Origin of the sequence: Nostoc sp. NOS(2021) (assembly GCF_017115025.1) — a bacterium.
Lineage (GTDB): Bacteria > Cyanobacteriota > Cyanobacteriia > Cyanobacteriales > Nostocaceae > Nostoc.
In genome coordinates this window covers 1-57671 of sequence record NZ_JABXKM010000239.1, presented here as the reverse complement: position 1 = coordinate 57671, position 57671 = coordinate 1, and the positions used below count along the sequence as shown (strand labels likewise).

At 40.1% G+C, this 57671-nt stretch carries 51 protein-coding genes and 4 pseudogenes (1 of these 55 running past the window's edge); 38 read left to right on the top strand and 17 right to left on the bottom strand.

Going from position 1 to position 57671, the window contains the following annotated elements; all coding sequences use genetic code 11:
- The 9 genes from HWQ41_RS25325 to HWQ41_RS25285 all read left to right on the top strand — a co-directional run.
- Positions 1–689: the 3' portion of a 2OG-Fe(II) oxygenase gene (locus HWQ41_RS25325; protein WP_292769183.1), read on the top strand. The gene continues 25 nt to the left of window position 1, outside the view; 689 of the gene's 714 nt are visible here — the last part of the coding sequence; its start codon lies beyond the left edge, outside the window; it ends in the stop codon at positions 687–689.
- A gap of 122 nt (positions 690–811) precedes the next feature.
- Complete coding sequence (locus tag HWQ41_RS25320; RefSeq protein WP_292769181.1) at positions 812–1633, top strand: NADPH-dependent oxidoreductase; 822 nt, start codon at positions 812–814, stop codon at positions 1631–1633.
- Between the two features lie 563 nt (positions 1634–2196).
- On the top strand, positions 2197–2430 hold the full coding sequence (locus HWQ41_RS25315) for a hypothetical protein (RefSeq protein ID WP_292769178.1): 234 nt from the start codon (positions 2197–2199) through the stop codon (positions 2428–2430).
- A gap of 160 nt (positions 2431–2590) precedes the next feature.
- Entirely contained in the window at positions 2591–3091 is a 501-nt protein-coding gene (locus HWQ41_RS25310; RefSeq protein WP_292769190.1) for a phosphate-starvation-inducible PsiE family protein, read from the top strand.
- A gap of 606 nt (positions 3092–3697) precedes the next feature.
- Positions 3698–4198 carry a DUF2231 domain-containing protein gene (locus HWQ41_RS25305; RefSeq protein WP_292769187.1) on the top strand — a complete coding sequence of 167 codons (501 nt, stop codon included), beginning with the start codon at positions 3698–3700 and terminating at the stop codon, positions 4196–4198.
- Positions 4195–4812, top strand: coding sequence for a DUF2231 domain-containing protein (locus HWQ41_RS25300; RefSeq protein WP_292769174.1), 618 nt, complete (start codon positions 4195–4197; stop codon positions 4810–4812). The genes HWQ41_RS25305 and HWQ41_RS25300 overlap by 4 nt, the downstream gene beginning before the upstream one ends.
- A gap of 45 nt (positions 4813–4857) precedes the next feature.
- Positions 4858–5772 carry a cytochrome c oxidase subunit II gene (locus HWQ41_RS25295; protein WP_292769171.1) on the top strand — a complete coding sequence of 305 codons (915 nt, stop codon included), beginning with the start codon at positions 4858–4860 and terminating at the stop codon, positions 5770–5772.
- Between the two features lie 14 nt (positions 5773–5786).
- Complete coding sequence (gene ctaD / locus HWQ41_RS25290; RefSeq protein ID WP_292769169.1) at positions 5787–7472, top strand: cytochrome c oxidase subunit I; 1686 nt, start codon at positions 5787–5789, stop codon at positions 7470–7472.
- A gap of 120 nt (positions 7473–7592) precedes the next feature.
- The gene (locus HWQ41_RS25285) at positions 7593–8195 is read left to right on the top strand and encodes a heme-copper oxidase subunit III (RefSeq protein WP_292769167.1); all 603 of its coding nucleotides are present in this window, start codon (positions 7593–7595) and stop codon (positions 8193–8195) included.
- A 114-nt stretch (positions 8196–8309) separates the two neighbouring features.
- Here the strand turns inward: HWQ41_RS25285 and HWQ41_RS34380 are convergent.
- A pseudogene (locus HWQ41_RS34380) lies at positions 8310–8387 on the bottom strand (retroviral-like aspartic protease); the annotation flags it as partial.
- 416 nt (positions 8388–8803) lie between these two features.
- Between HWQ41_RS34380 and HWQ41_RS25280 the strand changes: the two are divergent.
- Together HWQ41_RS25280 and HWQ41_RS25275 are read left to right on the top strand one after the other, a co-directional pair.
- On the top strand, positions 8804–9034 hold the full coding sequence (locus HWQ41_RS25280; RefSeq protein ID WP_292769165.1) for a hypothetical protein: 231 nt from the start codon (positions 8804–8806) through the stop codon (positions 9032–9034).
- An 88-nt stretch (positions 9035–9122) separates the two neighbouring features.
- The gene (locus tag HWQ41_RS25275; RefSeq protein WP_292769162.1) at positions 9123–9308 is read left to right on the top strand and encodes a hypothetical protein; all 186 of its coding nucleotides are present in this window, start codon (positions 9123–9125) and stop codon (positions 9306–9308) included.
- Between the two features lie 18 nt (positions 9309–9326).
- Here the strand turns inward: HWQ41_RS25275 and HWQ41_RS25270 are convergent, their stop codons facing one another.
- Positions 9327–9527, bottom strand: coding sequence for a hypothetical protein (locus tag HWQ41_RS25270; protein ID WP_292769159.1), 201 nt, complete (start codon positions 9525–9527; stop codon positions 9327–9329).
- Positions 9528–9761: 234 nt separating this feature from the next.
- Between HWQ41_RS25270 and HWQ41_RS25265 the strand changes: the two genes are divergently transcribed.
- From HWQ41_RS25265 to HWQ41_RS25250, 4 genes are all read left to right on the top strand, one after another.
- On the top strand, positions 9762–12479 hold the full coding sequence (locus HWQ41_RS25265) for a TonB-dependent siderophore receptor (protein ID WP_292769156.1): 2718 nt from the start codon (positions 9762–9764) through the stop codon (positions 12477–12479).
- Between the two features lie 68 nt (positions 12480–12547).
- Entirely contained in the window at positions 12548–13300 is a 753-nt protein-coding gene (locus HWQ41_RS25260; RefSeq protein WP_292769153.1) for an alpha/beta hydrolase, read from the top strand.
- Between the two features lie 450 nt (positions 13301–13750).
- The gene (locus HWQ41_RS25255; RefSeq protein WP_292769150.1) at positions 13751–14623 is read left to right on the top strand and encodes an iron-siderophore ABC transporter substrate-binding protein; all 873 of its coding nucleotides are present in this window, start codon (positions 13751–13753) and stop codon (positions 14621–14623) included.
- A gap of 253 nt (positions 14624–14876) precedes the next feature.
- Positions 14877–16097 (top strand): acyl-CoA dehydrogenase family protein, encoded by a 1221-nt coding sequence (locus HWQ41_RS25250; protein WP_292769148.1) that lies wholly within the window; start codon positions 14877–14879, stop codon positions 16095–16097.
- A 91-nt stretch (positions 16098–16188) separates the two neighbouring features.
- Here HWQ41_RS25250 and nifE read toward each other — a convergent pair whose 3' ends face one another.
- From nifE to HWQ41_RS25225, 5 genes and pseudogenes are all read right to left on the bottom strand, one after another.
- Positions 16189–17580, bottom strand: coding sequence for a nitrogenase iron-molybdenum cofactor biosynthesis protein NifE (gene nifE / locus HWQ41_RS25245; protein ID WP_292769145.1), 1392 nt, complete (start codon positions 17578–17580; stop codon positions 16189–16191).
- Between the two features lie 676 nt (positions 17581–18256).
- Positions 18257–18495: pseudogene (locus HWQ41_RS25240) on the bottom strand (ISAzo13 family transposase); the annotation flags it as partial.
- Between the two features lie 291 nt (positions 18496–18786).
- Positions 18787–19164, bottom strand: coding sequence for a hypothetical protein (locus HWQ41_RS25235; protein ID WP_292769143.1), 378 nt, complete (start codon positions 19162–19164; stop codon positions 18787–18789).
- 21 nt (positions 19165–19185) lie between these two features.
- Positions 19186–19593 (bottom strand): hypothetical protein, encoded by a 408-nt coding sequence (locus HWQ41_RS25230; RefSeq protein WP_292769140.1) that lies wholly within the window; start codon positions 19591–19593, stop codon positions 19186–19188.
- Between the two features lie 442 nt (positions 19594–20035).
- Positions 20036–21103 (bottom strand): NAD/NADP octopine/nopaline dehydrogenase family protein, encoded by a 1068-nt coding sequence (locus tag HWQ41_RS25225; RefSeq protein ID WP_292769138.1) that lies wholly within the window; start codon positions 21101–21103, stop codon positions 20036–20038.
- Positions 21104–22172: 1069 nt separating this feature from the next.
- Here HWQ41_RS25225 and HWQ41_RS25220 point away from each other — a divergent pair.
- Entirely contained in the window at positions 22173–23486 is a 1314-nt protein-coding gene (locus HWQ41_RS25220) for a substrate-binding domain-containing protein (protein WP_292769136.1), read from the top strand.
- A gap of 170 nt (positions 23487–23656) precedes the next feature.
- Positions 23657–24502, top strand: coding sequence for a GNAT family N-acetyltransferase (locus HWQ41_RS25215; RefSeq protein WP_292769133.1), 846 nt, complete (start codon positions 23657–23659; stop codon positions 24500–24502).
- On the opposite strand, the pseudogene HWQ41_RS25210 reads toward HWQ41_RS25215, so the two are convergent.
- Both HWQ41_RS25210 and HWQ41_RS25205 read right to left on the bottom strand, forming a co-directional pair.
- Positions 24494–24706 (bottom strand): annotated as a pseudogene (locus HWQ41_RS25210) (hypothetical protein); the annotation flags it as partial. The gene HWQ41_RS25215 and the pseudogene HWQ41_RS25210 overlap by 9 nt on opposite strands.
- Positions 24688–24921, bottom strand: a complete 234-nt coding sequence (locus HWQ41_RS25205; RefSeq protein ID WP_292769131.1) for a pentapeptide repeat-containing protein — start codon at positions 24919–24921, stop codon at positions 24688–24690. The pseudogene HWQ41_RS25210 and the gene HWQ41_RS25205, both read right to left, overlap by 19 nt.
- A gap of 296 nt (positions 24922–25217) precedes the next feature.
- Between HWQ41_RS25205 and HWQ41_RS25200 the strand changes: the two genes are divergently transcribed.
- Positions 25218–25553: a hypothetical protein gene (locus HWQ41_RS25200; protein WP_292769129.1), complete on the top strand. Its 336-nt coding sequence runs from the start codon at positions 25218–25220 to the stop codon at positions 25551–25553.
- Positions 25554–25623: 70 nt separating this feature from the next.
- Positions 25624–26328: an ATP-dependent Zn protease gene (locus tag HWQ41_RS25195; RefSeq protein WP_292769127.1), complete on the top strand. Its 705-nt coding sequence runs from the start codon at positions 25624–25626 to the stop codon at positions 26326–26328.
- Between the two features lie 175 nt (positions 26329–26503).
- Here HWQ41_RS25195 and HWQ41_RS25190 read toward each other — a convergent pair whose 3' ends face one another.
- Positions 26504–27529: a GGDEF domain-containing protein gene (locus tag HWQ41_RS25190; protein ID WP_292769123.1), complete on the bottom strand. Its 1026-nt coding sequence runs from the start codon at positions 27527–27529 to the stop codon at positions 26504–26506.
- Between the two features lie 881 nt (positions 27530–28410).
- Positions 28411–28593 (bottom strand): heavy-metal-associated domain-containing protein, encoded by a 183-nt coding sequence (locus HWQ41_RS25185; protein WP_292769121.1) that lies wholly within the window; start codon positions 28591–28593, stop codon positions 28411–28413.
- Between the two features lie 279 nt (positions 28594–28872).
- On the opposite strand from HWQ41_RS25185, the gene alaS reads away from it, so the two are divergent.
- On the top strand, positions 28873–31515 hold the full coding sequence (gene alaS / locus HWQ41_RS25180) for an alanine--tRNA ligase (RefSeq protein ID WP_292769119.1): 2643 nt from the start codon (positions 28873–28875) through the stop codon (positions 31513–31515).
- A gap of 114 nt (positions 31516–31629) precedes the next feature.
- Positions 31630–32634: a nucleoside hydrolase gene (locus tag HWQ41_RS25175; RefSeq protein WP_292769116.1), complete on the top strand. Its 1005-nt coding sequence runs from the start codon at positions 31630–31632 to the stop codon at positions 32632–32634.
- Positions 32635–32662: 28 nt separating this feature from the next.
- On the opposite strand, the gene HWQ41_RS25170 is transcribed toward HWQ41_RS25175, so the two are convergent.
- The 3 genes from HWQ41_RS25170 to HWQ41_RS34375 all read right to left on the bottom strand — a co-directional run bounded on the left by HWQ41_RS25170 (position 32663) and on the right by HWQ41_RS34375 (position 35104).
- The gene (locus HWQ41_RS25170; RefSeq protein WP_292769113.1) at positions 32663–33157 is read right to left on the bottom strand and encodes an ureidoglycolate lyase; all 495 of its coding nucleotides are present in this window, start codon (positions 33155–33157) and stop codon (positions 32663–32665) included.
- Between the two features lie 115 nt (positions 33158–33272).
- The gene (locus HWQ41_RS25165) at positions 33273–34292 is read right to left on the bottom strand and encodes an RpoD/SigA family RNA polymerase sigma factor (protein WP_292769111.1); all 1020 of its coding nucleotides are present in this window, start codon (positions 34290–34292) and stop codon (positions 33273–33275) included.
- 638 nt (positions 34293–34930) lie between these two features.
- A complete protein-coding gene (locus HWQ41_RS34375) occupies positions 34931–35104 on the bottom strand; it encodes a DUF3172 domain-containing protein (RefSeq protein WP_366931709.1) in 174 nt (57 codons plus the stop codon).
- On the opposite strand from HWQ41_RS34375, the gene HWQ41_RS25160 reads away from it, so the two are divergent.
- Positions 35021–35194 carry a hypothetical protein gene (locus HWQ41_RS25160; protein ID WP_292769108.1) on the top strand — a complete coding sequence of 58 codons (174 nt, stop codon included), beginning with the start codon at positions 35021–35023 and terminating at the stop codon, positions 35192–35194. The two genes, HWQ41_RS34375 and HWQ41_RS25160, sit on opposite strands and share 84 nt — an antisense overlap.
- 253 nt (positions 35195–35447) lie before the next feature.
- Here HWQ41_RS25160 and HWQ41_RS25155 read toward each other — a convergent pair whose 3' ends face one another.
- Both HWQ41_RS25155 and HWQ41_RS25150 read right to left on the bottom strand, forming a co-directional pair.
- On the bottom strand, positions 35448–35876 hold the full coding sequence (locus HWQ41_RS25155) for a deaminase (protein WP_292769106.1): 429 nt from the start codon (positions 35874–35876) through the stop codon (positions 35448–35450).
- Between the two features lie 72 nt (positions 35877–35948).
- A complete protein-coding gene (locus HWQ41_RS25150) occupies positions 35949–36356 on the bottom strand; it encodes a hypothetical protein (RefSeq protein WP_292769103.1) in 408 nt (135 codons plus the stop codon).
- 1163 nt (positions 36357–37519) lie between these two features.
- Between HWQ41_RS25150 and HWQ41_RS25145 the strand changes: the two genes are divergently transcribed.
- The 16 genes and pseudogenes from HWQ41_RS25145 to HWQ41_RS25070 all read left to right on the top strand — a co-directional run bounded on the left by HWQ41_RS25145 (position 37520) and on the right by HWQ41_RS25070 (position 55397).
- Positions 37520–39724 carry a polysaccharide biosynthesis tyrosine autokinase gene (locus HWQ41_RS25145; protein ID WP_292769100.1) on the top strand — a complete coding sequence of 735 codons (2205 nt, stop codon included), beginning with the start codon at positions 37520–37522 and terminating at the stop codon, positions 39722–39724.
- 76 nt (positions 39725–39800) lie between these two features.
- The gene (locus tag HWQ41_RS25140; RefSeq protein ID WP_292769097.1) at positions 39801–41018 is read left to right on the top strand and encodes a glycosyltransferase family 61 protein; all 1218 of its coding nucleotides are present in this window, start codon (positions 39801–39803) and stop codon (positions 41016–41018) included.
- Between the two features lie 19 nt (positions 41019–41037).
- Positions 41038–42054, top strand: a complete 1017-nt coding sequence (locus HWQ41_RS25135; protein ID WP_292769094.1) for a glycosyltransferase family 2 protein — start codon at positions 41038–41040, stop codon at positions 42052–42054.
- Positions 42055–42108: 54 nt separating this feature from the next.
- Complete coding sequence (locus HWQ41_RS25130; protein ID WP_292769091.1) at positions 42109–43431, top strand: flippase; 1323 nt, start codon at positions 42109–42111, stop codon at positions 43429–43431.
- Positions 43432–43483: 52 nt separating this feature from the next.
- On the top strand, positions 43484–44410 hold the full coding sequence (locus HWQ41_RS25125; RefSeq protein WP_292769089.1) for a glycosyltransferase family 2 protein: 927 nt from the start codon (positions 43484–43486) through the stop codon (positions 44408–44410).
- 38 nt (positions 44411–44448) lie between these two features.
- Positions 44449–45678 carry an O-antigen ligase family protein gene (locus HWQ41_RS25120; protein WP_292769087.1) on the top strand — a complete coding sequence of 410 codons (1230 nt, stop codon included), beginning with the start codon at positions 44449–44451 and terminating at the stop codon, positions 45676–45678.
- 42 nt (positions 45679–45720) lie between these two features.
- The gene (locus HWQ41_RS25115) at positions 45721–46545 is read left to right on the top strand and encodes a methyltransferase domain-containing protein (protein ID WP_292769084.1); all 825 of its coding nucleotides are present in this window, start codon (positions 45721–45723) and stop codon (positions 46543–46545) included.
- A 67-nt stretch (positions 46546–46612) separates the two neighbouring features.
- Positions 46613–47884 carry a glycosyltransferase family 4 protein gene (locus HWQ41_RS25110; RefSeq protein WP_292769081.1) on the top strand — a complete coding sequence of 424 codons (1272 nt, stop codon included), beginning with the start codon at positions 46613–46615 and terminating at the stop codon, positions 47882–47884.
- A 24-nt stretch (positions 47885–47908) separates the two neighbouring features.
- The gene (locus HWQ41_RS25105; RefSeq protein ID WP_292769078.1) at positions 47909–48925 is read left to right on the top strand and encodes a hypothetical protein; all 1017 of its coding nucleotides are present in this window, start codon (positions 47909–47911) and stop codon (positions 48923–48925) included.
- A 117-nt stretch (positions 48926–49042) separates the two neighbouring features.
- On the top strand, positions 49043–49918 hold the full coding sequence (locus tag HWQ41_RS25100; RefSeq protein ID WP_292769075.1) for a glycosyltransferase family 2 protein: 876 nt from the start codon (positions 49043–49045) through the stop codon (positions 49916–49918).
- A gap of 142 nt (positions 49919–50060) precedes the next feature.
- The gene (locus HWQ41_RS25095) at positions 50061–51209 is read left to right on the top strand and encodes a glycosyltransferase family 4 protein (RefSeq protein WP_292769072.1); all 1149 of its coding nucleotides are present in this window, start codon (positions 50061–50063) and stop codon (positions 51207–51209) included.
- Positions 51210–51370: 161 nt separating this feature from the next.
- Positions 51371–52207 (top strand): WecB/TagA/CpsF family glycosyltransferase, encoded by an 837-nt coding sequence (locus HWQ41_RS25090; protein ID WP_292769185.1) that lies wholly within the window; start codon positions 51371–51373, stop codon positions 52205–52207.
- An 859-nt stretch (positions 52208–53066) separates the two neighbouring features.
- A complete protein-coding gene (locus HWQ41_RS25085; RefSeq protein WP_292769069.1) occupies positions 53067–53477 on the top strand; it encodes a transposase in 411 nt (136 codons plus the stop codon).
- 166 nt (positions 53478–53643) lie between these two features.
- Positions 53644–53961, top strand: a complete 318-nt coding sequence (locus tag HWQ41_RS25080) for a hypothetical protein (protein ID WP_292769067.1) — start codon at positions 53644–53646, stop codon at positions 53959–53961.
- 19 nt (positions 53962–53980) lie between these two features.
- A pseudogene (locus HWQ41_RS25075) lies at positions 53981–54292 on the top strand (IS4 family transposase); the annotation flags it as partial.
- 205 nt (positions 54293–54497) lie between these two features.
- Positions 54498–55397, top strand: a complete 900-nt coding sequence (locus HWQ41_RS25070) for a transposase family protein (protein ID WP_292769065.1) — start codon at positions 54498–54500, stop codon at positions 55395–55397.
- A gap of 781 nt (positions 55398–56178) precedes the next feature.
- On the opposite strand, the gene HWQ41_RS25065 is transcribed toward HWQ41_RS25070, so the two are convergent.
- Positions 56179–57219: an endo-1,4-beta-xylanase gene (locus tag HWQ41_RS25065; protein WP_292769063.1), complete on the bottom strand. Its 1041-nt coding sequence runs from the start codon at positions 57217–57219 to the stop codon at positions 56179–56181.
- Positions 57220–57671 lie beyond the last annotated feature (452 nt).

Genomic DNA, 57671 nt, shown 5'->3' with positions numbered 1-57671 from the left:
CCACAGCAATGCAAAAAGTCCCATATAATTGGGCTTTGATCAAAAACCTGCTTTCACCAGAAGCAAGCTTAGAACTAACTGCAAGTTTTCCCCACGAAGAGTTTCGCCTGTCGGAGGGAGAGGGATACGGATACTCCTGGGGAAAGATGCTTGCAACTAGCGAGGATATTTCCTTGATGCTCAAATCTAGTGATAATCGCTGGCGAGAGCGGATGGCACAAGGCAGACTTACTTATGACTTGAGACACCTCAGTAAAGTCTGGCGACAGTTGATAGAAGGACTGTGGACAGATTCTTACCGCGCAGCAATAGCCGAAATGTCTGGTTTGGAACTAAAGGACTGTCTAATGGATATTGGATTTCGCCGATACAACTTAGGACAGCTGCATCACCCTCATACAGACGAGCCGAACAAAGTTTTAACTCATCTGCTATTTTTCAATCAACAATGGTCTGTAGACTGGGGAGGCTGTTTGCGAATTCTCAAAGACTCCCAGCCGGAATCTGCCTTCCAAGATATTCTACCCCTTAGTGATTCATCAGTTGCGATCGCGCGTTCTGACAATTCTTGGCATATGGTAACTCCGCTTACTTGCCCTGTATCTGAGTCTCGGCTAGCTTTACGAGTTGCTTTTTTTCGGAATGGTCGCCTAACTTCAGATTTCGGAGAAACCCAGTTAGCTGCCTAGTAGTCAAGTATTTTCTCTCTACTTCTATCAGAAAATCAGCCTCCTGATTTTCTGGTTCTTCCTTCTCGTCGTTGGTAATCCCTCTGAAATCGTAAAAAAGTGTTCAGGTTGAAAAGTTGACTATGACCAATCCTACAGAACTACTGCGATCGCGCTACGGTGAGATTCCCTTCAATTACGAAATTGACTGGAATGACTCTCTACAAACACTACTATCTCACCGTTCAGTTCGGTCTTATCTATCTGACCCGTTACCACCAGGAACCCTGGAATGGCTAGTTGCAGCTGCTCAATCTGCTGCTAGTTCAGCTAATTTGCAAACTTGGAGTGTAGTAGCGGTTGAAGATCAAGAGCGCAAAGCAGAATTATGCAAGCTGTCTAATAACCAAGTATGGGTTAACCAGGCTCCTGTATTTTTAATTTGGTTAGCAGATTTAGGTCGGATGGCTCATATTGCTGACAGTCGCGGACTACCTCATGTGGCTCTGGATTACATAGAACTGTTGTTTAAAGCAATAGTCGATGCCTCGGTGGCAGCGCAAAATGCCACTCTAGCCGCTGAATCTATTGGTTTGGGAACGGTATATATTGGCGCAATCCGCAATAACACGCAAGAGGTAGCAACACTACTAAATTTGCCACCTTTTGTGTTCCCCGTATTTGGATTGTGTGTGGGTTATCCCAATCCTGAGGTACAACCTGCTATTAAGCCACGTTTACCGCAGTCAGCTGTATTGCACCGGGAAATCTATAAATTGGTAGAACAAGATGAGGCGATCGCTCACTACAACGATATCATGAAGGAATTCTACACTGAACAAAAGATGAATGCTGCTGTTGATTGGTCGCAAAACTCAGCCGAGCGGATCGCAACTTTAGACTATTTAAAAGGATGCAAAAACTTACGTGAAACTCTCAACAACTTCGGCTTAAAGTTGCTATAAAAGGAGTTGGCAGCCAGAAGACACAGAGAACTCTAAGCATCCACCGTACCCCTAGTAGAGAGCAAGCTACGCGCAGTAGGGACTAAAGAATAACTTCTGATGTCTGCACCAAAGCTTCTGACGCTTAAAGACTTGTTACCGCTTCACTAAAGACTCAAAGGGTGCATCCCAGTCTTAAAAGATAATTTCAGTGCGTAAGTCCTAAGGAATAAATAGACCCGCTAACTCTCCAGATCCAGCAATTCTCCTGCTTTAAACCCTTGTACTAAATTGGGGAATCTGAAGGCATTTAAGCAGTAGACCTCTTGCAAAAGTCAAAAAATCAGGAATGTCATTCTGAGCAAAACGCAGTGGAGAGAAGAATCTCACTACTCTGTTTCGCTCCGCTCAACATGACAATTTAAATTTATGCAAGAGGTCTAGTCAATAAGCGAACGATTTAATGGGTATTCCAGCAAGCTTTCTCTTTCAAAAAAGGGCTGACCTGTAAGAATCGCTCTTTGACTGAGAATTGCTGATCAAAAATGTAGAATTAACCCGCGAAACAAAAGGAGCTTCAAACAATGAATAATCTATCTACCAAAGACCTCAACAAACTACGCTCTCAAAGCAAAATAATTGTTAATCGAGTGGAGATTTTCATAGAAACTTACTTATCAGAAACCTCCCTTGATGAGAATCTGATTAACGAAACATTAGGAGAGATCATCAAGGCTGCGAATAACTTAACAACCGCAGCATCCAAGATGAAAACTGCCGAAACCGCACATAACCTCAACGTCAACGGTTCAAAATAATTTAAAAGGGCTGAGTTGAACCCCATAGCTAAATAATGGGGATTGAATACAGTTCCGTTAGCGGATAGCTAGGGTTTAGCCCGTGCTGAGTAATCGATCCTAGATACTCAGCACTATTTAAGTTATGGAAATAAATGAATCTAGACTGTTAGGAAAGACGATGCTAAAAGGGCTAACTTTAAACTTAAATAACTGGTTACAAAGAAATACAATTGTACGTAACCTGGAGTTTTTTCAAGACTTTATTATCATTTCTCTCTGCCTTGGTTTATTCTGTGTGATGCTCATCCGACTGGGAGATATGTTCTTCTCCTTTTTGAGTCCATTAGATTTACGGCAAGTAACATCTGATATCCTGTTCATTTTGATTTTGGTAGAGTTATTCCGCCTGTTAATTGATCATATACAACAACAACGGACATCCGTGGCAGCAGCAGTAGAGATTACTATGGTTTCTGCTTTAAGAGAAGTGATTTTACGCGGTGTTCTTGAAATTCCCCGTGACCAAATTTTTGGAATCGCAGTATTTTTAGTAGTATTAGCGGGAATTCTTGTGGCTTTACCTTGGGTATCTAACTTTTTTGAGCAGGTCAGAATTCCTCACACTGAAACAAAAGAAAAAACGCAATTATTGGCTGATAATCCTCTAGTTCATGATTAATTGTAATCAAAAATACTGTTTGAAAAATAGTTAGCGATCGCAAGTAATTTTGCCAGATGTATGATATTCTTTATATATGGAGATAGAAAATCAAAAACACAAAAATCTTCAAAAAATAAGGCATACTTAAAGCTCACCAATTTTATTTATGACCTTGCTCTATGCAAAATTTATCTTAAAGGTATGGTTTTTGTATCTCGCTAGCTCATAACCTTAGAAGTGAGGTTGATTCAGTCAAACATCTCTGGTAAGCGTTCAGGCAAGAATAAACGCTTTCAGATGAGCTATGCAGCCTGAAATGCATTTTCAGTATTTTTCCACTCAAGCCCCTATTTCTTGCCTATCAACCTTCAATGGCACTGCATGGGCGTAATAATGTCCAAACCCTATTTGGTGGGGTGCATCAGATTCCAAGGCTTCTAACTATCAAAATGAAGCTGCTCTGTATAAATAATTCTCATAATGAGAATAAGTGCTGTTATTTGGATAGATTTTAAGTCCAAACAAAGTCGTTATAGAAGTCAAAAGGTTGTGACTTTTAAGGGTTAGAAGTTACTTTGTTGCTACTAAATATTAACTTCTAGCTAATAGATGGATCAGAACGCAATGCTTAATTACTTTACATCTTTGAACGACCACAATTTACCCTACCCAGATACAATTCATCCCATCGTTGTCCACTTCGTAATTGCGATGGTGTTGTTTGCCTTTGCCTGCGATGTAGTTGGTTATTTCACTGGTAACGCTCGTCTTTTTGAGGTCAGTTGGTGGAATATGTGTGTCGCTGCGATCGCCATCTTTGTTGCCGTTATCTTTGGTCAGTTTGAAGCTGGCTTGGCAAAACCTTACGATGCTGTTAAAGCAGTGCTGAATTTGCATACGTTGATTGGTTGGTCGCTTTCGGGAATGATCACAGCGATTACAGCTTGGCGTTATGTACTTCGTACACGCAACCCTGACAAATTACCGATTCATTACATGATAGTGGGGCTATTTGTAATCCTAATAGTTGGCTTCCAAGTATATCTCGGAGATGAACTTGTTTGGGTATATGGACTACATACAGTGCCAGTTGTTGAAGCAGTAAAAAATGCTATTTTGCCATGAACTCGGAACTAATTGACCAATTAAGTACACAACTAGGTAGTAACGGACTACCTTACACCATTCCTATTCATCCCAACTTAGTCCATCTCACTCTGGGCTTGTTCATCATTGGGATAACCTTCGATATCGTTGGCGTGCTGTTTCCCTTGGAAATATGGGTCTTCAAATATTTTGCGATTACTGTCAAACGTGCCAACTTCTTTGATGTTGGCTGGTATAACATGGTCGCTTCCAGCATCATCACTTTTTTCACTGTGGCAGCAGGCTTTTACGAAATGCTTTTAGCAGCACCACCTACTGATGTCAAGAGTGCCTGGGGATTACAGGCAATGCAAACCATGATTTGGCATGGTATAGGTGGAGTCTTTTTATTAGCGCTGATTGTTGGGATGACCATTTGGAGAGGATGCCAGCGCTATATCTGGGACAAACAGGCATATAAACAGACAGATAGAGAAGTGCAGTGGATCTATCTGTTCGCAGGCATAGCAATCATGTTCATTATGTTCGTCCACGGCACACTAGGAGCGCAACTAGCCACCGAATTTGGCGTACACAATACAGCAGATAATTTGCTGCGATTGGGCCAAGACCTGAACACAACACTCAAATAAGTGTTAGTCATTTGCCCAATGCCCAATGCCCAATAACCAATAACCATGAAAATCCAGAAGATTTTAAATATTTTGACGCCGCTTACAGGCGCGATCGCAGTGACTGCTATCAGTCTTTGGATCGGTAAACAGGCTTACTCCTGGCTTCCCCCTCAAGCAGCGGCCGAATCCCAACTAATTGATGATTTGATTAGCTTCTTAGTAACCCTCGGTGCCTTCATCTTCTTGGGAGTAACAAGTACTCTGATGTATTCTGTGATCTTCCATCGGGCTGTCAAAGATGACTTCACTGACGGCCCCCCAATTGATGGTAATGTCACCTTGGAAGTCGTCTGGACAGCAATCCCAATTCTCTTGGTGTTTTGGATTGCAGGTTATAGCTACCAAGTCTACGAGCAAATGGGGATTCAAGGGCCGATGGAACTTGTTCATTTGCATAACCCGATGGGGATGGAATCGGCATTCGCAGCACCACAAGAGGACTTAGCGGAACCTGTTGAAAAGATTGATGTTCTAGCTAAACAATGGGCTTGGGTGTTCCATTACCCTGAGAAAAATATTACCAGTAGTGAGTTGCATTTGCCTAGCGATCGCCGCGTGCGTTTGGCACTGCAATCACAAGACGTTCTCCACGGCTTCTACATTCCGGCATTCCGCCTCAAGCAAGATATTATTCCCAACCATGCGATCGACTTTGAATTTACCCCCATCCGTGCGGGTAAATATCGGCTTACCGATTCCCAATATAGTGGCACATACTTTGCCACCATGCAGGCGAATGTAGTCGTCGAATCACCAGAGGATTATCACCAGTGGTTAGCCAAAGCCGCAACCCAAAAACCATCTCCCGCCAATAATCAAGCAAATTCTGAGTATGCCCAAGCAGCCAGTAAATCAGTCAAAACTGGTTGGGTAACTGTTGCACCTGCGGCACCTCCTTTGGTCAATTATCCCGGTTGAAAGGAAATTCAGCGATGACAAATATCCCAATCCAAGGCATTCTCCCTAGTGAGAAGCCGCACCACGAAACGACCAAGGGCTGGAAAGAATACTTCAGTTTTAGTACAGACCACAAAGTTATTGGTATCCAGTACCTCGTTACTTCTTTCTTCTTCCTTCTCATCGGCGGTATTTTCGCAATGGTGATTCGGGGAGAACTGTTAACACCCGAATCAGATTTAGTCGATCGCACCGTCTATAACGGGATGTTCACTATGCACGGCACTATAATGCTGTTTTTGTGGACATTTCCCTCCCTAGTTGGTTTTGCTAACTATCTCGTGCCTTTAATGATTGGGGCGCGAGATATGGCATTTCCCCGCCTCAACGCCGTTGCCTTTTGGATGGTGCCTGTGGTGGGAATTCTTTTGATGGGTAGCTTTTTGGTTCCTGGAGGCCCAGCCCAAGCAGGTTGGTGGTCTTATCCACCAGTTAGTCTCCAAAATCCCACAGGTAACTTGATTAATGGGCAAGTTGTCTGGCTGTTGGCGGTGGCAATATCCGGTGTGTCCTCGATTATGGGGGCAGTCAACTTTGTCACCACCATTGTCAAGATGCGGGCCCCAGGCATGGGCTTCTTCCGAATGCCGTTGTTTGTCTGGGCAGTATTTAGCGCCCAAATCATCCAACTTTTCGGACTACCTGCACTAACAGCAGGTGCGGTGATGTTGCTACTTGACCTCACAGTTGGCACGAGCTTTTTTGACCCCAGCAAGGGTGGGAATCCAGTAATGTTTCAACACTACTTTTGGTTCTACTCCCACCCTGCCGTTTACGTGATCATTCTGCCGATTTTCGGGATTTTCTCAGAAATTTTTCCTGTCTATTCCCGCAAACCCCTATTTGGCTATAAAGTAGTTGCCGTTTCATCCATTTTGATTGCGATCGTCAGCGGTATTGTTTGGGTACACCACATGTATGTCAGCGGTACACCTGGTTGGATGCGGTTGATTTTCATGCTGACAACGATGTGTGTATCTGTACCCACGGGTATTAAAGTATTTGCTTGGGTAGCGACTATTTGGGGAGGTAAGCTGCGGCTGAATACAGCGATGCTATTCGCCTTGGGTGGATTGGTAATGTTTGTCTTCGCCGGCATCACAGGTATCATGCTTTCTTCTGTGCCTGTTGATGTTCACGTCAACAATACCTATTTTGTAGTCGGTCACTTCCACTATGTCCTTTACGGCACAGTGACGATGGGCTTATTTGCTGCCATCTACCACTGGTTCCCCAAGATGACTGGGCGGATGTACTCCGAAAGCTGGGGTAAATTGCACTTCTGGCTGGCATTCATCGGCACCAACATCAACTTTTTGCCTATGCACCCCTTGGGATTACAAGGGATGTTACGCCGAGTTGCTTCCTACGCCCCGGAGTATCAATTCTGGAATATTATTGCTAGCCTCGGCGGATTTTTGTTGGGAATGTCAACTTTGCCCTTCATTTTCAACATGGTGATTTCTTGGATGCAAGGCGAGAAAGCACCTGACAATCCTTGGCGGGCAATTGGATTAGAGTGGATGGTTTCTTCTCCACCCCCAGTAGAGAACTTTGAAGAAATTCCCATCATCATCTCTCAACCCTACGGCTACGGTAAGTCTGAACCATTGACGGCTAACCTTTCCTGTGAAACGGCAAACATAGCCACTCAACATTGACAAGCGCAGACGGGAGCAAAGAATCGGGAAGACGCAGAAATCCTCCGCGTACCTCTGCACTTCCCTGCGCTATCTGGTGCGTTTCAAATTCAACCCTCAAGGTAAAAAATAATTCCACCAATGGACAGTTATATCAATTCAAATGAATTGCACCAAACAGGCGCAGAACATAGCCACGACGAAGAAGGCAACAAGATGTTTGGCTTCATCATCTTCCTGATGTCTGAAAGCGTCATCTTTTTAAGTTTTTTCGCCGGATATATCATCTACAAAACAACGACTCCTAACTGGCTACCAGTTGGTGTTTCAGGGTTAGAAGTCAAAGATCCGGCAATCAACACAGTCATTCTAGTTGCCAGTAGCTTTGTCATTTACTTAGCAGAAAAAGCCCTTCAACGTCATGACTTGAAAGGGTTTCGCCTGTATCTCTTGGCAACGATCGCAATGGGAAGTTACTTTTTAGTCGGACAAGCGATTGAATGGAGCCACCTGGAGTTTGGTTTCACCTCCGGGACATTCGGTGGCACATTCTACTTGTTAACGGGCTTTCACGGCTTGCACGTTCTCACTGGCATTTTGTTGCAGATGATTGTTTTGGGTCGCTCTTTTATACCTGGTAACTACGACACAGGTCATTTTGGTGTAAATGCCACCTCTATTTTCTGGCACTTTGTTGATGTAATCTGGATTGTTTTGTTTGTCCTTATTTATATCTGGCAATGACACTTTTTTGTCTGAGGTTTTTATGCGGAAGGTAGCGATTAGGACTTACACAACACTACTAATTTTCCTGTTGCGATCGCAAGTAGAAGTCTATAGAGATTCACTAATCTACTCTTGCCAGATTGTTCCTAACTGTAAGCCAATTTCGTAAGGTAGAACATTAACACTTGCACCTGTATCTAAGAGTGCGATCTGCTATTCTTAGATCCATCGTGGACACACGAAGCCATTGCGATCACAGTTGATCAAAGACTGCGATCGCTCCAGTATTAAATAATAAAACAGGAGCCGTTGCCAAACCCTGAAAAATTCCCCATAGCAGAGCATATCAACGAATCATGTCAGCATTCGTCCATGCACAATTGATGAAGTTATGAGCGGCAAGTACCTGAGAAATTGGTTGCCTTGATTAGTTCCAAGTTGCCTAATTGATGACTTAGTTAAAATATCAAAGGCGCATTAGATGCCCTTGGAATATTGAAATCCTTATAATAAGCCCGAACCCTCCCATGACATCCCAGGAGGGTTATATTTTGCAACTAAACTAACAGACTTGGAGCAACTATACGACTTATGCTTGACAATGTATTCTTGTACCTTAAAAGCCAATGCCGATCGTATTTAATGTAGTAGACGCTGAGGACAAAGAGCATTACCTGAACTATGAAGAGATAGAGGAAACAAAGGTAGCTGATGAAGGATTACGCAACGATGATTACCTCGATGCTAAATGCTTTTTCGTCCTCCTCAAAAATGGAGATATACTCCTTCTGGAAATGGCTAGACAAAACCAAGTAAGTAAAAACTTCCTTTACCGCTTACTGATGCCAGGAGAATAGCCTCCTTTAATATCTAGGGCTGCCTAGATGGCTTTGGGCGGTCGTAGAAGTAGGGAGCATGTTGGGTGGGGTTTTTCATTTCAGATGCATGAGCCAGCCCGACCCTACCGACCTTGCCAGCGGTAGCAAAGTCCCCGCCCAACCATCGCCGCCTCTGGTAGTTCGTGCGATCGCGTCCTTTTTAGCCACTTGTTTATCAGGCTTGACGCATAGGGGACAAAATTTATGCCTTAATAGCAGTGCAACTTGCCTACAATTGCAGCATAACGGCTGAGTTAGCCCGCCTGTTCTTCTACACCGTCCAATCCTCCCTCACTAAACCTGGAACCTTGCTGAAGTCACTAACGTTTCGGGTCAACAATACTAAATTACGAGATATGGCGATGCCTCCGGGGGGCTGCGCCAACGCTACTATTCTTAAATCCATCGTGGACAGACGAACCCGCTGCGATCGCAGTCTTTGATGAACTGCGATCGCGTCCCTTTTAGCCACTTGTATATCAGGCTTGACGCATAGTAGAGATATATAAAAAGTTCCTCTAAAGTAACGCCACGCTAGGTAAAAACTCAGATGTCAACATCTTGTTAAGAATCTTTCTCATTAGAATAATTGTCTGGAAAACAACATAAATGGTTGATTTCCTACTCAATCTTGCTTATACTTCGCAATGTAAGTTTTACTTGCGATGGTAAAGAATATTGGCACGTAGATTGGTAGGAAAGTGGAATGAGCAATCATCGGGGTGTGTGCAATGGGTGTTTGCCAAGTTTGGTAGCGAGTGTTTGCATCGGTTTGGGTAGTAACCTAGTCAAGCAGGAGCTAACTCTTGCACAGTCCCCAGTCAATAAAGAAGCGATGCCTGCGGCGGGCTACGCCTACGCATCAGTAGTCAGAAAAACCTCTGTTCAATCTGCTTTAGTCACCAAGTGGAAAGCGAAGCGATCGCAAACACCCATATCAGAAGTTCGTCAAGCCAATTTTATAGAACGTCCCCTCAGTGGCAGATCATATGTATTGGGAGTCAGCAGAGATCAGAACCTTATCGCTGAACTAACTGAAGCGACAACAGATGTAGTGTCGGTTACAGATGTGAAGGTGAATACCACTGTTAAGGGAATAGAGTTAATTTTAGTTACGCCCAATTCTGAGAAATTGTCCGTTTCTGGGAAAACTGAAGGTAATTCCTACATTGCAAATATACCCAATGCTCAGTTGCAATTGGCGAGTGGGCAGAGTTTTCAACAATTAAAGCCAGTAGCAGGAATTACACTAATTACAGTAGCCAATGCGGACGGGAACACGCTACGGGTGACAGTAGTTGGGGAAAAGGGTGCGCCTGTGGTGGAGTTATTTGATAGTCAGAGTGAAGGTTTAGTGTTTGGGGTGACAAGTACTGCATCCACGGCACAGCAGCCAACACCAACACCGGAAAAGCAACCACCCATTGAGTTAAATGTAATTGGGGCCCCTGAAGGAAGCTATAACGTTCCTGACGCGACTACAGCCACAAAAACACCAACGCCACTACGCGATGTTCCTCAGTCGATTCAAGTGGTTCCCCGGCAGAGTTGGGAGGATCAAGGAGCCATTAACGCTATTGATGCCTTAAGAAGCGTCGGTGTTATCCAGGGTTTTAATTCGCCGAGCAATGGTGATGTCTTCACCATTAGGGGTTTTCAGACGACTAATATCCTTCGCAACGGTCTTAAGGACTATGTAGGAGGAGCTACAACGGGACAAACTCAACTCAACGACATTGAACAGATAGAGCTTCTCAGAGGACCTGCCTCTGTCCTTTACGGCCAAGGCAATCCAGGTGGTACGATTAATTTTATCACTAAGCAGCCCCTGAGTGAGCCTTACTTTGCTGCCAGTATGACTGGCGGTAGTTATAGTTTGTATCAACCAACTTTAGATATTTCTGGGCCTCTTAATTCTGACAAAACACTCCTTTATCGGTTAAATCTTTCCTACCTGACTACAGGAAGCTTTGTTGACTTTTTTAACTCCCAGCGTTATCTAATTGCACCCGTTGTTAGTTGGCAAATAGATCCCAATACAAAAGTCACTTTTGAAACAGAGTTCCGATACCAGCAGCAGTTTCCGAGAACAGGACTACCTGCTGTAGGAACTGTTTTGTCGAACCCAAACGGAAAGATTCCGCTCAGTCTTAACACATTGGATGTGAACGCCAAAAACGATACTACCTCTGTTCTGTTGGGCTATAACTTGGAACATCGCTTTAATGATAACTGGTCTTGGGTGAATGCTTTTAAGGTTAGGTTTGTTGGCTTTCTAAGAGATAGTGCCAATTCTGTCGCTCTACTACCCGATGATCGGACTCTGAGACGCTCAGAGCAAACCGATATAGGAGGACCAGGTGTGGATAACGAGTATGCTCTAGATCATCATCTGACAGGTAAATTTAAAATCGGTGGTCTTCAGAATGAATTAGTCGCAGGGTTTGACTTGTACAGAGAGATCAATATTTACAATCGGACTATGAGTGCTGTTGGTTCTATTGATCTATTTAACCCCGTCTACGGTAAGCCCATTGGTGCTGTTACTTCTACACTTAATCAAAAAACGATCAATGATGATATCGGTCTTTATGTTCAAGATTTAGTAACCCTTGCTCCCAACCTGAAGCTAGTCCTCGGCGGACGAGGAGATTTTGTCCAGAGTAGTGTTACGAACTTTTTAAATGCAAGTGCCAATCGAAGTCAACCTGACCAGGCATTTAGTCCTCGTGTAGGTCTTGTCTATCAACCTATCCAACCCGTCTCACTCTATGCTAGCTACAGTCAATCCTTCTCCCAAAATATTGGAACCACGTTTGATGGTAGTTTATTTCAACCCAGTCGTGGCACTCAATATGAAGTGGGAGTTAAAACTGATTTCTTCAGTGGCAAGCTGTCTTCTACCCTGGCTTTGTATCAACTGACTCTATCCAATGTATTGACGACTGACCCTAATCATCTCACCTACTCTATTGCAACAGGGGAACAACGCAGCCGAGGTATTGAACTCAATGTTACCGGGGAAATCTTACCAGGCTGGAATGTGATTGCCTCCTATGCCTATACGGATGGACAAGTAACAAAAGACAATCAATCTATTATTGGCAATCAACTAGTGAACGTTCCTAAGAATAGCGCGAGTTTGTGGACGACTTACACCTTTGCCAAGGGGAATTTGCAAGGGTTAGGGTTTGGACTGGGTTTGTTCTATGTCGGCGAACGGCAGGGGGATCTGATCAACTCGTTTAGTGTACCCAGTTATTTACGCCTTGATGCTGCTGTCTACTATCGAATAAATCACCTTCGCTTCGCGCTTAACCTGAAGAATCTGTCCGATGTTCAGTACTTCACCCCTCGAACTATCCAACTTGTTTATCCTGAAGACCCATTTATTGTGGAGGGAACAGTAAGTTGGGAGTTGTGACAGAGCAATAGTGGAATGACACGCTTGAAAAATTGATTATTTCCAAATTTTGATGTTTGAGAGTATTTATGTCTGATGATACCGATGTTGTTTGGATCAGTTCTAGTCATGTATTGCAGCGTTTTGATCGACCATTACTACAATATATATCACAGTCTATGAATGTGGATCAGTGGGAATATCTCCACGATAAAGATGAAGGTAGTTCCATAGATGAAGCTGTAGATTTGATATATGAATTCTTAGCACAGTATTCTCATCCTATACATTTAGCAGGTCATGGTGCGGGTGGTGCGTGGTTTACCGCCGCAGGCATCGCCTTAACTTTTGCTCGTCGCTATCCCCAAAAAGTGCGCTCGCTGGTCTTATTGGCTGTAGCTTCTCAACCTGCTAATACTTGGCATGTCCACTATTATCTGCAAAGAAAATTATTTACTATGAGTCGTGAGCAAGTTTTAGCAAGCTGTGTTCGTCATCTCTTTGGTGAGCAACCCCATAATACTAGTAAAATATTAATGGCTGTGTTATGTAGAGATTTAGAACAATCCCCTCTTTTACACTCTCTTTTCAAATTAACCGAGTTACCTCAAGGCGGGGTTTCTATGCCCATGATGGTATGTGGGAGCAAGAACGATATCATTGTTAATTCACCTGCATTAAAAGGCTGGTTAAAAGGGCTTAAGCCTGAAGATTATCTGTGGGAATATGCCAAAGGTTCTCATTTTTTTCATTACTTTTATCCTCAAAAAGTCTGCGAAAAAATGTTGAGCTTTTGGCAACCATATCAATTACAATCAATGCGCTACATCTTGCTAATCTGATGCGGGCAACTCATCATTGGGCTACTCAAATTGAGTATTGAAGCCGTTTTTAATTAAAATAAGCTGGGAAAATACTATTAAGTTTACCGATGTTGCTGATTGATGAGATGAATTTTGTTTCGTGCAGAGGCGCAAAGAATCTATCTTTAGCCTTGGTCAAAAATCTCAATTAATCCCGCAAATATGCAATGCCAGAAAGCTTTATGGTAAAGGAATTTGTTCAAAGCCTAGAGAGTTCAGTCTGCCTCTTTCACAGCCTTTTCTGCGATCGCTCTAACATAATCTGTATCTTCTTGACTGTATATGCCTAAGTTCTGCTTTGTTGTGCTGCTCACGCTCTTGGTGATTTCTGCTTGCAGTTCCTTTAGTCGTCAATTACCGACCAGCGACATAGCTGTTGTTCCCTCAAGTCAAACATCACCTGTGCCCGTCCACCTAGTCCAACACGCAATGGGTCAGACTCTAGTCCCCGTCCATCCTCAACGAGTTGTCGTCATAGATCCGTGGCTAGTGGAAATACCTCTAGCTTTGGGAGCCAACCTGGTAGGTGCTCCAGGTCTGGCTTCAACTCTCCAGGGGCTAGGGTTAGAGGACAAGCACCCCGGCATTGAAGACATTGGCGCACTTCTTACGCCGCCGAACATGGAGAAGGTTATAACTCTCAAGCCGGACTTGATCTTGGGCACGATTCGGAACCGGGATACTTACAGTTTATGGTCTCACATTGCACCCACCGTTCTGCTTAAGGTGCAAAGCAATGGAGACTGGAAACAACCGTTTATGCCAGCAGCAAAAGCTCTGGGGAAAACCGAGACAGCAAAACGTTTGATGGATGAGTATAACATACGTTTAGCCGAATTCAAACAAAAAATGGGTTCCCGACTCAAAAAAACTTTAGTTTCCGTCGTGCGCCTTATCCCAGAGACGATTAACCCGTTAACCAAGGGTGCATTCTCTGGAGTGATCATAGAGGATGCTGGTCTAATCCGTCCTCCTTCGCAAAATCTGGATGCTAAAGCAACTCAAAAGAAAGCGGGCAACCCCGTTGGCTACAATATCTCTCCAGAAGTCCTCACCCAGATAGATGGTGATATCCTATTTATAGTGCGCTACGGCTTCAAAGACCCTGCACAGTCAAAGATAGCTGTCAATAAACTCATGGCAGAACCTCTGTGGTCAAAGCTTAATGTTGTCAGGCAGCGTAAAGTTTATGTAGTTGATGATTTTTATTGGCTCACTGGTAGCTATCTCTCAGCTAATCGAGTTATTGATGATTTATTTACTTATATCTTGCACCCACTGAAAGAAACTAACAGTAAATGAGTAAAGCGTGCAAAAGTGTAACCTCATTTTTATTGGTGGTTAATTTTCGATTTGTCAGTCTCAAGTCCATATAAGAAAAGGCAAACAGTATGTAATTATGTTCTTATATTTGCTTATTCCCCTACTACTTTTATTTGCCAACATAATTATTATTCATACCGCATTAAAATAACCTACTTACAAAAATTGCCATAAATCAACTACTGCAAGATATAAGATTAGCAACTAAAAACAAGTCGATTACTTCTATTAAATGATATTCAATCTAACTCTCAACAAGCAAACTCTGATTGAGCGCATTAGCCAACTTGCACGCGATAAATTCGCCTCTCGCGCCGCTGGTTATGACCACAATGCTAGCTTCCCAAGAGAAGATTTTGAAGACCTTTTTCAAGCAGGTCTGAATGCGCCTGTTGTGCCAACTGAATACGGTGGTCTAGGGTTAGGACATGATAGCGATATCTTTACCTTGTGGATGATGACTAAGGAACTGGCAAAAGTGGATTTATCCCTAGCCCGTTGCTGGGAAGGACACGCAAATGCCCAAGTTTTACTAGCGGCTATGGCTAATGAGTCTCAAAAAAAGTGCTGGTTTGAGGGTATTGTCCAGCGTGGTGAGAAATGGGCGGCTTGGAGTGGAGAACCCCAGTCTCAGATTCCAGGTCAAGAAGCCAGCCTTGGCACAAGTGTTCAAGTGGTAGATGAGGGATATATCATTGATGGCACAAAGGTATTCGCCACCAGTGCCCCAGAAGCACAGTGGGCAATTCTCTTGGTCAACACAGCAGGGCCTGGGGGAGCGCGTCATAGCAATGGCTCACCGACATCAGTATTGTTACTAGCCTGCAACCTATCCGACCCCAGTATTAGCTTTGATGATAGTTGGTGGCAGCCAATTGGGATGAGAGGTACAGTAAGTTATTTAGTTCGCTTTGAAGGTACTTTCATCCCTAAAGAAAACTTGATTGGCTATCCAGGACAGTACATCCAACAGGAGTGGCAGACGCGGTTTACGCCTCTGTATGGCGCTGCTTTTTTAGGAGCTGCTGAAGGAGCCTATGATTATGCTTTAGCATACATCAACAAACAGGAAAAAGGACACGACCCCTACGTACAACACCGAATTGCTAAGGCAGCAATTAATATAGATACTATGCATTTATGGCTGCGGCAGGTAGCCACTCTTTGGGAAACAGGCCAGGTCTTAGGGGCAAAACAAGCAGGCAATCGTGCCCGTTACATAACTGAGCAACTGGCTTTGGAAACGGTGAACGACTGCGTACACGCTTGTGGAGCTCGCTCCTTGATTAAACCAAGTCCTGTGGAGCGGATATTGCGAGATTTATCCTTTTACGTATTACATGATAATTGCGATCGCGTTTTGTCCTCAATTGGTCAGGAGATTCTAGGGCAATCCTTTGATCGTGGCTATTTCAACACCTACCCAACTCGTCAAGAAAACCTTACAGAGTAATAAATTTGTAATAAAAAATATATTAGAGAGATTGAGGCAACTTGTGGTAAAGAGATCGGTTGTGCGATTCTGTCGCTTGACAAATAATTTGTCAAGCGACATCATGGTTAACTTTTTCATCCCAAGGAGCAGGTTTGCTGACTTGCTCCCACACAGGACTAGACAAGGCTTTATATAATTCTCGTGCCAGTTCCACCAGCCCCATATAACCAGCGTAGGCATGATGGCGTTCATGGTTAACATCCAAAAAAGGAATTTGTGCTTTGAGTGCTGTATATTTATTGCCAGTCCCAGTAATCAAAATATCAGCTTTTGTATCCTTTAGTACTTGTAGTAATCCTTGCGGGGTTGCTTCGGGCAAAAGAATGCCATCTTGACCAAGATATTGTTTAATTTTGGCTTTCTCCTCTTCTGTAGTCTTTGCGTTAGTGGTAGCAATTACTTCCATTCCCAAATCTTTGGCGGCTAAAATAATCGACCAAATTTTTACACCACCAGTACAAAGAATAATCCGCTTGCCTTTCAACTGGGGACGGTAAGGAGCTAGAGCAATATCTAGGGCTGCGTTTTCTTCTCTTATCAACCATTCTGTACGTTCTTGAAGATATTTATCCCCTAATGTTGCTGCAATATTTCGTAAGCAATGGTTTAAGTTTTCCACACCGAAGAAAGATTCTTCAACATAAGGAATTCCATAAAGTTCTTTCATTGTTTGCGCCATTGGCAGCACTACATTGGAGCAAATGACTACATTCAACTTGGCACGATGAGCATAGCAAATTTCTTTATAGCGAGCATCACCCGTAATTTTGGAGAGAACGCGTATACCCAATCTCTTGAACAGTGGTAAAACATTCCACAAATCACCAGCAACGTTGTAATCACCAACAATATTGATATCGAAAGGGGTGGTAAATTCTGGTTCTGCCGTTCCGATTACATATTTCAATAAAGTCTCATTGCCGATGCGATTACCTAAATTTTTACTACCAAGAAATCCAGGCGAATTTACATAGACAACCGGAATATCAATTTTCTGTGCAGCTAGTTTACAGATACTATCGATATCATCACCAATCAAAGCGGTAACACAAGTAGCGTAGACAAAAATAGCCGTAGGATTATAGCCTTGGGCAACATCGAGAATAGCTTTGTACAATTTTTTTTCACCACCAAAAATGACATTATTCTCACCAAAATTAGTAGTAAAAGCAGTTTGGTATAATTGAGAGCCTGATGAGAGGCTACCATGAGTTGCCCAAGGATTATGAGTACAAGCAACAGCACCATGTACTAAATGAACAACATCAGTAATAGCTCCGACAGAAACCATCGCTCCATCTAAAGGACAATTTCCTTGGTTTGCACCAGGTTGTGGTGGTTTTGTGCAAGTTAGTTTTTTCTTGTCACCCAATTTTTTTTGATTATGTTTGCAAGCTGTTTCGTCAAGTGGTTCGTTGATTGTTACTTGAGTATTTTTCATGGCTTTCCTCGTACTGAAGATTAATACAAAAGAGTCAAGATTTAGGAGTTAGAAGGCGCAGTATCGCTTGCCAAATTATTTTTTAGCTCTATTTATTAGCCTAAAATCTGCTCTAGGTAAGCAATAGCCAAAATCTTTAATCCGAGTATGGCGTATCTCAATAAGTACAGTTTTGGCTACTAATAGTACGAACGCAAAGATGAATAAAAATCGTTCTTTGGTTCTATACCAACACTAATTTTGTAAATGGTCATTTAATTTGTCAAACGACACAAGAAAGATTCTTCGATGCTTTGTATTATTAGAATAAAAAATATTTGAGTTCCTTGACTTAAAAAGTCTAACAAAAACTGTAATTAATAATAGTAAGAATCATAACAATAGTGTGAACATATATTGTAATATCCAGCATAAAGGCAGTTATATGTAGACAGGTTTGTATAGATGAAAATCATAATTATTTTAATATAGATAAGATGCCAATTAATGGAAACAGACAGACTATTCTAACTGTATGTGAGGATATTAATGATTTAAATTATATATTAATTAGGGATGTTTTATTTATAAAAATCGGCGATATTGCTAAACTGAAAACAAGAGAAAAAGTGGAATTATTGGCTTATTAGACTCACTAGCTAATGACTAATTGTAACCACAAATTCTATTTGTAAAGTTCTTCTGCCTTATAATTATCCCTCGCCGAATAATTATCTACACAAGTAATGCCACTAGTTAATTCTTTAATTCCTTTATAAATAGTTTTCTATCCCACCCCAATTATTTTTGAGCCAGCAGTTGTCCTGCGTAACCTCATCCCATTACAGTTTGCACTTAAAAACGCCGTCTTGCTGTACCAATAAATTGAGTTGCTGTTTCTTTAAGCAAACTTTTCAGTGAGTCAGTTAATTCAATTGACACTCTTAGATACCCAAAAACTCGAACTATAGAGAATTGAACTTACTACAAAAAGGGGAGTCAGGGCTGCGATCGCAGCCCTGACTCCTTACCCTCTACAATGATTATTATTCCTCTTTACTGAGGATTTTATTTTTTGGAAATCCCTTATCACCCAGTCCCTTAAAAAGTGTTGGTAATGACAAGGCCTTTAGTTCCAGCATTTACATCGGTACAGTGTAAACCCTAGACTTTTGTACAGCAAGCCTTATGAGCTTTTTTAGTCCAAATGTAAGGAGGGGCTTCATCTTAGTCCGGCCGATAGTAAAACTCCCGACACAGAAAATTGGGTTGGCTGCCATCCTTGAACTTGTGAAACGCAGCAATGACCCACAAATCTTTGTTCATGTTCGCTGCCAACAAAGATTCCACTGAATCGTGATCGTATCTAGCACAGAAAGCCTTCTCATTGATATTATCTACAAACGGTGTCACCTCAGTTTCACCCCAATCTTTGAGGGACTCGGCACCATAAGCGTGCATAATAATTTGCTCATTATGCTTGGTTAGGGTAAATTTCTCGATCCATGTAGTCTTGGTATTGGAGTTTATCCAGGTTCCTAAATAAGGCGTAAAATCAATCACGGTGTCCTTGGGCTGGTTACCGTAAATTTCGTTTCGTTCCATCTTGAAATCTTCCTTTTCTTACTAGCGATGAAAAAACTCGCGGGCAAAATGATCAGTTCGACCACTACCATCTACGTAGCGGGTATAGGACTGAATTACCAAGATTCCCAATTTTTGGTTTGCCACCAGATGTGTCTCAATCCCGTCTAGCTTGTAAAAAGCGTGGAATCCTCCTGCTATAAGTGAGTTTCCTACAGCGTAAGCCACTGCCTCAACCTTACCCCAGTCAATTGGATCGGGTTCGTTGGCTCCATACCCCTGAAACACAAGGCGACCGTCTTGTTCAGTCAGAACCACCCGCACCAAATAATTAGTATCCGATTTAGTATTGACCCAATTACCGACTAAAGGTGATAGTTCTATTGGCTCCTTGATACTAGGGCGTTGGTCAGCCTGCATATAGTGTGCGTATTGAGTTGTTTGTGTCATTAGCTAACTCTCTAACGAATAAATTGCAGCATTGTAATAACAAATATAAACTACTTATTAACGTACATTTAATTAAGATAATATTTTATTAATAAATTAAGTTTTTAGTGACTAAAAATAGCAATTTTCACAGAGAAAATTTGTCTTTTGATTATAGCATATCATAAATTATTAGCTATATTTCCTCAATATTATCCCTGCCTTAATCACTGACTAAGAGCTATTTTATAATTGTCCCCAACCAGATGATTTAAGTAGGAAGATAAAATTAATTATATAATTCTTTCCAAATTATCAAAGAATTTTTTCAACAGAGTCGATAAAATTTTCCCAACTAAAGTAAGCATCTATATCAATCCATTCATACTTAATAAACCGCCACAAAATATCAATCAAATTCAACTCCGGTGAATAGAAGAGCAGTTCAAAGATGGTAATACCACTAAAGTTCTTGACTCAGCTGATGCCGATCAAATTCCAGAAACTCAGCATTCCACTCTAGAGGTATATCAAGGAACTTATTTCCGATTGTGATGCAACTGTCCAGAAATGGTGTTTTTACTCCAGTTAGGCGAGCTAAAACTTGTAGGGGAAAACAGCCATAAGGTAGATCCTCAACCAAATAGCGGTGATGAGGGTTACACAGCGTCGTATTGGAGTAGGCTCCAACCTGCTGCATATGTTCATAAAGGGATGATCCGGTGGTTCCGTATGCGATTTGATAGTGGCTTTTGATATCAATTAAGTTGAGGACTCCCAGTGCTTCACCCACTGCTATGCGATCGCTATCTAGGTGGTCAATGAGTCCAACAGTACGGGAACCAAGGTTATGATAGAGGTTGTAATCCTCACCAGATTCCCATCTAGCTAATGAAACCAGAAGCAGAGGAAGGTGAATAATGTCATTAACTTTATTCAGATTAATTTCTAAAACCGAAGCAGCAGCACATAAATTACTAAATACAGCTTGGTAAGCGCTCACAATGCGACTTGTCATGATTCGGTTCTGAGCCGCCACAAAGAATTTGTTGGTAAGTGTGCTAATCCTGATTTGATCCTCCGTATTACCGCGACTGACGAACGGAATATTGTTGACATCAGCCACAGCAGGCAATTGTTCCTTAGCTATTCCCAGTCTCTGGAGTACCTTACAAAAAACCCGACCTGCAAAGCGGCTAGCACAGAAAACCAGAACGTTCATTTGAGGATTGACATATTCAGCTAAAATTCTGGCGTAGGGTTCGATGTCTTGACCACGACAACAGATCAGCACGTTGAGTGGTAGTTTCCCACCATTGAGTGCCGCCAACTCATAAATGTTATTGGAACAAGCTGCAACTAGATAACTTCCGGGAGAAACTGATCCAATTGAGTGAATGGTTCTTGTCTGGGCAACAATGGAAGAACGGCGAGAGAAAAGGTAAACAGTATGTTCTTGATTACTCAAATAGGCAGCTGTTGCTAAACCAATGTGTCCTTTACCTACAACCAGGTACTTAGTCTGTAGCATGTGCCAATTAGTTTATCCGAAAACCATAAACAAGGATATCTTAAATTTGCTGAATCCAAGTGTGAATTATGCACTCGCCTAAAAGTTGCAAGCGTTGTGCGCCTGCATCGGCACATAACCACATTTAAGATAATAACTACAAATTATTATTCCGATGGAACACATCAGCAATCAATTTTTCAAATGCGATACCTGCGGCGGGCGGAGCCATCGCTAATAAAAATCTGATGGTTAACATATGGACACAGGTACGTTGCACGTAATTTAAGCTTAAAATCGTTCATCTTGATTATAAAATCAGGAAAAATTCTGTAGCTATAAATACACTTTTCATAAAAAAATCCCAGAGGAAACTTTTTATTAGTTTAGCAATTATTTTGGACATGTGTATGATATGCTTGCTACAAAGGGATAAAAAACAGTAATAAACTAACAAAAAGTCTAGAAATTACTTGACTTCCCGCAAAAACAAAAATCTGGCAAGTATTTTGACAAGATGTATGCAAAATTACAAACGCATTAACAGAACTTCCAGCACAAAAGGCACACGCTATAGCAATCCGATTTGATTCGGTGAATCACTCATAGAGATAGGGAACGGGGAAGAAAGAATAAAGGTGTACTGAGTTTTTTCAAAAATCAAATATAACAAATACAAATAGCTGACTTTTCCCGTTATCTTTTGAGGGGATGCGATCGCTCCTGGAAGCGCTATCCCAAAGTCCTATTCTCTCGTCGTTTATTGTCATTAACTCTCATGTATTGATGATACATGAGAGCTTAAAACCCTTACTATTTCAACCTTTTACGACTTAACGGGAAAGGTCAGATACAAATAGGAGTCCTATAGAAGACCTTGCTATTACTTAGGCACTCAATCATGAAAAATTTTACAGTCAGTCATGAAAATCGACTTTCCCCTACATACGCCAGTTGCTACAAGTCGGGAAACCGCATCGCCCTTGGCGTCTCCCCTTGGGAGAAGGGCGCACTGGCCTTTTTCAAGTCAGATTAAATGTGTCAGCTACGGCTTTTTGTAACGGAGAGATACAGCCTCATAAAGCAGGATATGAATATTTACAATAACCTGAAGGCAATTAGAAATCGTCTGGGCATGAGTCAGCAAGAATTAGCTAATATAGCTGGCGTAACCCGTCAGAGTATTGGTGCTGTGGAAACGGGACAATGTACGCCTTCGGTTACTATTTCCTTGCGTTTAGCTAAGGCACTTGGTTGCCAAGTTGAGGACTTATTCTGGTTAGGAGAGGAGGATTTACCCAAAATTGAGGCGATTCTTGCCGATTCGATCCCTAACCTACAGCAATTACAAGTTATTCTAGCGCGGATTGGGGATCGATGGATAGCTTATCCCCTATTAGGCAGAGATGCTTTTCGCATCGAAATGATTCCATCTGATGGTGAGGTAGTTGCAGTGAGCCACCCCATTGTAGGGAGTGACGTTAGCGCAAGCGGTAGCGATGTAGGAGCGTCACCTGTAAGAGTGGACGGTTTCCCCAGTATAAACAAACTGCCATTAGCGTTAGCGTACCCCTCCGGGGAAGCAAGCTACGCGCAGCGTCTCATAGAGAGGAACGAGCCTCACCCGGAGGGTGACGCACAGAGCCAGATAGGTACAAATAAAGTTGTGGTTCGGCTTCTGGATGATATGGACAAACTGTACAATACAGTTGTGATTGCTGGTTGTACACCTGTGCTTTCCCTGTTGGCAAAAGCAACTGAACGCTGGCATCCAAAAATGCGAGTTCATTATCGTTTCGCCCATAGCAAGGCTGCATTGCGTAGTCTATGCCGAGGTGAAGTTCACATTGCAGGGATGCACTTATATGATCCCCAAACTGGGGAACATAACATTCCCTTTGTGCGAGAAGCCTTAATAGGTAAGAGTGCGATTTTGATTACCCTTGGAGTTTGGGAAGAAGGATTGTTAGTTCCACCAGGAAACCCAATGGGAGTTAAAACAGTTTCCGACTTAGTAGAATTTGGAGCAACTATTGTCACCCATGAAGTGGGTTCTGGCAATCGGATGCTTTTAGAACGGAAACTCCAAGAAGAAGGAGTGCCATTTGAAACTATGAAAAGATTTGACCATATCGTTCACAACCATCAAGATGTTGCCTTATCTGTAGTCTCAGGAATCGCTGATGCAGGTATCAGTACGGCATCTATAGCTGCTACCTTTGGCTTGGGATTTATTCCCCTTCATAGTGCGCGATACGACTTGGTGATTCTCAAGGAATACTTGGAAGAAGCACCAGTACAGCAGTTTCTGAATATATTGGGACATCAGCTAGTGCGATCGCAATTACAAATTCTCGGCGGTTATGACATCAGCAAGACTGGGGAAGTTGTAGCAAATATTTAGAGTCGAATGGCACTAAGAAAAGATACAGCCCTTGCCCAGAATGGGTTAAGAGGCTATAGGCTCTTAACCCATTCTGGGAGGGCTGCCGCCTCCAGTAGCTTATTAAGAATTATCACTGGGTTTGCGAAAGTAAAGTTAAATAGTTAACAGCCTAGCAGTCAGGAGATATTATGACCATTGACAACTTCATCGTCCGCCCAATGAACAGATCGGAAATTGATTTGGCGATTACTTGGGCAGCAACGGAAGGTTGGAATCCAGGAAGATATGATGCTGAATCTTTTTATCAAGCTGACAAGAACGGTTTTTTATTGGGCGAGTTGAATGGTGAGCCAGTGGGGTGCATTTCTGCTATTGCTTACGATCAACACTTGGGCTTTCTAGGTTTTTACATTGTGAAACCCCAGTTTCGTGGGCAGGGGTTAGGTATGAAAATTTGGAAGACAGCAATGGACTATCTGGGTGCTGACCGTAACATCGGCTTGGATGGTGTAGTAGCTCAACAAGATAACTACAAAAAGTCTGGTTTCCAAATCGCTTATAACCATATTCGTTATCAAGGGGTGGGTGGTGGTGTTGTGCCTCCTGGGATCGTGGAACTGAAAACAGTGCCTTTTGAAGAGTTGGTGGCTTACGATTACCAACTTTTTCCTTCTCAGCGTTCGGTGTTTCTACGACATTGGATTGAACAGCCAGAAAGTACTGCTTTCGGGTTTCTCAAAAATGGATATCTTGTTGGTTACGGAGTTATCCGCTCTGCCCATACAGGTTTTCGTATTGGGCCACTGTTTGCTAATGACGAACAGATTGCTGAAGCATTATTTCAAGCCTTGCTTGCAGAAAATCCTCATGCTCCAGTGTTTTTTGATGTGCCGGATGCAAATCTACAAGCGATTAACCTAGTTCAACTTTACCAATTGCAGCCAGTCTCTCAAACTGCTCGGATGTACACTAAAGAAATTCCTAGTTTACCTATTAATCGCGTCTTTGTTGTGACAAGTTTGGAACTAGGTTAGAAACGAACAAACAATGTGTTTAGACCTAGTGTTATGGGTAATGAGGGTTAAGTTATTTGTCAGTGCGCTCGCGGCAATGTGTAAATCATAAGCTCCAATTGGAGTGCCTAATGCTTCTAGCTGAAAGCGAATCATTCCAAATGTCATTGCTGCGAGATCGTCAAAAGATAGTGATATAAATTAAGCTAAAAATTCTTGCTGTAAGCATTGATGCCATTCATCTCGCCAGCATAACGGAGGTCGGCGTTGCTCAAATTAATCCCACTCAAATTAGCTCCGTTCAAAAGACTACCAGCCCCCATAGCCCAAGCGGGGTCTTGTCCTACATAAGAGACATGCAACTCAATCCAAGAGAAATCTCGTTCCCCAGCAGCATATCGGCGCAGCAACTCTTCAACCTCTATGACTTTTCTTTCCATACCTCAACCTCTGCATCAAGCAACACAATTAACTCTACCGCTAAAACCCTCTGGTCTAACCCGTTCGACTCTAGCAACCCAGTAGTAATAAAGATTACCAACAGTTAGGTCTGATGCCTGTTGCAAATTAGATGTCCAGCCTCATTTGCTCTACTTAGGGAAATAGGAGGATTTGGCGGTGGTGTTGGAATAGGTGGTGCTTTAGCTGCTGGATTAATGTATTTACAGGACTTAGTTTTATTGCCGTAATTGTTGCAAGTGTAGCTGCTGCAATTGCAGGTTCGTTTGGTTTTGGAATGCTAGATTTTGATGGACTAAAAGACAAAATAAAGGGGAAAGTAATTGAAATAGGATTTCAAAAATTTAATGAGTCAATGGATAAAAATAAATTACCCGCCAAGTTAGATGAAATTATTGGTTCAGTCTTTGAAAACCGAGTTGAATCAGTCTGTCGAGTCATCGCACAAGCGATCGCACTTTACGAAAATCTCCTAGAACAGCAGGAAAAGGCTCACAACGAAACTCTGGAACAACGTGAGGCTGAAAAGTGGTGGATTTACCAAAAGCGCCAAGAACTTGAGCAAGTACAGAATGGTCTGGAAGTCATTCTCAGTAAATGCACCATTGTTTAATCACATTCCTTTTGTAGCTAATTTCGCCTCATAATAAAGAAAGATTAAGCAGATTTTCAGAAAACTCTCAATGAGCCAGACTACTTTAAATTTAGTTGCAATATCTATTTTTCTCATGACCCTATCGGTACTGCTGGGGCCATTCTTAAACTTATCACCGGCAGTACCGGCGATCGCTACCTTCACCATCTTAGGCATAGCGACATTAGATAGTTTCAGCTGGCAAGGCAAGGGTGGTACTATCTTTTTGGATTGGATTGCTGGTTTTTCAAGCGAACACCGCGATCGCATCGTCCACCACGAAGCAGGGCATTTCTTGGTTGCTTGCCTATTGGGTATTCCCGTTACCGGCTATACACTCAGCGCTTGGGAAGCCTGGAAACAGGGGCAACCTGGGCAAGGCGGCGTTAACTTTGATGATGGCGAATTAGCATCTCAACTAGAAGTAGGTAAAATCAGTGCCCAAATGCTAGACCGCTACTGCACTGTTTGGATGGCGGGTATTGCTGCTGAAACCCTAGTTTTTAATAATGCTGAGGGTGGATCTGATGATAAAAACAAGCTGATAGGAGTCTTGACAATTTTGGGTTTTTCTGAATCAGTTTATCAGCAGAAACTGCGGTTTCATACCCTCCAGGCAAAAACCCTACTGCAAGAAAATTGGTCTAGCTACGAAGCTTTAGTTAATGCCATGCGACAACGCACTTCGGTAGAAGATTGTCATGCTGAGTTAGGAGTAGGGAATGGGGAGAAATCAATTCAAAATTCAAAATGACGCTCGCGGACTCGCTCTAAGCGAAGCTATGCCGAAGGCTTTACGCTGCGCTAACAAAATTCAAAATTGTTCGCGCAGCGTCTCGTAGAGAAGAAAAAGACTGGGGGACAAGGGAAATAACCAATGCCCAATGCCCAATGCCCAATGCCCAATGCCCAATGCCCAATGCCCACTTTTAAGAAGAAACAGCTTTAAAATGTGGGATATGAGATAAATAGTTCGAGCCAATAACCCGATTACGCCCAGCAGCTTTAGCCTGTAGCAAGCATTGATCGGCACGATGCAACAGACTCTCTCCTTGATCATCATCCTCAGCTTTCAGACAGGCTGTGCCCAGGCTAATGGTAATACTAATTGTCAGTTTATTGCTGAGTGAAAATCGTTCGTTGCTGACTACCCGATTGAGACGACGGGCCACGACTAGTGCTTCGTCATCGGTAGTGTTAGCCAGAAGAATCACAAATTCTTCGCCACCATAGCGGAATGCTGTGTCTTGAGAGCGGAGATAGCGTCGCAGACGCTGACACAGCAACTGCAAGATGCGATCGCCAACTAAATGCCCGTGAGTATCGTTAACTTTCTTGAAATGATCTACATCCAGAATAATCAAACTCAGGGAAGTTTTTTGAGTCCTAGCTCTTTTAATTTGTCTGGGTAAGTCCCATTGTAAAGCACGGCGATTATTTAATTGTGTCAACGAATCGGCTAAGGCGATCGCTGATAACATATCATTTGTCCGAATCAAATCTCGGTATTTTTGCGCTTTCCGCAAGCCAACAGTTAATTGAGCAAGTATTAGTCCATGATTGGCAGTCAATTCTGCCAAGCTATTGTCTGTTTTTTCTTCAAGAAGATGCCAAATATAAGCATCGGCTCCTTGCTTTAATGCCGCAGCACTCATCTCCAATTCCCTTTGCCAACCATACTTCTTTCTATCAGTAAGCTGCTGGTAACGATCCTCGAAGAGAATACAGTATATCCAGGATAGCTTTGTCTGGTCTTTCAAGCAACTGCACAGTTCCATACTGCCATCCAAGCTAGCCTGCACAATTATTATATCGGGGGGCGTAATTTGAATTCGCGACACTGCCTGATTAAGATTGTCTATAACTTCTACACTAAAAGCAGTCGCATAACGGATCTGATCTGGAAGTGTAGCGATAAAGTTATTCTTTCCAAAGACCAGAATAGAAATATTCATTGCTTTATTTTTATCCTATTTAAATTTTAAAGATATTAAATTACTAAAACTTACTGTTATTCCTGCCTAATAGTAAATCTCTTGTTTTAGGCAAAGTTATATTTATTGATATCTGATTTGTTTAACACTGAATATACAATATTTTTCTAACTTTCATCTCCTTTTAAGACTTTATATCTACTACTACAGTTTTTAAAACCTTCTCTTATGACAACTAATGTCTTCTTTACAGAATATTTTTAACACAGTAAAAACACTGAATATTCTTTGTACGCATAAAAACTATTCCTGTAGTTTCTTAAGTATTATTTTATTGAGGTAATTAACAAAATAAATTGTTTGCAATAACTGTCACGTTAGACAGCAGAATTTCTCCCAAAGGAGAAAAATAAATAAATTATAAAACTTTTCATTCCATTATAAAAGCCAAAACATTTTCATGGAATGAAAATGTTATCTACCAAAAAGCAGTTAAGCCTTTTTCTTTAAGAAATAGTACAGCACGGTGTAAATTCTGCTAAAGACAAGTTGCTTGAGCAACTTGTTTTGCCACAGTGTACTAGGCTTTTATCAAGTATTAAGTTAAAGGTTGAATTGCAAAAAAACGCGAATCAAATAGGTATAAAAACTCACTCTTCATAAGGCAAGTATCTTTTTGGCACTAACATCCCTACAATTACAGATCGAATTTATCGGATAAAAAATTTACAATTTAAATTAGGTCTGAAGCAAAGTATCACGATGTGTTATGAGGAGAAACAAAATGTTTCTGCTTACGCCTAATTTGCGGAAATTAGTTATTTTCTACCTTTTTCATGGGTGGAAATAAAAATCTAAATTTTTGGTGAAAAGCTAGAATCGGATCAATAACCCTCAACTGCCTAACCAGCAGCAACAATTACCTGTTTGATTGACTCCTCAGAAGCTGCTGATTCTACCGTGACAGTTTTAGCATTAATATCGACATCCACCTTGGCTTCAGGTTCCATAACGTGGATGGATTCAGTAATTGTTTCTGCACATCCCTCACAAGCAATATTTGATACTTTCAGCTTTAGTGCCATTTGTTACCTCAATATCGGAATTTTAACTTATTTCTTAAGGAATAATTTTAACCATCAAAATGCGATGTCTACGACGGGCTACGCCTACGCGCATCCTACTAAAGTAAGGTAGTGGTTTAAAAGCATCCTAATAACTGTATATAGCTCACCGACTGGCACAATTCGCTGGCAGTAATATGAAACAAAATGCAAGAATATATAAAGCTATTTATGAAAATACCCTATCTAGTGCCGCTACGCGGAAATATTAAAGTCTAAAGTCTAAAGTTAAAAACACCTATGTCTTCAAATCCCCACTACCTAAGCGGTAACGAAATTCGCAACATATTTCTCGACTTCTTTGCCCAACGGGATCACCAAATTCTCCCAAGTGCCTCCCTCGTGCCAGAAGACCCAACCGTGCTGTTGACGATCGCAGGGATGTTACCATTTAAGCCGATATTCTTAGGGCAGCGCACACCAGAATTTAAGCGGGCTACGACTTCGCAAAAGTGTATCCGCACCAACGACATCGAAAACGTCGGACGCACCAAACGGCATCACACGTTTTTTGAGATGCTGGGCAATTTCAGCTTTGGTGATTATTTTAAAGAACAAGCGATCGCTTGGGGTTGGGAAATTTCCACACAAGTCTTTGGCTTCTCCCCAAAAAATCTCGTCGTCAGCGTTTTTGAAGATGATGACGAAGCCTTTGGGATTTGGCGCGATCAAATCGGTGTGCCGGTAGGGAGAATTAAACGCTTGGGCGAAGATGATAACTTTTGGGTATCTGGGCCGACTGGGCCTTGTGGCCCCTGTTCAGAAATATATTACGACTTCCACCCCGAACGCGGTGACGAAAATATAGATTTAGAAGATGATTCCCGATTCATCGAGTTTTACAACCTCGTCTTCATGCAATATAACCGGGATGCTTCAGGTAATTTAACGCCACTGCAAAACAAGAACATCGACACCGGCATGGGTTTGGAGAGAATGGCGCAAATTCTCCAAAAAGTACCCAATAACTACGAAACTGACCTGATTTTCCCTATCATCCAAACAGCCGCCCAAATTGCTGGCATTGATTACCACAAAAGTGATGAAAAAACCAAAGTTTCCCTAAAAGTTATTGGTGATCATGTTCGTTCTGTTGTCCACATGATCGCCGATGAAATTCGTGCTTCAAATGTGGGACGGGGTTATGTGCTGCGGCGATTAATTCGGCGGGTGGTGCGTCATGGGCGATTAATTGGGATTGATGGCGAATTTACCACCCAAGTTGCTGAAACTGCGATCGCTCTTTCTGAATCAGCTTACCCCAATGTACGCCAACGGGAAGCAGCAATTAAAGCTGAGTTGCAACGGGAAGAATCCAATTTCCTCACCACTCTCGACAGAGGCGAAAAACTGCTGGAGGAAATCGTCCAAGAACTCAAACAGCAAGGAAACAGCCAAATCAGCGGCAAAAGTGCCTTTAAACTCTACGACACCTACGGTTTCCCACTCGAACTAACTCAGGAAATTGCTGCTGAAAATGATCTCACAGTTGATGCTGAGGAATTTGAGGCAGAAATGGAAATCCAAAAAGGACGTGGTAGAGATGCACACGAAACCATCGATTTAACTGTGCAAGGTTCCCTCGACAAATTAGCAGAACACATCCAAGTCACCGAGTTTTTAGGCTATACCCAACCTGCGACGACGGCGAAAGTCGAAGCGATATTAGTAGAAGGTGTTTCCCAAGAGGAAGCAGAGGCGGGAACACAGGTGCAAATTGTTCTTGACAAAACGCCATTTTATGCTGAATCTGGGGGACAAATCGGCGATCGCGGTTATATCTCTGGTGATGGTATCGTTGTTCGGGTGGAAGACGTTAAAAAAGAATCTGATTTCTTTGTTCACTTCGGACGCATCGAACGCGGTACACTGCGCGTAGGCGATAATATTACCGCCCAAATTGATCCGGCTTGTCGGCGTCGCGCCCAAGCTAACCATACCGCAACCCACCTGTTGCAAGCGGCTTTGAAGAAAATCGTTGATGATGGCATCTCGCAAGCTGGTTCCCTGGTTTCCTTTGACAGGTTGCGCTTTGACTTTAACTGTCCGCGTGCGTTGACAGCAGAGGAAGTCCAACAAATTGAGGAACAGGTAAACACTTGGATTGCGGAAGCACATGCTGCGAAAGTGGAAGTATTACCTTTAGCAGAAGCGAAAGCTAGGGGTGCTGTTGCCATGTTCGGCGAAAAATATGGTGAAGAAGTGCGGGTGATTGACTTTCCTAGCGTATCAATGGAACTATGCGGCGGGACTCACGTCAGTAATACTGCTGAAATCGGCGTGTTCAAAATTATCTCAGAAGCTGGCGTAGCTTCTGGAGTGCGGCGTATTGAAGCTGTTTCGGGGCCGGCAATACTAGATTATCTCAATCTTCGGGATAAAGTAGTTAAGGATTTGAGCGATCGCTTTAAAGTTAAACCCGAAGAATTACCAGACAGAATCACAAGTCTGCAAAGCGAACTCAGAACCAGCCAGAAGGAATTGGAAACCTTAAAGGTACAGTTAGCGATCGCCAAATCTGACAGCTTGCTGCAAACAGCCGAAACTGTAGGCGATTATAAAATTATCGTCGCTCAATTAGAAGATGTTGATCCAGAATCTTTGAAAACCGCCGCCGAACGCTTGCTGCAAAAAATTGGTAATGGTGCAGTGGTGCTAGGTTCTGTTCCCGAAGCAGGGAAAGTTAGTATAGTTGCAGCTTTTAGTCCAGAAGTGAACAAAAAAGGTTTGCAAGCTGGTAAATTTGTAGGTGCGATCGCTAAAATCTGTGGTGGCGGCGGCGGTGGAAGACCGAACTTAGCCCAAGCCGGCGGACGCGATGCGAGTAAATTACCAGAAGCGTTGAGACAAGCACAAAGTGAGTTAAAGTCCGCATTGGGTTAACCATTTTCTGGTTCAACGAGAGGGAGAAGTGTAACGCATCGCTCGAATTGATAGTTTGCATACCTTTAACAAGTTGCTCAAGCCCCTTGTCTGTTCTATCGAGTAGCAATCAGCATGATAAAGCTTCAAAATCAGCCCATCCCAGTAATAGTAGATACAGATGGTGGTGTTGATGATGCCTTGGCTGTGATTATGGCATTGAATTCACCCCAATTAGACCTGAAAGCAGTCACCGTTGTAGCTGGCAATATTAACGTAGATCAGGCTGCTAATAATGTGTTGCGCGTAGTGAGTATTGTCAAACCCAATACTTCGCCCATCGTTGCTAAAGGCTGTGAAAAACCACTGTTAAAACAGACCTTCAATGCAGCGGGGATTCATGGTGCAGATGGTCTTGGTGAACTGGATCGCTTTAAGGAAGCTGATGGTACACCTCGCTATCCCAAACTTACTATTGAGCCATCTACAGAGAATGCTATTGATCTGCTTCTTAAGGCAGCTCAAGAATATGGCGACAGTCTGACTATTATTGCTTTAGGGCCACTTACGAATGTAGCAACAGCGATTCAGAAAGATGGCGCAACGATGAAAAAAATCGGGCGAATTGTGATCATGGGTGGGGCTGTGACTGCACCCGGAAATATTACAGCAGCAGCGGAATTTAACTTTTTTGTAGATCCCGATGCGGCTCAAATCGTGATGGAATCGGGAATTCCCCTGACCTTAGTTGGTTTAGATGTGACGATGAAAGCTCCCCTAGCCCGCCAAGTTGTTGAAGAGAATTTACAGCGTCATCCTTCAAAAGTTACCCAGTTTATTGCCGATTGCACTGGAATTTATATGGCTTTTCATCGTGACAATGAAGGCTTTTACGGTTGTTATCTACACGATCCCTTAGCTATGGCAGTTGCTATTGATCCGAGTCTAGTCAAAACAGAGTCCCTCTATATAAGGGTAGAAACCCAAGGACGATTTACTACTGGAATGTCATTAGCAGATCGACGCGATCGCAGAGATCACAAAGCTAATCCCCCCAATGTTGAGGCTTGTTTAGATGTGGATACTGAACGGTTTATGCAGCTGTTTGCTCAACTTGGTAATCTGCCTGTGGGCATCTGAGATTTAGATATATTAAACCCAATCTCACCTAAACCATCTCAAACTCTAATTGATGACTCTTGAGAAAATCATGGGTGAAATGATCCGCCATATTTGTATCAGCTAGTTCCAAATTATAAAAATCCACAGCTTCATGGTCAAAATAGGGGCCAGCGTGCCAAGTACCCTCATGTAACTTGATAAAACAATTCCCCGGAATCTGGAAAGCAGCAATCTCTTCTAATGCTGGTTCACTCACATCATTATCAGGAGGACAAACTGCAATTAACCAATCCTTCCCTGACAAAGAACCCAGACATTGAGTGCATTGCACATGGCGAGTAATTTTGTGAAACTTTCGCCCTCTCTTCTCCAACCGCATAACATAAAATCGTGGAATCCCGTTTTGCAGGTTTAACTGGGCATCTTCCACATCGTAAGCTTTGCCATCAAGACTTGCAAAAATCACCTGTCCATAACGCCGAAAGTTTTCAGAAGTCACCCATTGTGCCTGCAATTGTTGCACTGTCTTTGATGTGCTCATATCAAATCTTTGAGAGAGATTACTTAGGTTTATTTTCCCCCAAAATGACTGAATTTTATACAGCCATTATGGTGAATTCCTAACTTTAAATGCCCTACATTGTGAAAAAATGATCTCAGCTAGCTAGATAACTACGTACTTGTTCCTTTTGCCGTCTGAGGAGACTGAGAGCTTTTTGCTCTATCTGACGCACCCGTTCTCGACTAATACCCATGCGATCGCCAATCTGTGCTAAAGAAAGTTCATATCCATCACTCAGACCAAAGCGCAAGGTTAATATTTCTCGCTGCTGAGGAGACAGCTTTGCCAACAAGTCTTGTAAGTCTTCGTGGAGAGATTCTTCAACGGCATAGTCTTCGGGAGAAGGGCCATCATCCTCCAATATGTCCTGCAATTCTGTATCTTGTTGTTCACCAACTCGCGCCTCTAAGGAAAAGGGTTGACGAGCCAAGTACAAACACTCTCGAACTTGGCTAGGTGTCAAAGATAAGGCGCTGGCAATTTCAGCAGTAGTGGGAACGCGACCCAACTGTTGAGATAATTCTCGCTGCACCCGTTTAATTTTGTTCAGTTTCTCAAAGACGTGGATCGGTAAACGAATTGTACGTCCTTGTTGAGCGATCGCTCGTGTGATTCCTTGACGAATCCACCAGTAAGCGTAGGTAGAAAACTTATAACCAAGAGCGGGATCAAATTTATCCACCCCTCGCTCTAAACCCAAAGTACCTTCTTGAATTAGATCCATAAATTCCAGGTTGCGGTGCTGGTATTTCTTCGCCACTGCTACCACTAACCGGAGATTAGCCTGAATCATTTTCTGCTTGGCTTGGTGTCCTAAATTTAGCTGTTGCTCTAGCACCTCAACACTTAACTCCACCTGATCTGCCCATTCTTGCAGCGTGGGTTGGTGCTTTAATTTCATAGCCAATTCTTCTTTAGCAGCTAGTAAATTCATCATCTGCTGCACTTGTTGGGCAAAAATAACCTCTTGTTCGCGAGTCAACAAATCTACACGCCCGATCTCTTGCAGATAACTACGCACAATATCATCTGTAGCTCGAGGTTTTTTATCTGCAGCTAAACTTTTTTTCTTCGTTTTTTGAACTTCGGTATGTGGAGATGTTAAGTTGCTCATGGTTATTTGCTCTTCTGTAACCTCATCAATTTATTGGTATCAAGTCTAGATATTCAGACACCTAGCCATTTCAGACTGCTAATCAATCAATTGGCAATACTGATGAATTCTGGTCTATGATACATTACAAGTCAATTGTTGGAGATAATAAACCCAAAATCAACCCACCCCTTAATACTAACATCATCACCAGTTACAAATCAATTACCCAAAGGATCATCCGCATATCTTTTGAAGTAATTACACTCCTTTATTATTGATTTTTGCATATTTTCAAACACAATTCTGTTTAGTTTAACTATCCAATATAGTTCGGGGAAAAAATGAATAATTGACTTAGCAACGATTTCATTACCGAAGAGACAAATTACTAACAGCAAATACCAACATAATTCCGAATTATTAAACCACAGATTTTTTTAAGTGCTAATAATCTGGTTATACTTCCATATAATTCTGATTAAATGGAATTAATTAAATATAAAATGTCCATTTTTTACCTCTAATTTTTTGCTACATAATCCAATCATATTAAGCTGGGTACGTAGTGGGCGATCGTTAACCATGAAAGAAAGCACTTTTCCTGCTCCCCCTGCTCAAGAATAGCTTTCTTTAGGAGTCCGGTCAAATACTTGTAATTAGAGATTTAGGATGACAAAGACGCGGGTATCTGTGACAATTGCACTTGTGTCATACTGTACGCAGACATCTGCATTGGATGCGGTATTATGAATATAATTACTCCTAGAGACATTTTTGGGACTAAAAGTAGTAACAGTGGTAACATTAACACCAAGGATAATACTTGGCAAGACAGCAACACCCGCGTAGCTTGCCGCACTTCTCTACGAGAGGCTGCGCCAACGGCGCTGCTCTGTTACCACGGTAGGCATCGCCATTAATATTCTAATTTAAGTCAAAAGATTTACCTTTAGAGGTGAGTGGTTGATACGATAAGATTCCCCACTTGTGGAATAAGTCGGAAATCATCTGAGACTCTTAACGAGACAACATCTTAAAGCTTTGTCGCTTAACGAGTTTTCACCTTAAGTTGACACAATTACACAGTTATGCCTCTATATAAATAATTGACTTATTACAAAGATTTTTGGGAAAATGGTACAACGTTGCAATTTTAACCTAACTTTTCAACCATCACTTTATTAGATATTGGTTAAGAAAAGCATTCACCTCATTGGCGCATAACCCGACATTAACTGTCTTTCCTGATTTTCTAAGAATGTCCAATCCTTGACCATTATTACGGGGGTCTGGATCAACTATAGATACATATATTTCATGTATACGAGGATCTTCAGCGATCGCTAAAGCACATCCAGGTGTGCGTCCATGAAAAGAACAAGGTTCAAGAGTTACATACATTTTCAAGAAGTCGAAAGCTTTGCCTTGAATCTGGTTAAGTGCGTCAGCTTCAGCATGGTGTTTTCCTGGTGCCCGCGTGTATCCTTGGGCTACTATCTGTTGGACATCTATGATTACACAGCCGACTGGTGGGTTCGGCAAACATTCAGGCATTGCTTTTCTGCTTTGAGCTAAAGCAGCAAGCATAAATATTTCATCCATATTTTAACGTAAATTATCTAGATAAATTACACTAGCAAGAATTAGTTATCTCTTGTTAAAAAAGTTCCTATATCAAAACTTAGTAACTGTCACACTAATACCAGAATCGAGTTTAGGAACCTTGAGATACTCAATTGGCTCAGAACTTTGGGTATTTGTTGACTTTTGACATTGCTTAAAGAAAGCGTCTGGGTTCTTGATGAACTCAAGCGGGTTAATATTTTGGCAGCCTTGCTCCCGCACTAGCGAAATTGATTCAGCAGTGTGTTTTGAATTATTAGTCTGTCCGATAAAATTACTCCATGTCGTGTTAATCGTGGCTGGTTCCGTCAATAAAACTCCAGCCTGATTGCGATAGTGAAACGGCTCCTTTGGAGCATCGCCTCTTGTCATGGGAATATTCTCTTGGTTGGCATAGGCACTCTGGGGGAGAGCGAGTGCGCTAATCACAACGACTAAAATGATAGAAGAAGATTTCATAATTCAATCCCTTAACATTTAATGTCAGTTTAATAATTACAATTGGCTTAGATACAAAAACCAAAAAATAGCAGCCTAGTTTGAGTACCTCAGATTAACACAACTAGTAAGAAGTATAGGTAAACTTCATTAAAAATATAGTGAAGTCTAGTCAGATGTAGACTTTTCTCTGAGAGGAGACAGTTGAGCAATCCATGCTCTAACCACGTCGGAATTTGACACTCGCCTGTTATCTGCTTCCTACTGTAATTGTGCTAAATAATACAATATTATAAGTATCAAGTAGGTTAGCGTCAAAATTTGTCGTTGGCATAAAGCAGGAGGCAGACAGAAGTTCGAGCGTCGGAAATCGGCGTTCAAACTTCAAAGAGGCAGGAAGGAAGAGGGTTATAGCCTAGTTTGTCTTTATTCACATAGTTTGGTTGTATTGTGCCAACTTACTTACTAGCCGTTTATCTCTCATGGGTGTTACCATCAGGTTACACAGATTAGACAACATATATACTGATCGCAAGTCTTTACAAGTTCCATACTCAAATCACAGAATTCTAGTATTGCCAGTCCCGTATCGTTTTCAAAATTGACCATTATTCAGAGCAAGAATTAATTGTTGCTGAAAGCTTTTTAAACAGCTTACATAAATATCCATCCAGTCTTTCCAAGTGTTTCTTTTAACTGCACAAAGCCTACCTCTGGAGCGGTTCCATTGCTTGTAGGCTAGCACAATTGCTCTATTCCTTACCCTTAAGCAATTAATTACTCTTGTCTTTTCACAATCAGCGAATATACTGCCATGTATGAATTGTTTGTAAAGTTATGCAATTAAGTCTTCTTACACAATATGATATTGAGTATTAGATTACTAATCAATAGTTGCATCAGTAATAACACAAAACTAAGTTAACCAAAAAAATGGAAAGCCTCTAAATCAGGGAGAAAGTTGTGAGTTATCCTGTTTTTGCTGTCAGGAGAATATCAAGCAATATCAGTTAATATTGCCACTGATGAAGCTATTAGTTTACTTTAGGTATTGAACAACCTCAACAAAAAGGCATTAGCTGACAATTAACGCAAATATTACCACCGCCAAGTAGACTACAGTGCTACTGCCGGGAAATACTGCTGTAAGTAAATAGTCTTTTCTTATAAAACTTGTATATATTATGACGATGGAATCTTTACCCAACTTTGAAGAAATAAATATTCAGAAATACTTAGAAATTCTTCAACGGCGTTGGCTACCTCTAGTAGGAATTTTTGGCATAGCTGTTACTCTTGGATACTTGTATGCATTTTCACTAAAACCCTCATACAAGGCAGAAGGAAGTTTGATGATTAAAACAAATCGCTCTTCCTCACTCACAGGGTTAACGCAAGACATAGGACGCCTGGAAGCTTTGAATGTGAATGACAATCCCCTGGAAACTCAGGTGAGAATTGTTGGTTCAAATCCAGTGATTGAGAAAACAATTAATTCCCTCAACCTCAAAGATAGTAAAGGCAAACCGCTGTCGATTCCCGACTTGGCAAAACAACTAAAAATAGAAGGAATCAAAGGTACTGATGTTGTACAACTTTCTTATAAAGGCAGTAACCCTGAACTGGCTGCCAAAATCGTCAATGAAGTTATCGACAGTTATATCGACCTAAATATCAAGGCTAATCAGAATGAAGCACTGACAGCCAAAGAGGTTCTGGTAACGGAAGTACCCAAAGCTGAGGAAATTGTCAGAAGAGCCGAATCAAAACTGCGGCTATTTAAAGAAAAGAATAAAGTTGTTGTCTTGGACCAAGAAGCAACTGCAGCAGTCGATACGATTTCCAAGTTAGGAAACCAAATTTCTCAAGGTTTGGCTCAACTAGATGATGTCAAAGGTCGTTTAGAACAGTTACGCAGTGAAGCTCAGGTAGATTCACAACAAGGTGTAATCGAATCTGAATTGAGTCAAGCACCTGGGGTTCAGAAAGTGCTTGCCCAACTCCAAGAAACAGAAAGCCAACTGGCACTAGAGCGGACTCGTTTTGAACCTGGACACCCTACAATTATTAACTTAGAAGAAAAAGTCGTAGCTCTTAAGAGCTTGCTAAAAGAGCGGACCGGACAAGTAGCGGGTACAGCGCAGATAACAGAGGGAAGTTTACAGGTTGGACAACTGCGGCAAAGCCTAATTGCAGATATTACTCATGCTCAGGCAGAACGCGTTGGTCTAGAGAGACAAATTGCTACACTCTTGCGACAGCAAGATGCGTACATCAAACGAGCAAATAATTTGCCAAGGCTAGAACAGAATCAACGAGAGCTAGAACGGAAGCTGCAAGCCGCTCAAACGACTTACGAAACACTCTTAAAGAAACGCCAAGAAATTGATATTGCACAGAACCAAAAGATTCCTAATGCTCGCGTCATTTCCTATGCCTTAATCCCAGATAAAGCAGAAGGACCTCGCAAAATCCTGTTTATTGTTGGTGGAGGAGGAATTGGTCTTTTCTTAGGCATCATTGTCGCCTTTAGTTTAGACTTGATAGACCGCTCGGTGAAGACGGTTAAAGAAGCCAAAGAAGTCTTGAAATACAGTGTTTTGGGAGTGATTCCGACACAAGGTAGAAATGGTAAAGCTCATTCTTCTATAGCAGGACTCGATAGACCTATTCCCAAAATCATTGGTAGAGATATTCCTTACTTCCCTGTTGGTAACGCATACCAAATACTACAAGTGAACTTGAAGTTCCTCCGTTCTGATAAGCCGCTCAAAAGCATTGTAGTTACAAGTTCCGTTGCCAAAGAAGGAAAGTCTGACGTATCTGCCAATTTAGCTGTGACTATGGCTCAGGCAGGCCGTCGGGTGTTGTTGGTGGATGCAGATATGCGTCATCCCATACAGCATCATATCTGGGGGCTAACAAATGCAATCGGACTAAGTAATGTCATTCTTGGCGAAGTTTCTTTAGATGCAGCTGTGCAAGAAGTAATGCCTAATCTGGAGGTTCTTAGTTCCGGAGTTTTGCCTCCCAATCCAGTAGCAATGCTAGATTCTCAACGCATGGCTACATTAATTAGTAACTTTGGGAGAGATTATGACCTTGTAATTTTTGATACTCCACCTCTATCAGGAATAGCAGACGCTGCTGTTTTAAGCACCCTCACTGACGGTATTTTATTAGTCGTTCGTCCTGGAGTGGTTGACTTGAACAGTGCGAATGCAGCTAAAGAGTTTTTAACACAGTCAGGTCAGAAGGTGTTAGGGATAGTCATCAATGGTGTGAATACTAAAAATGAACCTAAGAATTATTTTTATGACACCAAAAAACGACAACTTGAACAAGATTTAGTATCTAGCAGCTTAACAAAATTTTCCAAAGAACGTTAATTAATACTATCCCAACTATCGCTTTGGGATTTGGTTTATGTCCACTCTTTCAAAGACTTGTATATCTTTCACAGATATGATTGCTTTAAAAAAGATAGTCAAATCATATGTATATAAAAAGCAAATTTGGTTGTTTGCAAACCAAATTAGGAATTGGCTTGTTAATGCTGCTCAATCTCTTCCTCTACTCTCCAAGTACATTAACTTACCAAAAGGCTACTATGCTTCATCTGTAGAATATTGGCAGCTATGTCAAACAAAGAATCTGAATGATGTAATCTATACAAAATTTCTTCCACCATCTGTATCCCAGAGAAATTCTCCTAAATCAATATCGGGAGAAACTCATTGGAAATTTGATGCTAGATACATTCACTCTAACCCTGAAACATTTGTGATTTCTATCGCCAATGGTAGAGTTATTGGTAACGCGGGTACAGTGATTACACATGATGACAGATTACTTTGCGATGTTTCAGGTATTGAGAGTAGCGAACATCATGTATTTCCTTATTTCAAGCTGCCCAAATGCGAGCAAGTATCTGAAACTGTTGCTGTCTTAGCAACTGGTGCTGGAGGAAAATACTTTCATTGGTTATTAGATGCTCTACCAAGACTAGAAATTCTTAAAAAAACTCTTCCAAAGGGTTTAGATAGTATAGATAAATATATTGTCAATAGAGGAATTTCTGCAATACCTGAATCCCTAGAAATTCTGGGAATTTCATCAAAAAAGTTGCTATTTTGTGATTCAAATTTCCACATTCAGGCTGCATCTCTTGTTATTCCTTCTCTTCCTGGTAGTATTGGTGATCCTCCAGCTTGGGTATGCAAGTTTTTGCGAGAAAATTTTCTGAAAAATAAAGCAGATATTAACACGCCTAGCAGACTATATATAAGTAGAGCCAAGGCTGAATATAGAAGAGTTAAGAATGAGGAAAATGTAGTTAAATGCTTGTCAAATTATGGATTCACAGCAGTTTACCTTGAAGAATATAGTTTTGCTATGCAAATAGATATTTTGTCGAATGCGGAAGTTATTGTTGCTCCTCATGGAGCTGGATTAAGTAACCTGATCTGGTGCAATCATGGAGCTAAAGTATTAGAAATATTTTCTCCCAACTATGTCAATGTATGCTTTTGGGCAATTGCTAACCAAATTGGATTAGAGTATTTTTACCTGATTGGTGATGGCAAAAAACCTGTTGATTATTTTGATCCGCATTTAATTCATGATGATATAAATGTCCCGATAGACGAGCTTACCTTGGTTTTAAAAGCCATCTTCAAATAAAGTATAGACCGAGTTTTATATGAATATAACAAAAATTAAAACATCTTGTTTGATTAATAATTACAATTATGCTGGCTTTCTGTCAGAAGCAATTCAAAGCGCTTTAAATCAAACAGTTCAATTTGATGAAATTATTATTGTTGATGACGCATCCACGGATAATTCTATGGCAATCATCGCTAAATTTACCCAAAAAACTAATGTTAAGTGTATTTTAAAAGAAAAAAATGAAGGACAATTATCATCTTTTAATGAAGGCTTTTTAGCTGCAACTGGAGATATTATATTTTTCTTAGATGCCGATGATATCTATGAACCAGAATATTTAGAAACTGCCCTAAATTTTTATAGTAGGAGGAGTGAATGTGATTTTATATTTTGTGCCTATAAAAAATTTGGGGCAGTGGAAGGAATATTTCAAACTGATACAGTTGATTTAGATTTGGGTTATTCGGTAATTAAAACTTTATGCACTGGTGAATGGATTGGCTCTATAACTTCAACGTTATCAATGCGTAAAGAAATAATCAGAAAAATTTTGCCTATTCCACATATAGAAGATTGGCGTGTCCGGGCTGATGACTGTCTAGTATGGGGAGCTTCTTTGGTAGGGGCTAAAAAGTTTTATATGTCGAAACCTTTAGTCATGTATAGAATACATCAAAGTAATCAATATTATAACAAGAAATTTTTAGATATAGACAACAACTATGAATACAAGAGATTCTGGAAACGCAATTCGTTATTTAATTACATTCTGCAAAAAAATAATTTTAGTTTACCGTTATTATTAGCTTTCACTTCTCTTAATGAGTTAAAAACAATACCATTTCCAAAAGTAGAAGATTTTATTTCATATTTAAAAATAATATTTTTGTTTGAGCATAATTTTTTTTGGAAAACAAAGGGCATCGTTTTATTATTTAGCTATTTTTTGAACACTTTGATGATTGGTAAATTAAAAACTGCGATAAATAATGTGAAATACTGGATAAATCCACGTTATGTTGTAACTTGGAAAAAATTTGTACGATAAAGCTTGATAGGGATAGAGAATGTCACATGATTAATTCATAAAAACATAAAAATAATGTTAAATAAATTAAAAATTCAAAACTTATCAAAATTTAAATCTCGTTCTGGGCTGCGTGCAATTATTGCCAATACAGGTTGGTTGTTTGCTGACCGCATTCTACGTATGGGTGCAAGCTTGGTCGTAGGAGTATGGGTAGCACGCTACTTAGGAGTACAGCAGTATGGTCTCTTTAACTATGCTTTAGCTTTTGTTAGCTTATTTAGCCCCATTTTCACTCTAGGACTGGACGACGTAGTAGTTCGCCATATTGTCCGTCAATCATCAAACAAAGAGGAAATTTTAGGAACCACTTTTTGGCTAAAATTGCTGGGTGGAATTGCTTCTGTCTTATTGGCAGTTAGTACTATGTTTTTCTTAGGTGAGCATGAAACACTGAAGATATGGCTAGTGGCAATTTTAGGAATGGCAGGAATTTTTAGGGCGACTGATACTATTGAAGTTTGGTTTCAATCACAGGTGCAGTCAAAATACGCTGTGATCGCTAAAAACACAGCGTTTCTACTAAATAGTGTCATCAAAATCGCACTAATTTTAACAAAAGCACCATTGATAGCTTTTGCTTGGGTAACATTAGCAGAATTTGCGATGAGTGCAATTGGCTTGCTGATTATTTACCAAGTCAAAGGGTCTTCATTGTGGTTATGGCGTTGGAGTTTCCCTGCTGCTAAAACTCTTCTGAAAGAGAGTTTGCCTCTAATTTTTTCGGGGTTCGCTATCCTGATTTATATGAGAATAGATCAGGTGATGTTAGGTCAAATGATCGGAAATAGTGAGGTTGGAATTTATTCTGCTGCTGTCCGTGTTTCTGAAATTTGGTATTTTATTCCGGGGGCTATTGTTTCTTCTGTCGCTCCTTCAATTTACGCAGCTAAGGAAAAATCAGAAAGTCTTTACTATCAGCGAATAGGAAAATTACTCAGTCTAATGACATGTATATCTTTTGCAATTGCTCTTCCACTGACATTCCTGTCTGACAAGATAATTATGGTGATGTTTGGAAGTGGATATGCAGAAGCAGGAACAATATTAGCAGTTCATATTTGGACTTCCTTATTTGTATTTATGGGTCTTGCAACATCACCTTGGTTTATTGCTGAAGGTTTAAACCACGTTTCTTTAGGTAAGACTTTATTTGGGGCGATACTAAACATTATTCTCAATTTATTGCTTATTCCTAAATATGCAGGACTTGGGGCTGCGATCGCAACAATAATATCTCAAGCTGCTGCTGCTTTTCTCTCTAACGCATTTGATCCAAGAACACAAAAAATATTTAAGATTCAGGTGCGATCGCTTCTTCCTTTTTACAAATATTGATCGTTCTTATCTAACCTTTCCATATCAAGAACATTACCTAAATTAATCAAAGATGCAAACACCAGTAACTTTTATTATTTTCAAGCGCCCACAAACAACAGAGAAAGTTTTTGAAGTTATTCGCCAAGCCAAGCCAACAAAACTTTTTGTAATTGCAGATGGTCCCCGCACTGACCGCGAAGGTGAGGCGGAAAAGTGTGAAGCAGCCCGGGCAATTATTGAAAGAGTTGATTGGGACTGCGAAGTTATTAAGAATTATTCTGATATCAACTTAGGTTGTGCAAAACGAGTATCTAGTGGTTTAGATTGGGTATTTAATAATGTTGAAGAGACAATTATTTTAGAAGATGATTGTATCCCCCACTCAACATTTTTCAGATTTGCTGAAGAACTGCTAGAAAAATATAGAAACGATACCAGAATCTCCACAATCTCTGCTCAAAATATTCAATTCGGACGAGAACGCACAAATTACAGTTACTATTTTTCTCGCTACAACCACTGCTGGGGTTGGGCAAGTTGGAGACGTGCTTGGCAACATTATGATTTGACCATCAAACTCTGGAAAGAGGTGCAAGCAGAAAACCTTTTACATGACATTCTTATATACCCAAAAGCAGTAAATTATTGGCAACGAATATTTCAGTCTGTTTATAACAATCCTACAGGTATAACTTGGGATTACCAATGGACATTTGCTTGCTGGATACAGGGTAGCTTAAGCATTATTCCCAATGTCAATTTAATCTCTAATGTTGGTGTTGGTGCAGACGCAACTCATTTCACTTCCAGCCAAGAATTTTCGTTCATTAATATGTCGATGCAAGCAATGGAGTTTCCCTTAAAACATCCACCGTTTATTGTAAGGAATATAGAGGCAGATAATTTTACGCAGAAAACAGTCTATAAAGCAACTGCATTGGATATTTTTAAAGAGGAAGTGAAGAAAAGATTGAATTACTCAAGTATAAAAAAATAGTAGTGATGAATGTTGTAGTAAATTAAGAGATAAATTAAATGTCAGAAATTAAGGTGAAATTAACAGAAAAAATATTAACTATATTGCTATTACTCATTGCTGTAGGGGCATTAACAATACACCCTGCACAAGAAGTTTCCATGTCTACCCTTGGAGGCGATAAGGTAGATACTTTGTTCAATATAGTTTCATATTTAATCTTATTTTATTTCCTAATCTCATACTGGAAAGGTTTTATTTATGTAATTGCCAAAAGTCCATTACAGTTTTTTTTACTAGCAATAGTTATATTTTCTATATTGTGGTCAGAAGACCTAAGTTCTACTCTAAAAGATATAAAAGGTCTAATCCGAATATATTTTATTGCAATCTATTTGGCAATGCGTTATCCCCTTAGGGAACAAATGAGGTTAATAGCTTGGGCGCTTGGTGCTGCTGCATTATTATCTATGATATTCTCTGCATTCATACCAGGTTATATTCACAAATCACCTGAATTATTAGATATGTGGAGCGGAATTTATGGTCATAAAAATGAATTAGGTTACATGATGAATTGGAGTGCAGGAGTTTTTTTACATCTTGCTCTTAGTAGCTATCGATATCGCTGGTTGATGTGGGCACTATGTGGGTTATCTATATGTTTAATTATCCTCTCACGCTCAACAACATCTTTGGCAATACTATTGACAATGATATTACTTTTGCCTTTCTACCAATCCTTTAAAAAAACTAATTATAAATTACAAGTTATTATGATTACTTCAGCTTTAATGTTACTGATTATTTTTTCAATGTTACTGATCAATAATGCCGAAAGTGTAGTTGGTAGTTCTGGTAAAGACCTTACCTTAAATGGACGCTCTGACCTCTGGGAGCTAGTGATGCCTAAGGTTTTGGAAAGACCTTGGCTAGGTTATGGATATTCGGGATTTTGGACTAGTAATGCTGCATCTAATTTGAGAGCCACTTATGATTGGGCAAGTAATGCTCACAATGGTTTTTTAGAACTATTATTAGAATTAGGATTCTTAGGTTTCTTGACTTTTGCAGCAGGATTTACCCGGTTTTTCGTAATGGCACTGACTCGAATTGTTTCAGTGGCAGAAAAACCGGAAGATTATTGGCCAATGCAGATGCTAGTTCTCATCGTCATAGTGAATTTCTCAGAAGCAAGATTATTAACTCCCAGTTGGAATTGGTTGATGTATGTCACAACCTCTCTATCTCTAACTCTTAGTTATCAGCGGACACCAATATATAAATAGGTAAATAGTTTACATACTTGCATAATTGAAAGGAGAAAAAGCATGAAAAAGTTAAATTTTGGATGTGGACACAGATTTTGTTCTGGATGGGTCAATATAGATTTTAATTCTGAGCATCCTGAAGTAATTGCCCATAACTTACTGCAACCACTTCCATACCCTAAAGATTATTTTGATATCATTTATAGCAGTCATGTCTTAGAGCATTTCTCTAAGGACACTGGAGAAATGCTGGTGAAAGAATGTTATAGAGTTCTAAAACCTCAAGGCATTTTACGGATCGTTGTTCCTGACTTAGAGCGAACATGCCGGGAATATTTAAGAATTATCGACAGTATTGAAAATGAGGAAGCAAGGAAACAATATGAATGGATTATTATTGAGTTAATCGACCAATTGGTCAGAACAGAACATGGTGGCTTGATGAAAACTTCTTGGCGACAAGTGCTTGAAAACAATGATGAATCATCCATAAGCTATGTAGAAGCAAGAACAGGTGTTAGAATCAAAGAAGAGATAGCAAATAATACTACTTCTTTATTACAAAAGGTATTTAGTATCAATCAAAATAAACTCAGAAACAAATTTAAATACCTCTATATTGACATGGTAAAGAAGTTAATACCACGGTATCTCCGTAAGTCTCTGATAGATGAAACATCCCTTGGTGAAAAACATAAGTGGATGTATGATAGCTATAGTATGAAAACGCTCTTTGAAAGAGTTGGTTTTTCGGATATTAAATTTTTGGATGCCCATACAAGTGATATTCCAAACTTTAGTGATGAAGTCTTAGATATTAATGCTGATGGAACAGTATATCTACCAGGCTCGTTATATTGTGAGGGCATCAAGCCAACCAACTAATACTGATTCTCTGCGATAGAGAATCAGTATTATCAAGTATATTTTTTTCAATTTAACGAGTACTAATATGAACGTCTTGCTTCTTAGCACTCAGGATGTAGCTGGTGGTGCCGCTCGTGCTGCATATCGCTTGCACAAAGGTTTGCAAAATATTGACTTACAATCACAAATGCTGGTGCAAGAAAAATCTACTGATGACAAAACAGTAATTGCACCTAAGCTCAGATTATTTCAAGGCATCGCTAAGGCAAAGTTGACATTTGAAACTTTACCTTTAAAGCTTTATTCTCAAAACCAAAATACTCCATTTTTTATTCAATGGTTGCCAGATAGAGTTATTTCTCAAGTTGCTCGGATTAATCCAGACATAATCAATTTGCATTGGATTAGCGCAGCTTTTATGCAAATAGAAACTCTTGCTAAACTAAAGCGCCCTTTGGTCTGGACAATTCATGATATGTGGGCATTTACTGGAGGATGCAGCTATGCTGGAGATTGCGATCGCTACCAAATCTCGTGTGGAGCCTGTCCTCAACTGAATAGCAAAAAGGATTGGGATTTATCCCATTGGGTATGGCAGCGTAAAGCCAAAGCTTTGAAAAATTTAAATCTGACAATTGTTTCGCCAGGTTCTTGGTTAGCCGAATGCGCTAAATCTAGTTCTCTGTTTAAGAATTTGCGAATTGAAGTAATTCCGAATGGGCTGGATACTCAAAAGTATAAACCTGTTCATCAAAGTTTAGCGCGAGAACTACTGAATTTACCTCTAGATAAACAACTCATTCTATTTGGAGCGCTAGATGCAACCAATGACTGTAGAAAAGGTTTTCATTACCTGCAACCAGCACTACAAGAATTAAGCAAATCTGGTTGGAAAGATAAGATTGAGGTCGTTATTTTCGGTGCATCTCAACCCGAAAATCCACCTGATTTGGGCTTAAAAACACACTATTTGGGACATTTACACGATGATATATCTTTAGCAACTGTTTACTCAGCAGCTGATGTGATGCTTGTACCGTCTCTTCAAGAATCTTTTGGACAGACAGCTTCTGAATCACTCGCTTGTGGTACTCCAGTTGTTGCATTTAATTCTACTGGCTTAAAAGATATTGTTGATCATCAGCAGAACGGCTATTTGGCTAAACCTTATGAAGTTGAGGATTTTGCCAAAGGAATTACCTGGATACTTGAAAATGAACAGAGGCTGCAAAAGCTGTCATTCTATGCTCGCCAGAAAGCCGAACAAGAATTCACTCTGGAACTTCAAGCACGTCGTTATTCAGCTTTGTTTCAGGAAATATTGATGAACGCAAAGAAATCTTCATTAAGTAATTAACTTACTAAACAAATACTTCATAATATGTCAATACCTATAGCTTTTATAATTTGTACAGAACCTGGTCGTTTAGAAGGTCAATCTTTGATGCTTGCAGAAAGTATTCGTAAGTTCTGCGGCGAATTGAAAAATACACCTATATATAGTTTTCATCCTAGAGTAGGTGAACCGATATCAAAGCAAACCCAACAAGCGTTTGAAGCGTTGCAGGTGACTCATCAACAAGTTCCTATAAATCGAGAATTTCATGAATATTATTTAGCGAATAAACCCTTGGTTTGTGCCTATGCAGAACAAAATATTGATGCAGAAATATTAGTTTTTTTAGACAGTGACAAATGCTTTTTTTCTGAACCAAAAGAATTTTTATTGTCAGTAAATTGTAACGTTCGCATACGTCCTGAGTATGGTCAAGGAATTGGTTCTACAGGACTGCGAGACCCTCAAGAATGGTATTGGCAAAAACTATATGAAGTCCTGGGGGTAAAGCGTGAGGTATTTGTTGACACACCAATTGGTAATAAAAGAATCAGAGCCTACTGGAATTCTGGTTTGGTTGCTGTGAGAAGGAGTGCAGGTATATTTACAACTTGGAAAGAGAATTTTGAAAAAGTAATGCGGCTGGATATTACTCCTCCCCAGGGTATTTATTTTGTTGAGCAGTCTGTTTTGTCGGTAACTTTATGTGCCTTGGAAGAACACGTCGAACATCTTCCTCCTAATTATAGTTATCCATTACCTTTACATAACCGGTTATCAACAGAACTACAAATTAAACATTGGGATGATGTTATATCCATTCATTATTTCAACTTATTCTTCTATAACGATTGGAATGCACAAATCAAAAGATTGAAAAAAATCAATATCAATTCAGATAAATATCGATGGTTATGTCAAGAGGTTGTCAGACTTAATATGCCTCGCGTATCAGTTTTGCATCGAAATATGTTGGTAGTCAGAAGAATGGAGCAAAAACTAAGTAACTTTAATTTAGATATTAACTTGAGTGGCTGGATAGAAAAGATGGCTAAATTTTAAGCTTATCTAAAATTATATGGAAGTGAGAAATTTGATGTTCGGATATGAAGGTAAATTTCTAAAAATGACGTATAACTTTATTATTTTCATTCAGAGATATTATATGAGGAAAATGAAATGAAGCAAGCAAACCTAGCCGTAATTATGACCTGCCATAACAGGCATTACACAACTCTTGCATGTCTACATGCTTTATATCAGCAAAAAAATGATTGTGATGTTTATTTAACTGATGATGGTAGCTCTGATGGGACGACAGAGGCTGTCAAAGCAGAATATCCAAAGGTACAAATTCTTCAGGGTAATGGCAATTTATTTTGGGTAGGAGGAATGCATCTCGCCTTTGGTGAGGCGATAAAACATCAATATGATTATTATCTGTGGTTGAATGATGACACATTTCTGGAAGCCAATGCTGTGAGTAAATTATTGCAGACTCATCAAAATTTGACTGAACAAGGTTATCCAGACTCAATTGTAGTTGGTTCAACTAAAGACCCAATGACAGGAAGAGCAACTTATGGAGGAGCAGTAAAATCTAAAAAGTGGTATTCTAACAAGTTTGAATTTTTAGAACCAAGTTCCATTATCCAAAAATGCGATGCTATGTATGGTAACTGCGTGCTAATTCCTAAAACTGTTGCCGCAAAAGTTGGCAATATTGATATAGCTTTTGTTCACAGTTTAGGAGATTTAGATTATGCCCTCAGAGCGCGTAAATTGGGTTGTCAAATATGGGTAGCGCCTGGATATGTTGGTACTTGTACTAAAAATTCTACCCGCAATAGTTGGGTTGATACCAATTTAAATATATTAGAACGCTTGAAAAAGGTGCTGCAAATTAAAGGATTTCCATTGAAATCCTGGACTATCTTTTGTAGCAGACACTCTGGGCCATTCTGGATACTTTACTGGTTCTTACCCTATATCAGAGCAATTATTGGTTACAAGAATTTGGCAATTTCACCCACATTTTCTGAGGACATCAATTAAGTTAACTCATAAGTTTGATACTTGCACCAAAGTCATTAGCCAATAATATTTTGAGAATTTATAACCATCTCAATCAGTTGGCTAATGCAGTTTTAAAAATAAATTTTTTTAAATTTTGAAATAATCAGCAATCATTTTTTTTATGGGTAAACGCTTACTAATTGTCTCAACACTCGACTCTAGTCAACCATTTGGTGCATTTACTAGACCTTTTTATTTAGGACAATATCTTACTGAATATTTTGATGTTTTTCAGTTAGGATTAGATTGTTCATCTGTTAATTATGCACCTTCTGTTTCGATTGGCTCAAGAAGCTTAAAGTCATATATTCAAACTATAGAAAAGTGCATTGACGAGTTTTGTCCAGATATCGTGTATGCTCAAGAAACACTACCTGGATTGGCTGCTTTAATTTCACTGAAGTTTAGAAAACACAGTAGTTCCTCTCTTGTATTAGATTTTCATACATTTTCGGCATATGAATACTGGATGCGTTTGTTTTCAGTTGACAATCCTTTTAAAGAGTTAGCACAATGTATTAAGACATATATTGCTCAGGGAATTTTGATATTCTCTGGCAGTCCAATTATTGCAGCAGGTGAATCAATTCCTAAACTGATTTCCCAGTGTTATGGTAAAACTCCACAGCAGATTTATTGTATCGGTAACGGAGTGACTGAAGACTTACTCAATACAAAATATTTTCCCGATAAAGACCCCTATCAAGCATTAAAACCCGCGAAAATAGTGGTTCTTATTGCTCCAAAAACATTTCAATTTCCAACTAATGATATGTCTGTGTCAATGACTATTGAGGTCGCTAAATATCTTGAAAGTCATCAGCAGAAAGTACATTTTGTTGTCATTGGTAGGGATAGTAGTGATATTTCAGAACCAATACCCTCTAATATTTCTTTTTTAGGCTTTTTACCGAAGAGAGAAGATTTTGTTGCCCATCTTAAATATGCAGATATTGCTTTGCTGCCATTCTCAAAACAAGCCGTAGCAGGTGGCGCTCGCAATAAAGCATTAGATTATTTCGCTAGTAGAAAGTTAGTTGTATCAACACCAGAAGGCTTGCGAGGTTTAGAAGAATTTCGCCATTTAGAACATCTTTTAGTCACAGGATACTCTAGCGAAGAAGTCGCTAACACAGTCCTAGATGCAGCTTCCAATCTTGAAAAGTATCAATCACTTGTAGATACAGCATATACCTTAATTACACAAAAATATTCCTGGAATGCAAGAGCACAGAATATCACGAAAATCCTCCTGAATGAAAGTAAGTAATTCTTAGTTATATTTATTTTTTTATAATATTATAACTAAGAATTACTTAGCTTTTTTAAATATTTCAATATTCAAGTATTGAAATACTGCTCAAAATTAATTTTAAAACACTCACTTTTGCTGTGAGATAAACTATCATGCTTTCAAAAGAAAAACAAGAGATGAAAAAGCGATTTTCTTATAAACTCCTTGGTGCTCAAGTGGACGCACTCTCTATCCTCGACTTAAATTTATTGATTGAAGAATCTATTGCTAAGAATGAGAAATGGATTATTGCTAATCACAACTTGCATAGTCTTTATCTCTTCCATAATGCTCCAAAAATGCAATCTTTTTATGCCAAGGCACAGTATACCCATATTGATAGTATGCCTTTAGTGTTTTTTGGAAAGCTGTTGGGTTTTCCAATGAAACGAGAACAAAGAGTAACCTATGCTGACTGGATATGGCCTCTGATGGCGGAAGCAGCTAATAAAGGCTGGCGTGTATTTTATTTAGGTTCAAAGCCAGGAGTTGCTGAACAAGGAGCAAGTATTTTGCGCCAGAGATTTCCTGGTTTACAGATTGCTTGCGCTCATGGCTATATTGATATGGATAAAGATAGTCTAGAAAATCTCGCTACTCTGGCTGCAATTAATGCTTACAAACCCCATGTATTAATGGTGGGGATGGGTATGCCACGCCAAGAGTATTGGATTTCCGAAAATCTTGAACATATTCACACCAACACTATTTTGACTAGTGGAGCCTGCATGGACTATGTAGCAGGAGCAATACCCACTCCTCCTCGCTGGATGGGAAGGGTGGGCTTGGAATGGTTGTATCGCTTGTTGTGTGAACCTAAAAGACTTTGGAGACGTTACTTACTTGAGCCTTGGTTTGTTGGCACATTATTTTTACGAGAAATTTGGAGTATCTCAAGTCAACAAAAAAAAATAATAAGTAAAAGATTTAACAAGTTTGTAGCGTTATCGAATCTCTTCAAGCCTTACCAGTAGGTCGCTCATCTGTCACGAATTTATGAAATGCTCTACCAAGGCTTAATCATTATACCTCTTGCATAATTATTTTGTGATATAGTTAGGGGTTTTATAAAAAATCCATATCATAATTTATACAGAGAACTTTTGTTACCTTATTGGGATGTCTGATAGAGATAGAAGCAAATTTTTAAAACCCCCCATTGTATAGCAATAGCCAGATGAGTTAGGACGCTAAACGTAAGAGGAGTATGCAATATACTCTGCATCAACAGAGTCAGTTTTGGTAAAATAATAGCCACAAAGTCTGCATTATTGCAAGGATGTTAACAAAAATTTGCATCGTGTCCCATTTTGCACGTATCCCGCCTGAACCCCTAGATGATTGTGTTCTCAACGAGGTCGGCTATCAATGCTTATAAAAAACGTTTTGATATTTCTCGGAGTCGGAGACACTCCGCCTCCGAGAAATATTTCGAGACTTTAAAAGTGGTGGCTACAAATTAGAAGATACAAATGCTGACGGGGTGACAAAGCAGCTGAAGCAAAGACAGTAGAAGAGTGTGACCGTTTTGGGGTAAAAAAAGATAGGCCAGGTATTCTCAACAAGACTTATCAAATGATAATGTTACCTAAATTCTACCAAAACTGCGCTCAAAATGTACTGACACCTACGCAGTACAAGATGCTAGAAATCTTAGTGATGCTGTTACAGTTTCATAAAACTGTAACGATAGAAAAGCTCTCATCTATATTTCCACAACCAATAAAATTTGAGAGTAGACGAAGGAGTATACAAAGATTTTTATTAATCCCCCAATTATCAATTCAATACCTGTGGTTTCCCCTAATAAAAAGATGGGTAAGAAACAGCCATATGCGTGGACATAAAAAACTGATATTCGCCATTGATAGAACCCAATGGCGGTCAGAAAACGTATTTGTAATCAGCCTAATTGAACAAAAAAGAGCAATACCTGTGTACTGGCTATTGTTACCCAAAAGAGGATGTAGTAATTTAGGTGAGCAGAAAGAGTTAATTCGACCACTGCTGCGGTTATTTAAAGGATATCAAATACTGATATTAGGCGATAGAGAATTTCATAGCATCAAACTAGCGAATTGGTTAGATAGCAAGGGAATTACCTTTGTGTTGCGTCAAAAACAAGGCACTTATATTCGGCAAGATAACCAATCATATCAACGGTTACAATCTTTGGGATTAAAGCCGGGTATCTCATTGTTTGTATCGTCAATTGAAGCTACTAAACAATCCATGTTTTGCTAAGTTTAATCTGGCTGGGTATTACAAGCGTAAATATCGTGGTTAGCTTGAGCCTGCTGGCTGGTTTTTACTAACAAATCTTGATAGTCTTGCAGATGCCATTAAAGTATTTAAGTTGCGAAGTGGCATCGAAGCTATGTTTAAAGATTGTAAAACTGGTGGTTATAATTTGGAATCAACGTACGCAACTGGACAACGATTAATTGCACTAATTTTATTGATTGCAATCGCCTACACAATTGCAGTTTTAGCTGGTCGCAACTCCCGAACAATGGGGCTACAACAATATGTTGGTCGGCTTCAAGAATTAAAGCGTTATGCACGCCGACATAGTGCTTTTTGGGTTGGATTATATGGGTGTTTATGGGTAGGTGCTATGGAGTTTTGGTCAGATTTGGCGATCGCACTTGTGCGTCTCAAGCCCGGTAAACTACCCTATTTTCATCGGGGTCTACGTGCTATGACCCTTATTCAATCAGCGCTCTAGCCTCTTTGTCACCCCGTCAGATACAAATGTTTCCGGTGAACGCTTGATATCGATGATTTTAATAATATCTTTTGCTTATAGTATGTCCACCTTTCAAGGGCAACAAATTAAGCGTATTGGTGTACAAAAATATATTGGTAGAGTAAAAGAATATGGACGAGTGACCAGGAGACATAGCAGTTTTTATGTCGGTTTCTATAGTCAAACCTGGGTAAGTTTCATAGATAATTGTTGGTGTATTGTTCAAAAATTAATGAGATTAAACCGCAATAAGATTGAGTATTATTTACGAGGTATGAGGGCTATGGAGCTTATTTTATCTACGTTTTAGCTTTCATGTCGCCCCCTCAAAGACAAATAAGAAAAGCCTTATCAGCGTCTGAATCTACTATTAAAAAAAAATCAGCTTGGTAAATCTGTAAATAACCCGACTATGCGATGGATATTTCAATGTTTTCAATCCATACATTAGACCTATCCTTAATACAAAAATAATGAAATAATCAGAAAAAACTAGAAATAATAGACATTTAGCATTGCCTTGCCCTTTAGTGAGAATAGAGTCGCATCCACAGGAAGCAAAACGACTAATAGGAATAAATTACGAACACTTTTTAGCATTAGTAAGTTTAGCGGAAGAAAAACATAAGGAGAAACAAGCTGAAATCGAAAAAAATAAGATCCGTATTATCGCTAAGGGCGGTGGACGGAAACCAGAAATGTCGTCAAAAGAAGGAATATGTCTGTGTTTAGTATATCTCAGACAAAAGCCAATTTTTGAGATATTAGGGTTACTGTTTGATGTCTCTAAAACGAAAGCAAATGATGCGTTTAACTATTGGATAAAAATTTTGAGAGAAATACTACCAGCATCGCAAATGGAAGAAGTGCAAGGAGATGAAGATAAGTATCAAAAACTGCGTCAAATCTTACTAGATTATGAATTGATTGTAGATAGTGCAGAGCAAGCTATAGAGAGACCTTCAGACTATGAAGATCAGAAAAAATACTATTCAGGCAAGAAAAAGATGCACACACTAAAAAACCAAATTATTGTCTTGCCTAATGGCGAAGATATCGTAGATGTCACAATTGGAAAACTAGGTAAAACTAGCGATATAAACTTGTTTAGAGAAACTCATCATAAATTTTCACCCAGACAGAAATTTTTAGGTGATAAAGCTTACAAGGGAGAAGAAACAATTACCACACCACATAAAAAAACGAAAAAAACTGAAATCACTGAATTACAAAAAAACCAGAATAAAGAATTATCTTCCAGAAGAATAGCTGTTGAACATCTTATATGCCGGCTCAAGATATTCCGAATTGCCAGTGAAAGGTTCGGTCTGAACAGGAATAAATACAGTCAAGTAATTAAAACTATTTGTGGATTAGTTAGATTACGACTAAATCGATTAGTTTTATTCACATAAAGAATTGGTAGCTGCTCTTAAAAATGATTTTTGTTTTTTCTATCTTGGCAGAAAGTTTTGATAAAATAGCCACTTATAGTCTCAAAAGCCTACTTTTATCGTGGCTTTCATGACGCGATCGCAGTTTCTATCTAATCCGTCAAAACCTTGCCTCATAAGCATTTAGCATTTGCGGACAAGTCTATTTAGTTAAATTTGAGAATGAAATATCAATATCAAATTTGAATTCAGAAAGAAAATATCTTCTGAGTTTCCTACCAGAAAATTGTCGTTACTACTATAAATGTTAATCAGACCGTATCAACAATTTATTTGTCATAGAGACTATTAATTAAAATTCATAGTCACACATTATAATGAGTTTTAATTGATATCTTATAAGTAAAATAGAGATATTAGCGTAACAACCATAAATTTTTATCTATTAATTAAACGTAAATAGTTATTGCTTCTTATTGAGAATAAAAATCTTATTTAGGGTAGGTTAATAGTATGACTATACGAGCAAGTAAAGTATTTTTTTACTCTTATTGTGGAGAAAATAATCAGTAAAAACCCCTTTGTGACAGTTAGGGTGCGGAATGTGGGCTTAATAGTTCGTATCCGTTCTCAAGCAATTTATGCCCAGCCGGCGCTTTCGCCCGAAGAGCAAAAGCGCCAAAGATATAGTCATGTAGCCACAATATCTCTGATAGGCCTGGGCATTTTATTTTTTGGATCTCCCTTAAAAGCGCTATTTACGTCTGGGTGGAGTATATTTTACTGGTAATGAAGGAGTTGCTTACTGAAAAGCCTGAGCAATGGCATTGCGTGCAGGTTTAGGTTGCAGGTTCTCATCGAAGGGAAGCGGACGCAAAAATTTCCGCAGATTTGGATTGTCCCTAAAGCTTTTTCCTGGTATCCAGTCGGGATGACGTATCCAGGTATGACGATCGCTAATCCCCCATGTAATTACGGTATCAACTTTAGCCGCAAAGCACAAGTCAAGATATCGCTTGTAACTGTCGGCTACCATCTGGTCTAGCTTTTGGATACTATCGGGTAGTGGGGTATCAATGATAATATCTAATTCTGTGATTATTGGTTTAACTTCAAGATCATTAAGCCGTTTTAAGACGGAATTAAATCCTTTCTCGTCAAAACCATAGGCAGTAGAAAACCATAGATGCGACTGGATACCTGCCCCGTCAATTTTAACCCCATTATTCTTCAGATATTCGACCATTTTTAAGAAATGGTCTGATTTCCATGTAGCGCCTTCGATGCCGAAATCGTTTAGGTAAAATTTCTTGCTGTTATCAACTGAAGCCGCAATTAAAAACAAGTCTCGAATCAATTCTGGTTTTATCCCTTTACGCAAACCGTAGGTAGCGCTCTCAGTTTCATTTTCATTATCAGCGATAATTTCATTAGCAATATCCCAAGACTTTAAAACGGGGCTATTGCGATAATGCCCCATGACTCCCGTAACATGGCGTTCGATCATCTTAAGAGTAGGGGGGTAAGGAACCCAGTCTGGTTTTCCCATATGCCAGAAAAGGGTATGCCCGTGCAATTCCATATTATGCTTTCGGCAGAAATCGGCGATCGCATCTGCTGATTCAAAGGTAAATTTTCCTGGCTGTGGTTCAGTGGCATTCCATTTTAATTCACCATTCGGTGTCGCAATCGAACATTCACGAGCAATCAGATCAGCGTAATCCTTCTCTGTTAGCAAAAATTCACCAGAAATTGCTGTGCCATAACGCTTTCCTTTGGCGGCAGCTAATTGCCGAAGCGGAGAATTTGCATTTGTATCTGTATAAGCCATAGCAGAATTCATGCTATGGTCTTCTTTTTGCTTATCCTTTTGTAAAAACCCCATAGTCAATAAGGCAGAAAGGGTTGTATATCCTGCTCTTTTTAAAAATTTTCTCCGATAAGGCATAAATTATACTTAATAAAAAACACACAAATTATTATATTACAGAATAAGTTTTGATACTTTTTGAGGTTTAGTCATGATTTCCACAGTCATTGCACCCCAAAGAGCCAACGCTACCCTTTCTCTCCTCCGTCGGTAAGCGTTCCTACGGAACGCTGCGCCAATGCTAACACAGAACTACATTCGTGCAAGAGGTGTTATCTTATTTTAAATAAAATGAGTTCTTCTGTTGTTTTAGCAGTACGTTCTTGCAATAACAAAAGCCTCCTCAAATGATCATGAGGAGGCTTTTGTAGAATTATGATCCCTGGCATCGAGCTATTTTTGCGTAGGGCTACCCCTAAACTATC

Bases quoted from the DNA above. Each gene is read 5' to 3' on its own strand.
- HWQ41_RS25320 (WP_292769181.1), top strand. From the start codon at position 812: ATGACCAATCCTACAGAACTACTGCGATCGCGCTACGGTGAGATTCCC.
- HWQ41_RS25315 (WP_292769178.1), top strand. From the start codon at position 2,197: ATGAATAATCTATCTACCAAAGACCTCAACAAACTACGCTCTCAAAGC.
- HWQ41_RS25310 (WP_292769190.1), top strand. From the start codon at position 2,591: ATGCTAAAAGGGCTAACTTTAAACTTAAATAACTGGTTACAAAGAAAT.
- HWQ41_RS25305 (WP_292769187.1), top strand. From the start codon at position 3,698: ATGCTTAATTACTTTACATCTTTGAACGACCACAATTTACCCTACCCA.
- HWQ41_RS25300 (WP_292769174.1), top strand. From the start codon at position 4,195: ATGAACTCGGAACTAATTGACCAATTAAGTACACAACTAGGTAGTAAC.
- HWQ41_RS25295 (WP_292769171.1), top strand. From the start codon at position 4,858: ATGAAAATCCAGAAGATTTTAAATATTTTGACGCCGCTTACAGGCGCG.
- ctaD (WP_292769169.1), top strand. From the start codon at position 5,787: ATGACAAATATCCCAATCCAAGGCATTCTCCCTAGTGAGAAGCCGCAC.
- HWQ41_RS25285 (WP_292769167.1), top strand. From the start codon at position 7,593: ATGGACAGTTATATCAATTCAAATGAATTGCACCAAACAGGCGCAGAA.
- HWQ41_RS25280 (WP_292769165.1), top strand. From the start codon at position 8,804: ATGCCGATCGTATTTAATGTAGTAGACGCTGAGGACAAAGAGCATTAC.
- HWQ41_RS25275 (WP_292769162.1), top strand. From the start codon at position 9,123: ATGAGCCAGCCCGACCCTACCGACCTTGCCAGCGGTAGCAAAGTCCCC.
- HWQ41_RS25265 (WP_292769156.1), top strand. From the start codon at position 9,762: ATGAGCAATCATCGGGGTGTGTGCAATGGGTGTTTGCCAAGTTTGGTA.
- HWQ41_RS25260 (WP_292769153.1), top strand. From the start codon at position 12,548: ATGTCTGATGATACCGATGTTGTTTGGATCAGTTCTAGTCATGTATTG.
- HWQ41_RS25255 (WP_292769150.1), top strand. From the start codon at position 13,751: ATGGGTCAGACTCTAGTCCCCGTCCATCCTCAACGAGTTGTCGTCATA.
- HWQ41_RS25250 (WP_292769148.1), top strand. From the start codon at position 14,877: ATGATATTCAATCTAACTCTCAACAAGCAAACTCTGATTGAGCGCATT.
- nifE (WP_292769145.1), bottom strand. From the start codon at position 17,580: ATGAAAAATACTCAAGTAACAATCAACGAACCACTTGACGAAACAGCT.
- HWQ41_RS25235 (WP_292769143.1), bottom strand. From the start codon at position 19,164: ATGGAACGAAACGAAATTTACGGTAACCAGCCCAAGGACACCGTGATT.
- HWQ41_RS25230 (WP_292769140.1), bottom strand. From the start codon at position 19,593: ATGACACAAACAACTCAATACGCACACTATATGCAGGCTGACCAACGC.
- HWQ41_RS25225 (WP_292769138.1), bottom strand. From the start codon at position 21,103: ATGCTACAGACTAAGTACCTGGTTGTAGGTAAAGGACACATTGGTTTA.
- HWQ41_RS25220 (WP_292769136.1), top strand. From the start codon at position 22,173: ATGAATATTTACAATAACCTGAAGGCAATTAGAAATCGTCTGGGCATG.
- HWQ41_RS25215 (WP_292769133.1), top strand. From the start codon at position 23,657: ATGACCATTGACAACTTCATCGTCCGCCCAATGAACAGATCGGAAATT.
- HWQ41_RS25205 (WP_292769131.1), bottom strand. From the start codon at position 24,921: ATGGAAAGAAAAGTCATAGAGGTTGAAGAGTTGCTGCGCCGATATGCT.
- HWQ41_RS25200 (WP_292769129.1), top strand. From the start codon at position 25,218: ATGCTAGATTTTGATGGACTAAAAGACAAAATAAAGGGGAAAGTAATT.
- HWQ41_RS25195 (WP_292769127.1), top strand. From the start codon at position 25,624: ATGAGCCAGACTACTTTAAATTTAGTTGCAATATCTATTTTTCTCATG.
- HWQ41_RS25190 (WP_292769123.1), bottom strand. From the start codon at position 27,529: ATGAATATTTCTATTCTGGTCTTTGGAAAGAATAACTTTATCGCTACA.
- HWQ41_RS25185 (WP_292769121.1), bottom strand. From the start codon at position 28,593: ATGGCACTAAAGCTGAAAGTATCAAATATTGCTTGTGAGGGATGTGCA.
- alaS (WP_292769119.1), top strand. From the start codon at position 28,873: ATGTCTTCAAATCCCCACTACCTAAGCGGTAACGAAATTCGCAACATA.
- HWQ41_RS25175 (WP_292769116.1), top strand. From the start codon at position 31,630: ATGATAAAGCTTCAAAATCAGCCCATCCCAGTAATAGTAGATACAGAT.
- HWQ41_RS25170 (WP_292769113.1), bottom strand. From the start codon at position 33,157: ATGAGCACATCAAAGACAGTGCAACAATTGCAGGCACAATGGGTGACT.
- HWQ41_RS25165 (WP_292769111.1), bottom strand. From the start codon at position 34,292: ATGAGCAACTTAACATCTCCACATACCGAAGTTCAAAAAACGAAGAAA.
- HWQ41_RS25160 (WP_292769108.1), top strand. From the start codon at position 35,021: ATGAATATAATTACTCCTAGAGACATTTTTGGGACTAAAAGTAGTAAC.
- HWQ41_RS25155 (WP_292769106.1), bottom strand. From the start codon at position 35,876: ATGGATGAAATATTTATGCTTGCTGCTTTAGCTCAAAGCAGAAAAGCA.
- HWQ41_RS25150 (WP_292769103.1), bottom strand. From the start codon at position 36,356: ATGAAATCTTCTTCTATCATTTTAGTCGTTGTGATTAGCGCACTCGCT.
- HWQ41_RS25145 (WP_292769100.1), top strand. From the start codon at position 37,520: ATGACGATGGAATCTTTACCCAACTTTGAAGAAATAAATATTCAGAAA.
- HWQ41_RS25140 (WP_292769097.1), top strand. From the start codon at position 39,801: ATGATTGCTTTAAAAAAGATAGTCAAATCATATGTATATAAAAAGCAA.
- HWQ41_RS25135 (WP_292769094.1), top strand. From the start codon at position 41,038: ATGAATATAACAAAAATTAAAACATCTTGTTTGATTAATAATTACAAT.
- HWQ41_RS25130 (WP_292769091.1), top strand. From the start codon at position 42,109: ATGTTAAATAAATTAAAAATTCAAAACTTATCAAAATTTAAATCTCGT.
- HWQ41_RS25125 (WP_292769089.1), top strand. From the start codon at position 43,484: ATGCAAACACCAGTAACTTTTATTATTTTCAAGCGCCCACAAACAACA.
- HWQ41_RS25120 (WP_292769087.1), top strand. From the start codon at position 44,449: ATGTCAGAAATTAAGGTGAAATTAACAGAAAAAATATTAACTATATTG.
- HWQ41_RS25115 (WP_292769084.1), top strand. From the start codon at position 45,721: ATGAAAAAGTTAAATTTTGGATGTGGACACAGATTTTGTTCTGGATGG.
- HWQ41_RS25110 (WP_292769081.1), top strand. From the start codon at position 46,613: ATGAACGTCTTGCTTCTTAGCACTCAGGATGTAGCTGGTGGTGCCGCT.
- HWQ41_RS25105 (WP_292769078.1), top strand. From the start codon at position 47,909: ATGTCAATACCTATAGCTTTTATAATTTGTACAGAACCTGGTCGTTTA.
- HWQ41_RS25100 (WP_292769075.1), top strand. From the start codon at position 49,043: ATGAAGCAAGCAAACCTAGCCGTAATTATGACCTGCCATAACAGGCAT.
- HWQ41_RS25095 (WP_292769072.1), top strand. From the start codon at position 50,061: ATGGGTAAACGCTTACTAATTGTCTCAACACTCGACTCTAGTCAACCA.
- HWQ41_RS25090 (WP_292769185.1), top strand. From the start codon at position 51,371: ATGAAAAAGCGATTTTCTTATAAACTCCTTGGTGCTCAAGTGGACGCA.
- HWQ41_RS25085 (WP_292769069.1), top strand. From the start codon at position 53,067: ATGCGTGGACATAAAAAACTGATATTCGCCATTGATAGAACCCAATGG.
- HWQ41_RS25065 (WP_292769063.1), bottom strand. From the start codon at position 57,219: ATGAATTCTGCTATGGCTTATACAGATACAAATGCAAATTCTCCGCTT.